The organism is Tsuneonella sp. HG222 (assembly GCF_053819185.1).
On sequence record NZ_JBSOQZ010000001.1, the window covers coordinates 1,871,472 to 1,926,413 of the forward strand.

58 protein-coding genes (1 of these 58 cut by a window edge) are annotated in these 54,942 nt (G+C 65.6%); 15 read left to right on the forward strand and 43 right to left on the reverse strand.

All coding sequences use genetic code 11. From position 1 onward, the window contains the following. Positions 1-228: 228 nt before the first annotated feature. The 9 genes from mdh (at position 229) to ACWPMZ_RS09545 (ending at position 10,291) form a co-directional block, all read left to right on the forward strand. On the forward strand, positions 229-1,191 hold the full coding sequence (gene mdh, locus ACWPMZ_RS09505; protein WP_455703767.1) for a malate dehydrogenase: 963 nt from the start codon (positions 229-231) through the stop codon (positions 1,189-1,191). Then, a complete protein-coding gene (gene sucD, locus ACWPMZ_RS09510) occupies positions 1,188-2,078 on the forward strand; it encodes a succinate--CoA ligase subunit alpha (protein ID WP_455703768.1) in 891 nt (296 codons plus the stop codon). Before mdh ends, sucD begins: the two co-directional genes overlap by 4 nt. 29 nt (positions 2,079-2,107) lie before the next feature. Further along, positions 2,108-4,981, forward strand: a complete 2,874-nt coding sequence (locus ACWPMZ_RS09515; RefSeq protein ID WP_455703769.1) for a 2-oxoglutarate dehydrogenase E1 component — start codon at positions 2,108-2,110, stop codon at positions 4,979-4,981. 3 nt (positions 4,982-4,984) lie between these two features. Next, positions 4,985-6,259, forward strand: a complete 1,275-nt coding sequence (odhB, locus tag ACWPMZ_RS09520; protein ID WP_455703770.1) for a 2-oxoglutarate dehydrogenase complex dihydrolipoyllysine-residue succinyltransferase — start codon at positions 4,985-4,987, stop codon at positions 6,257-6,259. Between the two features lie 10 nt (positions 6,260-6,269). Next, positions 6,270-7,667 carry a dihydrolipoyl dehydrogenase gene (gene lpdA, locus ACWPMZ_RS09525; protein WP_455703771.1) on the forward strand — a complete coding sequence of 466 codons (1,398 nt, stop codon included), beginning with the start codon at positions 6,270-6,272 and terminating at the stop codon, positions 7,665-7,667. A 16-nt stretch (positions 7,668-7,683) separates the two neighbouring features. Further along, the gene (locus ACWPMZ_RS09530) at positions 7,684-8,499 is read left to right on the forward strand and encodes a hypothetical protein (RefSeq protein WP_455703772.1); all 816 of its coding nucleotides are present in this window, start codon (positions 7,684-7,686) and stop codon (positions 8,497-8,499) included. After that, positions 8,496-8,915, forward strand: a complete 420-nt coding sequence (locus ACWPMZ_RS09535; protein ID WP_455703773.1) for a VOC family protein — start codon at positions 8,496-8,498, stop codon at positions 8,913-8,915. The genes ACWPMZ_RS09530 and ACWPMZ_RS09535 overlap by 4 nt, the downstream gene beginning before the upstream one ends. Before the next feature lie 75 nt (positions 8,916-8,990). Then, positions 8,991-9,671, forward strand: a complete 681-nt coding sequence (locus ACWPMZ_RS09540) for a PepSY domain-containing protein (RefSeq protein ID WP_455703774.1) — start codon at positions 8,991-8,993, stop codon at positions 9,669-9,671. After that, entirely contained in the window at positions 9,668-10,291 is a 624-nt protein-coding gene (locus tag ACWPMZ_RS09545; protein WP_455703775.1) for a trimeric intracellular cation channel family protein, read from the forward strand. Before ACWPMZ_RS09540 ends, ACWPMZ_RS09545 begins: the two co-directional genes overlap by 4 nt. Here ACWPMZ_RS09545 and ACWPMZ_RS09550 read toward each other — a convergent pair. From ACWPMZ_RS09550 to rplO, 10 genes are all read right to left on the reverse strand, one after another. Beyond that, a complete protein-coding gene (locus tag ACWPMZ_RS09550) occupies positions 10,288-11,043 on the reverse strand; it encodes a hypothetical protein (RefSeq protein WP_455703776.1) in 756 nt (251 codons plus the stop codon). The two genes, ACWPMZ_RS09545 and ACWPMZ_RS09550, sit on opposite strands and share 4 nt — an antisense overlap. Before the next feature lie 145 nt (positions 11,044-11,188). Beyond that, the gene (locus ACWPMZ_RS09555; protein WP_455703777.1) at positions 11,189-11,767 is read right to left on the reverse strand and encodes a hypothetical protein; all 579 of its coding nucleotides are present in this window, start codon (positions 11,765-11,767) and stop codon (positions 11,189-11,191) included. A 206-nt stretch (positions 11,768-11,973) separates the two neighbouring features. Continuing rightward, the gene (rplQ, locus tag ACWPMZ_RS09560; RefSeq protein ID WP_455703778.1) at positions 11,974-12,396 is read right to left on the reverse strand and encodes a 50S ribosomal protein L17; all 423 of its coding nucleotides are present in this window, start codon (positions 12,394-12,396) and stop codon (positions 11,974-11,976) included. 87 nt (positions 12,397-12,483) lie between these two features. Then, entirely contained in the window at positions 12,484-13,539 is a 1,056-nt protein-coding gene (locus tag ACWPMZ_RS09565; protein WP_455703779.1) for a DNA-directed RNA polymerase subunit alpha, read from the reverse strand. A gap of 103 nt (positions 13,540-13,642) precedes the next feature. Next, a complete protein-coding gene (rpsK, locus tag ACWPMZ_RS09570) occupies positions 13,643-14,032 on the reverse strand; it encodes a 30S ribosomal protein S11 (protein WP_160745882.1) in 390 nt (129 codons plus the stop codon). A gap of 81 nt (positions 14,033-14,113) precedes the next feature. After that, a complete protein-coding gene (gene rpsM / locus ACWPMZ_RS09575; RefSeq protein WP_455703780.1) occupies positions 14,114-14,482 on the reverse strand; it encodes a 30S ribosomal protein S13 in 369 nt (122 codons plus the stop codon). 292 nt (positions 14,483-14,774) lie between these two features. Beyond that, complete coding sequence (locus ACWPMZ_RS09580; protein WP_455703781.1) at positions 14,775-15,296, reverse strand: SRPBCC family protein; 522 nt, start codon at positions 15,294-15,296, stop codon at positions 14,775-14,777. Then, positions 15,293-15,940, reverse strand: coding sequence for an adenylate kinase (locus ACWPMZ_RS09585; protein WP_455703782.1), 648 nt, complete (start codon positions 15,938-15,940; stop codon positions 15,293-15,295). Before ACWPMZ_RS09585 ends, ACWPMZ_RS09580 begins: the two co-directional genes overlap by 4 nt. A 28-nt stretch (positions 15,941-15,968) precedes the next feature. After that, positions 15,969-17,333: a preprotein translocase subunit SecY gene (gene secY, locus ACWPMZ_RS09590; protein ID WP_455703783.1), complete on the reverse strand. Its 1,365-nt coding sequence runs from the start codon at positions 17,331-17,333 to the stop codon at positions 15,969-15,971. Between the two features lie 114 nt (positions 17,334-17,447). Next, entirely contained in the window at positions 17,448-17,966 is a 519-nt protein-coding gene (gene rplO, locus ACWPMZ_RS09595) for a 50S ribosomal protein L15 (RefSeq protein WP_455703784.1), read from the reverse strand. Between the two features lie 170 nt (positions 17,967-18,136). Between rplO and ACWPMZ_RS09600 the strand changes: the two genes are divergently transcribed. Continuing rightward, complete coding sequence (locus tag ACWPMZ_RS09600; RefSeq protein WP_455703785.1) at positions 18,137-19,846, forward strand: DUF885 domain-containing protein; 1,710 nt, start codon at positions 18,137-18,139, stop codon at positions 19,844-19,846. 60 nt (positions 19,847-19,906) lie between these two features. Here the strand turns inward: ACWPMZ_RS09600 and rpmD are convergent, their stop codons facing one another. From rpmD to rpsL, 24 genes are all read right to left on the reverse strand, one after another. Next, complete coding sequence (gene rpmD / locus ACWPMZ_RS09605; protein WP_455703786.1) at positions 19,907-20,083, reverse strand: 50S ribosomal protein L30; 177 nt, start codon at positions 20,081-20,083, stop codon at positions 19,907-19,909. Positions 20,084-20,088: 5 nt separating this feature from the next. Then, on the reverse strand, positions 20,089-20,889 hold the full coding sequence (gene rpsE, locus ACWPMZ_RS09610; RefSeq protein ID WP_455704186.1) for a 30S ribosomal protein S5: 801 nt from the start codon (positions 20,887-20,889) through the stop codon (positions 20,089-20,091). Positions 20,890-20,891: 2 nt separating this feature from the next. Then, positions 20,892-21,236 carry a 50S ribosomal protein L18 gene (gene rplR, locus ACWPMZ_RS09615; protein WP_455703787.1) on the reverse strand — a complete coding sequence of 115 codons (345 nt, stop codon included), beginning with the start codon at positions 21,234-21,236 and terminating at the stop codon, positions 20,892-20,894. Position 21,237: 1 nt separating this feature from the next. After that, positions 21,238-21,771, reverse strand: a complete 534-nt coding sequence (gene rplF / locus ACWPMZ_RS09620; protein ID WP_455703788.1) for a 50S ribosomal protein L6 — start codon at positions 21,769-21,771, stop codon at positions 21,238-21,240. Beyond that, on the reverse strand, positions 21,771-22,166 hold the full coding sequence (rpsH, locus tag ACWPMZ_RS09625; RefSeq protein ID WP_455703789.1) for a 30S ribosomal protein S8: 396 nt from the start codon (positions 22,164-22,166) through the stop codon (positions 21,771-21,773). The genes rplF and rpsH overlap by 1 nt, the downstream gene beginning before the upstream one ends. Positions 22,167-22,177: 11 nt before the next feature. Next, the gene (gene rpsN, locus ACWPMZ_RS09630; protein WP_455703790.1) at positions 22,178-22,483 is read right to left on the reverse strand and encodes a 30S ribosomal protein S14; all 306 of its coding nucleotides are present in this window, start codon (positions 22,481-22,483) and stop codon (positions 22,178-22,180) included. 25 nt (positions 22,484-22,508) lie between these two features. Then, entirely contained in the window at positions 22,509-23,090 is a 582-nt protein-coding gene (gene rplE / locus ACWPMZ_RS09635) for a 50S ribosomal protein L5 (RefSeq protein ID WP_455703791.1), read from the reverse strand. After that, complete coding sequence (gene rplX / locus ACWPMZ_RS09640) at positions 23,083-23,403, reverse strand: 50S ribosomal protein L24 (protein ID WP_455703792.1); 321 nt, start codon at positions 23,401-23,403, stop codon at positions 23,083-23,085. The genes rplE and rplX overlap by 8 nt, the downstream gene beginning before the upstream one ends. Then, positions 23,403-23,771, reverse strand: a complete 369-nt coding sequence (gene rplN, locus ACWPMZ_RS09645; protein ID WP_455703793.1) for a 50S ribosomal protein L14 — start codon at positions 23,769-23,771, stop codon at positions 23,403-23,405. The genes rplX and rplN overlap by 1 nt, the downstream gene beginning before the upstream one ends. An 82-nt stretch (positions 23,772-23,853) precedes the next feature. Next, positions 23,854-24,144: a 30S ribosomal protein S17 gene (rpsQ, locus tag ACWPMZ_RS09650; RefSeq protein ID WP_455703794.1), complete on the reverse strand. Its 291-nt coding sequence runs from the start codon at positions 24,142-24,144 to the stop codon at positions 23,854-23,856. Positions 24,145-24,155: 11 nt separating this feature from the next. Further along, positions 24,156-24,377 carry a 50S ribosomal protein L29 gene (rpmC, locus tag ACWPMZ_RS09655; protein WP_455703795.1) on the reverse strand — a complete coding sequence of 74 codons (222 nt, stop codon included), beginning with the start codon at positions 24,375-24,377 and terminating at the stop codon, positions 24,156-24,158. Next, on the reverse strand, positions 24,374-24,808 hold the full coding sequence (rplP, locus tag ACWPMZ_RS09660) for a 50S ribosomal protein L16 (protein ID WP_455703796.1): 435 nt from the start codon (positions 24,806-24,808) through the stop codon (positions 24,374-24,376). The genes rpmC and rplP overlap by 4 nt, the downstream gene beginning before the upstream one ends. A 15-nt stretch (positions 24,809-24,823) precedes the next feature. Next, the gene (gene rpsC / locus ACWPMZ_RS09665) at positions 24,824-25,528 is read right to left on the reverse strand and encodes a 30S ribosomal protein S3 (RefSeq protein WP_455703797.1); all 705 of its coding nucleotides are present in this window, start codon (positions 25,526-25,528) and stop codon (positions 24,824-24,826) included. A 2-nt stretch (positions 25,529-25,530) separates the two neighbouring features. After that, positions 25,531-25,908: a 50S ribosomal protein L22 gene (gene rplV / locus ACWPMZ_RS09670; RefSeq protein ID WP_455703798.1), complete on the reverse strand. Its 378-nt coding sequence runs from the start codon at positions 25,906-25,908 to the stop codon at positions 25,531-25,533. Continuing rightward, complete coding sequence (rpsS, locus tag ACWPMZ_RS09675) at positions 25,908-26,183, reverse strand: 30S ribosomal protein S19 (protein ID WP_455703799.1); 276 nt, start codon at positions 26,181-26,183, stop codon at positions 25,908-25,910. The genes rplV and rpsS overlap by 1 nt, the downstream gene beginning before the upstream one ends. Before the next feature lie 6 nt (positions 26,184-26,189). After that, positions 26,190-27,026 carry a 50S ribosomal protein L2 gene (gene rplB, locus ACWPMZ_RS09680; RefSeq protein WP_455703800.1) on the reverse strand — a complete coding sequence of 279 codons (837 nt, stop codon included), beginning with the start codon at positions 27,024-27,026 and terminating at the stop codon, positions 26,190-26,192. Positions 27,027-27,038: 12 nt separating this feature from the next. Next, the gene (locus ACWPMZ_RS09685) at positions 27,039-27,350 is read right to left on the reverse strand and encodes a 50S ribosomal protein L23 (protein ID WP_455703801.1); all 312 of its coding nucleotides are present in this window, start codon (positions 27,348-27,350) and stop codon (positions 27,039-27,041) included. After that, positions 27,343-27,978 (reverse strand): 50S ribosomal protein L4, encoded by a 636-nt coding sequence (gene rplD, locus ACWPMZ_RS09690; RefSeq protein ID WP_455703802.1) that lies wholly within the window; start codon positions 27,976-27,978, stop codon positions 27,343-27,345. Before rplD ends, ACWPMZ_RS09685 begins: the two co-directional genes overlap by 8 nt. Before the next feature lie 3 nt (positions 27,979-27,981). Continuing rightward, a complete protein-coding gene (rplC, locus tag ACWPMZ_RS09695; RefSeq protein ID WP_455703803.1) occupies positions 27,982-28,872 on the reverse strand; it encodes a 50S ribosomal protein L3 in 891 nt (296 codons plus the stop codon). Positions 28,873-29,088: 216 nt separating this feature from the next. Then, on the reverse strand, positions 29,089-29,400 hold the full coding sequence (gene rpsJ, locus ACWPMZ_RS09700) for a 30S ribosomal protein S10 (RefSeq protein ID WP_034905023.1): 312 nt from the start codon (positions 29,398-29,400) through the stop codon (positions 29,089-29,091). 304 nt (positions 29,401-29,704) lie between these two features. Then, positions 29,705-30,895, reverse strand: a complete 1,191-nt coding sequence (gene tuf / locus ACWPMZ_RS09705; RefSeq protein ID WP_455703804.1) for an elongation factor Tu — start codon at positions 30,893-30,895, stop codon at positions 29,705-29,707. A gap of 93 nt (positions 30,896-30,988) precedes the next feature. Further along, positions 30,989-33,082 (reverse strand): elongation factor G, encoded by a 2,094-nt coding sequence (gene fusA, locus ACWPMZ_RS09710; protein WP_455703805.1) that lies wholly within the window; start codon positions 33,080-33,082, stop codon positions 30,989-30,991. Positions 33,083-33,173: 91 nt separating this feature from the next. Further along, positions 33,174-33,644, reverse strand: a complete 471-nt coding sequence (gene rpsG / locus ACWPMZ_RS09715) for a 30S ribosomal protein S7 (protein ID WP_455703806.1) — start codon at positions 33,642-33,644, stop codon at positions 33,174-33,176. 66 nt (positions 33,645-33,710) lie between these two features. Next, a complete protein-coding gene (rpsL, locus tag ACWPMZ_RS09720; RefSeq protein WP_159793563.1) occupies positions 33,711-34,082 on the reverse strand; it encodes a 30S ribosomal protein S12 in 372 nt (123 codons plus the stop codon). A gap of 380 nt (positions 34,083-34,462) precedes the next feature. Between rpsL and ACWPMZ_RS09725 the strand changes: the two genes are divergently transcribed. Both ACWPMZ_RS09725 and ACWPMZ_RS09730 read left to right on the forward strand, forming a co-directional pair. After that, positions 34,463-36,229 carry a hypothetical protein gene (locus ACWPMZ_RS09725; RefSeq protein WP_455703807.1) on the forward strand — a complete coding sequence of 589 codons (1,767 nt, stop codon included), beginning with the start codon at positions 34,463-34,465 and terminating at the stop codon, positions 36,227-36,229. Between the two features lie 254 nt (positions 36,230-36,483). Then, entirely contained in the window at positions 36,484-37,347 is an 864-nt protein-coding gene (locus ACWPMZ_RS09730; RefSeq protein ID WP_455703808.1) for a hypothetical protein, read from the forward strand. Between the two features lie 55 nt (positions 37,348-37,402). On the opposite strand, the gene ACWPMZ_RS09735 is transcribed toward ACWPMZ_RS09730, so the two are convergent. After that, positions 37,403-39,628, reverse strand: coding sequence for a hypothetical protein (locus ACWPMZ_RS09735; RefSeq protein WP_455703809.1), 2,226 nt, complete (start codon positions 39,626-39,628; stop codon positions 37,403-37,405). A 188-nt stretch (positions 39,629-39,816) separates the two neighbouring features. Between ACWPMZ_RS09735 and ACWPMZ_RS09740 the strand changes: the two genes are divergently transcribed. Both ACWPMZ_RS09740 and ACWPMZ_RS09745 read left to right on the forward strand, forming a co-directional pair. After that, on the forward strand, positions 39,817-41,076 hold the full coding sequence (locus ACWPMZ_RS09740) for a hypothetical protein (protein ID WP_455703810.1): 1,260 nt from the start codon (positions 39,817-39,819) through the stop codon (positions 41,074-41,076). Between the two features lie 13 nt (positions 41,077-41,089). Beyond that, positions 41,090-43,030 (forward strand): alpha/beta hydrolase family protein, encoded by a 1,941-nt coding sequence (locus tag ACWPMZ_RS09745; protein WP_455703811.1) that lies wholly within the window; start codon positions 41,090-41,092, stop codon positions 43,028-43,030. 4 nt (positions 43,031-43,034) lie between these two features. Here ACWPMZ_RS09745 and ACWPMZ_RS09750 read toward each other — a convergent pair whose 3' ends face one another. The 6 genes from ACWPMZ_RS09750 to ACWPMZ_RS09775 form a co-directional block, all read right to left on the reverse strand. After that, positions 43,035-43,700 carry a murein L,D-transpeptidase catalytic domain family protein gene (locus tag ACWPMZ_RS09750; RefSeq protein ID WP_455703812.1) on the reverse strand — a complete coding sequence of 222 codons (666 nt, stop codon included), beginning with the start codon at positions 43,698-43,700 and terminating at the stop codon, positions 43,035-43,037. Positions 43,701-43,795: 95 nt separating this feature from the next. After that, on the reverse strand, positions 43,796-46,543 hold the full coding sequence (locus tag ACWPMZ_RS09755) for a hypothetical protein (RefSeq protein ID WP_455703813.1): 2,748 nt from the start codon (positions 46,541-46,543) through the stop codon (positions 43,796-43,798). 91 nt (positions 46,544-46,634) lie between these two features. Further along, on the reverse strand, positions 46,635-47,429 hold the full coding sequence (locus ACWPMZ_RS09760; protein ID WP_455703814.1) for a LysR family transcriptional regulator: 795 nt from the start codon (positions 47,427-47,429) through the stop codon (positions 46,635-46,637). A 47-nt stretch (positions 47,430-47,476) separates the two neighbouring features. Next, a complete protein-coding gene (gene apaG, locus ACWPMZ_RS09765) occupies positions 47,477-47,887 on the reverse strand; it encodes a Co2+/Mg2+ efflux protein ApaG (protein WP_455703815.1) in 411 nt (136 codons plus the stop codon). A 41-nt stretch (positions 47,888-47,928) separates the two neighbouring features. Continuing rightward, positions 47,929-49,281, reverse strand: coding sequence for a PAS domain S-box protein (locus tag ACWPMZ_RS09770; protein WP_455703816.1), 1,353 nt, complete (start codon positions 49,279-49,281; stop codon positions 47,929-47,931). A 118-nt stretch (positions 49,282-49,399) separates the two neighbouring features. Further along, positions 49,400-50,608, reverse strand: a complete 1,209-nt coding sequence (locus ACWPMZ_RS09775; RefSeq protein ID WP_455703817.1) for a trans-sulfuration enzyme family protein — start codon at positions 50,606-50,608, stop codon at positions 49,400-49,402. 83 nt (positions 50,609-50,691) lie between these two features. Here ACWPMZ_RS09775 and ACWPMZ_RS09780 point away from each other — a divergent pair, with 83 nt between their 5' ends. Next, positions 50,692-51,981, forward strand: coding sequence for a glycosyltransferase family 39 protein (locus ACWPMZ_RS09780; protein ID WP_455703818.1), 1,290 nt, complete (start codon positions 50,692-50,694; stop codon positions 51,979-51,981). 4 nt (positions 51,982-51,985) lie between these two features. Here ACWPMZ_RS09780 and ACWPMZ_RS09785 read toward each other — a convergent pair whose 3' ends face one another. Both ACWPMZ_RS09785 and ACWPMZ_RS09790 read right to left on the reverse strand, forming a co-directional pair. Next, the gene (locus tag ACWPMZ_RS09785; protein ID WP_455703819.1) at positions 51,986-54,094 is read right to left on the reverse strand and encodes a prolyl oligopeptidase family serine peptidase; all 2,109 of its coding nucleotides are present in this window, start codon (positions 54,092-54,094) and stop codon (positions 51,986-51,988) included. Positions 54,095-54,160: 66 nt separating this feature from the next. Beyond that, a protein-coding gene (locus ACWPMZ_RS09790) for a glycosyltransferase (protein WP_455703820.1) crosses the window boundary here: on the reverse strand, positions 54,161-54,942 show its 3' portion. It continues 361 nt past the right edge of the window; 782 of the gene's 1,143 nt are visible here — the last part of the coding sequence; its start codon lies off the right edge, out of view; its stop codon occupies positions 54,161-54,163.

Consider the following 54,942-nt stretch of genomic DNA (forward strand, 5'->3'; position numbering starts at 1 on the left):
TGGACGCGCGCTCCCGACAGCGCCGAGAAGCCTCTCTGCCCCATTAAATGCTATTGCGAACTGATTGCAAAGATAATTCAGACCGGCAGTCGTTTCGCGGTTGTATTGCCCCTTCCCCGGGCCTAGGGCGAGCGCCGAATCCGGGTGCGCGTCTCTTGCGGAGCGCGGGTGTGCATCCGAGCCAGTTCGTGCGAGCGCCCGCGCAAGCGTGAAGGAATGAAGCACCCCATGGCCCGCAAGAAGATCGCACTCGTCGGTTCCGGCATGATCGGCGGCACCCTCGCCCACCTGGCCGCGAAGAAGGAACTGGGCGACATCGTCTTGTTCGACATCGCCGAAGGCATTCCCCAGGGCAAGGCGCTCGACCTCAGCCAGTGCGGCCCGGTCGAAGGGTTCGACGCCCAGATCAGCGGCACCAACGACTATGCCGACATCGCCGGCGCCGACGTGGTGATCGTCACCGCCGGCGTACCGCGCAAGCCGGGCATGAGCCGCGACGATCTGCTCGGCATCAACCTCAGCGTGATGAAGGCCGTGGGCGAAGGCATCAAGGCCCACGCGCCCGACGCCTTCGTGATCTGCATCACCAACCCGCTCGACGCGATGGTCTGGGCGCTGCGCGAATTCTCCGGCCTGCCGCACGAGAAGGTCGTCGGCATGGCCGGCGTGCTCGATTCCGCGCGCTTCGCCACGTTCCTGGCCTGGGAGTTCGGCGTCTCGGTCAAGGACGTGAACGCCTTCGTCCTCGGCGGCCACGGCGACACGATGGTCCCGGTCACCAGCTACACCACGATCAGCGGCATCCCGGTCAACGATCTCGCCAAGATCATGGGCATCGCGCCCGAGAAGATCGACGAGATCGTCAAGCGCACCCGCGGCGGCGGCGGCGAGATCGTCGGCCTGCTCAAGACCGGCAGCGCCTATTACGCACCTGCTACCAGCGCCATCGCGATGGCCGAGGCCTATCTCGGCGACCAGAAGCGCATCCTGCCCGTAGCGGCCTGGGTCGACGGCAAGTACGGCCTCGACGGTCTGTACGTCGGCGTCCCGGCGGTGATCGGCGCGGGCGGCATCGAGGAGATCGTCGAGATCGCCCTGTCCGACGAGGAGAAGGCCAACCTCAAGGTTTCGACCGATGCGGTCGAGGAACTGCTGGTGGCGTGCAAGAACCTGGACGGGTCGCTGGCGTGAGCATTCTCGTCGACAGGACCACCAAGGTCATCACCCAGGGGATGACCGGTGAGACCGGCACCTTCCATACGCAGCAGGCGCTCGATTACGGCACACAGATGGTCGCCGGCGTCACCCCCGGCAAGGGCGGCCAGACGCACATCGGCCTGCCGGTCTACGATACCGTAGCCGAAGCCAAGGCCGCGACCGGGGCGACCGCCAGCGTGGTCTATGTCCCGCCGCCGTTCGCCGCGGACTCGATTCTCGAAGCGATCGATGCGGAGATCGAACTGATCGTCGCCATCACCGAAGGCGTTCCGGTGCTCGACATGGTGCGCGTCAAGCGCGCGCTGACCGGCAGCAAGTCGCGCCTGATCGGCCCGAACTGCCCCGGCGTGCTCACCCCCGGCGAATGCAAGATCGGCATCATGCCGGGCAAGATCTTCTCCAAAGGCTCGGTCGGCGTCGTTAGCCGTTCGGGCACCCTGACCTACGAGGCCGTCCATCAGACGACGGTGGCGGGCCTCGGCCAGACCACCGCGGTGGGCATTGGCGGCGATCCGGTCAACGGGACCAACTTCATCGACGTGCTCGAGCTGTTCCTCAAGGACGACGAGACCAAGTCGATCATCATGATCGGCGAGATCGGCGGCAGCGCCGAGGAAGAGGCAGCGCAGTTCCTCAAGGACGAGGCGAAGCGCGGGTGGTCCAAGCCGATGGTCGGCTTCATCGCCGGGCGCACCGCCCCTCCGGGTCGCCGGATGGGCCACGCGGGTGCCATCGTCAGCGGGGGCCAGGGCGGCGCCGACGACAAGATCGCCGCGATGGAAGAGGCCGGCATCCGGGTCAGCCCATCGCCCAGCGAACTCGGCACGACGATGAGCGCGCTGCTCAAGGAACTCGCATAGCCCTCCCCCATTACCCCCAGGACAATCCCATGGGCAACGAAGCGCAGAATTTCCTTCCCGAACTCGCCGGACAGGACGGGCCGCAGCCCGGCCCGAGCTGGGCCAACGCGCGCTGGCCGCTGGTCGAGGGCGCTGGCGACCTGACCGACGCGCTCGATCCGACGATGATGAAAGCCGTCGTCGCCGAAGCGGCCGCCAAGGAGGGCTTGGCGGTCGACGCCAGCGCCATCGAGCAGGCGGCAGGGGATTCGATCCGCGCCATGCTGCTGATCCGCAGCTATCGCGTGCGCGGGCATATGGCGGCCGAACTCGATCCGCTGCATCTTAGCGAACGAGAGCTACCCGACGATCTCAAGCTTGAATGGCACGGCTTCACCGGCCCCGCGCTGGACCGCGAGGTCTATGTCGGCGGCAACCTGGGGCTCGAGTGGGTCACGCCGCGGCGGCTGAAGGAAATCCTCCTCGCCAACTACTGCGGTCATGTCGGCATCGAGTACATGCATATCTCCGACGTCGAGGAACGGCGTTTCCTGCAGGACCGGATCGAGGGGCCGGACAAGGTCATTACCTTCACCCCAGAAGGCAAGAGGGCGATCCTCCAGGCGGTAATCCGGGGCGAGGAATACGAGAAGTTCCTCGGCAAGAAGTACGTCGGCACCAAGCGCTTCGGGCTCGATGGCGGCGAGGCGATGATCCCGGCGCTAGAGGCGGTGATCAAATACGGCGGCGCCTACGGTGTGCGCGAGATCGTCTACGGCATGGCGCACCGCGGTCGCCTCAACGTGCTCGCGAACGTGATGGCCAAGCCCTACAAGGTCATCTTCCACGAATTCTCCGGCGGCAGCGCCAACCCCGACGACGTGGGCGGATCGGGCGATGTGAAGTATCACCTCGGCACCAGCACGGACCGCGAGTTCGACGGCATCAAGGTGCACATGAGCCTGGTGTCCAATCCAAGCCATCTCGAGGCGGTCGACCCGGTGGTGCTGGGCAAGGTCCGCGCGCAGCAGGCGATTCGCGGCGACCTGAGCGGGCACGCCGAAGTCCTGCCGGTGCTGATCCACGGCGATGCGGCATTCGCCGGCCAGGGCATCGTGTGGGAATGCCTCGGCTTTTCGGGCGTGCGCGGCTACAACATCGGCGGCTGCATCCACTTCGTCATCAACAACCAGATCGGCTTCACCACCAGCCCGCAGTTCGCCCGGTCGAGCCCTTATCCCTCGGATGTCGCCAAGGGTGTCCAGGCGCCGATCCTGCACGTCAACGGCGACGATCCGGAAGCGGTCACCTTCGCCTGCAAGCTGGCCATCGAGTATCGCCAGCGCTTCAAGCGCGACATCGTGATCGACATGTGGTGCTATCGCCGCTTCGGCCACAACGAAGGCGACGAGCCGATGTTTACCCAGCCGCTGATGTATGCGGCGATCAAGCAGCATCCGCGGGTGTCGGACATCTATTCCGAACGCCTGAAGAACGAAGGCGTGATCGACCCGGGCACCGGGCCGGCCTTGCGCGAGGAATTCAATGCCCTGCTGGAGGAGGAATTCTCCGCCGGGCAGAACTACCTGCCCAACGAAGCCGACTGGTTTGCCGGGCGATGGAGCGGGCTGCACAAGCCGGCCGATCCCGAAACCGCCCGGCGCAACGTTCACACCGCCATCGAGAAGAAGCTGCTCGACAGCCTGGGCCGCACGCTGACCACGGTCCCCGAGGACACCACGATCCACCGCACGCTTGAGCGGGTGATCGAAGCCAAGCGCACGATGTTCGAAAGCGGCGAAGGCTTCGACTGGGCGACGGCCGAGGCGCTCGCCTTCGGCAGCCTGGTGACAGAAGGGTTCGGGGTGCGCCTGTCGGGCCAGGATTCAGGCCGCGGCACGTTCAGCCAGCGCCATGCCATCTGGGTCGATCAGAACGACGAGCACAAGTACATTCCGCTGACCACGCTGCCGCACGGTAAGTTCGAGGTCTACGACAGCCCGCTGTCGGAATACGGCGTTCTCGGCTTCGAATACGGCTTTGCCGGAGCCGATCCTAAGACGCTGGTACTGTGGGAAGCCCAGTTCGGCGATTTTGCCAACGGGGCGCAAATCATCATCGACCAGTTCATCGCCGCGGGCGAGGTCAAGTGGTTGCGCGCCAACGGCCTCGTGCTGCTGCTGCCGCACGGCTACGAGGGCCAGGGGCCCGAGCACTCGAGCGCCCGCCTCGAACGGTTCCTGCAACTGTGCGCCGACGACAACATCCAGGTGTGCAACATCACCAGCCCGGCGAACTACTTCCACGTGCTGCGCCGGCAGATGCTGCGGCCGTTCCGCAAACCGCTGATCATCATGACGCCCAAGAGCCTGCTGCGCCACCCGATGGCGAAGAGCACGGCGGCGGAGTTCACGCAGGAAAGCCACTTCAAGCGCATCCTGTCCGACCGCATGGATATCGCCGACGACCAGGTCCGCCGCCTGGTCCTGTGTTCGGGCAAGGTTGCCTACGACCTGATGGAAAAGCGCGAGGCCGAGGGGATCGAAGGCGTTTCGATCGTGCGCCTTGAGCAGATCTATCCCTTCCCCGGCGAACCGCTGGCGGCCCGCCTGAAGCGAATGACGAACCTCGAATCGGTCGTCTGGTGCCAGGAAGAGCCGAGGAACAACGGCGCCTGGTTCTTCGTTGACAGCCAGATCGAACAGGCACTGACAGCCGCTGGCCATGCCGGCATGCGGCCGAGCTATGCCGGACGGGAGCCGGGGGCTAGCCCGGCGACCGGTTTCGCCAAGCGCCACCAGATGCAGCAGGAGGCACTGGTCAGCATCGCGCTCGGCATGGCCGACGGCGGCGAGATGCAACGCAAGCTGCAGAACGGTCCCCCGCCGGGACAGACCATGCCTGGCAAGGCCAAGGGAAAGTAGATCATGGCAACCGAAGTCAAAGTGCCCACACTGGGTGAATCGGTCACCGAAGGCACGATCGCCGAATGGCTCAAGCAGCCGGGCGACGCGGTCGCGGTCGACGAACCGATCGTGAGCCTGGAGACCGACAAGGTCGCCATCGAGGTGCCCAGCCCGGTGGCAGGCACGATGGGCGAACAGAAGGCCGCGGTCGGCGATACCGTGCAGGTCGGCGCGCTGCTCGCGCTGATCGAGGACGGGGTGGCCGCCGGCGAGTCGACGTCCGTCGAGCCGCGCGAGGAACCCGCTCCCCCGGCCGAGGAACCGCCGCAGGCAGCGGCGATCGACAGCGAGATCGCCGAGCTGCCCAAGGGCAACGAGCCCGAGGATCACGCGGTCTCCCTGTCGCCCGCGGTGCGCCGCGCGGTGATCGAGGCGGGCGTCGATCCGACGCAGATCAAGGGCAGCGGCAAGGACGGCCGGCTGACCCGCGAAGATGTGCTCGCTGCAGCGCAGGCCAAGAAGGCGGCGCCCGCGCCGACCGCCAGCGCGCCGGCTCCTTCGCCCGCCCCTGCCGCCGCTCCCAAAGTGGCCGGCGAACGGCGCGAGGAACGGGTCAAGATGACCCGCATGCGCCAAACCATCGCCCGGCGCCTCAAGAGCGCGCAGGAAAACGCGGCGCTGCTGACCACGTTCAACGATGTCGACATGACCGCCGTGATCGAGGCGCGCGAGGCTTACAAGGACGTGTTCGCCAAGAAGCACGGCATCAAGCTTGGCTTCATGAGCTTCTTCGCCAAGGCGAGCTGCCTGGCGCTGAAGGACGTCCCCTCGGTCAACGCCTACATCGAAGGCGACGAGATCGTGTACCACGATTACGTCGACATCTCGGTCGCGGTCAGCGCGCCCAACGGGCTGGTCGTGCCGGTGGTACGCGGCGCCGATTCGATGAGCTTTGCCGAGATCGAGCAGGCGATCGCCAACTATGGACAGAAGGCCAAGGACGGCACCCTGACCATGGAGGACATGACCGGCGGCACCTTCACCATCTCCAACGGCGGGGTCTTCGGCAGCCTGATGAGCACGCCGATCATCAACCCGCCGCAGAGCGCCGTACTCGGCCTGCACCGGATCGAGGACCGCCCGGTCGCGCGCAACGGCGAGGTCGTCATCCGCCCGATGATGTACATTGCGCTCAGCTACGACCACCGCATCATCGACGGCCGCGAGGCGGTCACCGCGCTCAAGATCATCAAGGAGGCGATCGAGGATCCCATGCGCATCCTGATCGACCTTTGAGGAACGACGAATGGCTGACTACGACTACGACGTCCTCGTCATCGGCTCCGGCCCCGGCGGCTATGTCGCCGCGATCCGTGCCGCGCAGCTTGGGCTGAGGACCGCCTGCGCGGAAAGCCGCGAGACCCTGGGCGGCACCTGCCTCAACGTCGGCTGCATCCCGTCGAAGGCGATGCTCCACGCCAGCGAATATTTCGACGCGGCGAAGAACGGCGCGATGGCGGAACTGGGCATCGAAGTGACGCCCAAGCTCAACCTCGGGCAGATGCACAAGCAGCGGCTCGACGCGGTCGGCGGGCTGACCAAGGGCATCGAGTTCCTGTTCAAGAAGAACAAGGTCGACTGGAAGAAGGGCCATGCCACCTTCCAGAATGCGCACACCGTCAAGGTCGGCGAAGAAACCGTCACCGCCAAGAACGTGATCATCGCCACCGGTTCCTCGGTCACGCCGCTTCCCGGGGTCGAGATCGACAACGACAAGCAGATCGTGGTCGACAGCACCGGCGGGCTCGAACTGCGCACCGTGCCCGGCAAGATGGTCGTCATCGGCGGCGGGGTGATCGGGCTGGAACTCGGTTCGGTGTGGCGCCGCCTTGGGGCGGAGGTCATCGTCGTTGAGTATCTCGACCAGTTGCTCCCCGGGATGGACATGGACATCCGCAAGGAAGCGGCCAAGATCTTCAAGAAGCAGGGCATGACCCTGATGCTGGGCACCAAGGTGACCGGCTGCACCGTCGACGGCGGCAAGGCCACGCTGACGATCGAGCCCGCCGCGGGCGGCGAGGCGCAGACGCTGGAAGCCGACTGCGTGCTGGTCTCCATCGGGCGCCGACCCAACACCGACGGGCTGGGGCTGGAAGCGATCGGGCTGGAGCTCAACAAGCGCGGCCAGATCGAGACCGACCACGAGTTTCGCACCAAGGTCGACGGCGTCTGGGCCATCGGCGACGTCATCCCCGGCCCGATGCTGGCGCACAAGGCGGAGGACGAAGGCATCGCCTGCGCCGAGAACATCGCCGGGCAGACGGGCATCGTGAACCACGCGGTCATCCCCGGCGTCGTCTACACCTGGCCCGAGATCGCCGGTGTCGGCCTGACGGAGGACGAGGCGAAGGAGAAGGGCGAGATCAAGGTCGGAAAATTCCCGATGCTCGCCAATAGCCGCGCCAAGACCAATCACGAGCCGGACGGTTTCGTAAAGATCGTGGCCGATGCCGCGACCGACAGGGTGCTCGGCGTCTGGGCGATCGCCTCGGTCGCCGGGACGATGATCGCGGAAGCCGCGCTGGCGATGGAATTCGGCGCGACGAGCGAAGACATCGCCTACACCTGCCACGCTCACCCGACGCATTCCGAAGCGATCAAGGAAGCGGCGATGGCGGTGACAGGCAAGCCGATCCATATCTGACACCATGCCGGCTGCGGTGCCCCGGGCCGCCCTGAGGGATCGCCTGCCCGGAGCCGCCGCGCTGGCCATTCCGGTGCTCGCAGGCATTGCCTGGATGGCGGCGTACGGCGCGCCCTACGCGTTCCTGCTCGTCAATGCCGGCAGCCTTGCGCTGGGCCTGCTCCTCGCGCTGTTCGGGCGGGCGCCGCAAGCTGCCCTCCCGCGCCGGATCGCTTGCGGCGTCCTGCTCGCCCTGTTGTTCCTGCCGCTCGCCACGGGGCCGGAGCTCAACGGCATCACCCGCTGGCTCTCGCTCGGGCCGATAGCGCTGCACGCGGGCATGCTTGCGTTTCCCGCGCTCGCCGTGCTGGCCGCGCGCGATCCTGCCTATGCTCCGCCGATCCTGCTGGCCGCGCTCTTCGCGGCGCTGCTCCAGCCCGATGCTGCGACCGGCTTTGCGGCGACCTTCGCCGCCGTCGGGCTGCACCATGTCGGCAAGGACTGGAAGGTCGCGACCGTGGCCATCGTCGGCTTCGTTTCGGCAATCTTCATGGCGTTGCGCGGCGAGCTGCCGGCCCAGCGCTTCGTCGAAGGCGTGTTGAGCAGCGCGATGACGGCCAATCCGCTGGTTGCCCTGGCCCTCGCCCTGGCGCTCGGCGCCGGCTACCTGCTGATTGTCCATGCCGCCCCGCTCGCCCGCGCCGAGCGATTCGCGCTGGCCGGCTCGTTTTTCGGCTTCGTCATCATCGCCATGATGAACCACTATCCCTACCCGCTGATCGGCTATGGCGCGGCGCCGATCGTCGGCTATGGCCTGGCACTCGGCCTCGTCAGGAGCAAAGCCGCCGCATGAGCCTGCGCCCGTTCCATCTCGCCTTTCCGGTCCACGACCTGGCCGCGGCCCGCGCCTTCTGGGGCGGCACGATCGGCTGTCCGGAGGGGCGCTCGTCGGACGAATGGATCGACTTCGACTTCTACGGACACCAGATCGTCGCCCATCTCGCCGAGACCGCCGGCGCTTCGACCTCCAACCCGGTCGACGGTCACGACGTGCCGGTGCCGCATTTCGGCATCGTGCTGACCTTGGGGGACTGGCAGGCCCTCGCCGACCGTCTGACCGCAGCGGGCACCGAATTCGTCATCGCACCCCACGTCCGGTTCCGCGGGCAGCCGGGCGAACAGGCGACAATGTTCTTCCGCGACCCGAGCGGCAACGCCATCGAAATGAAGGCCTTCGTCGATCTGGGCCAGCTGTTCGCGACCGACTGAGGCGAGGCGCACGGCGCAAATGGTGGCATCCCGCCGGCAGGTTCGCACCGGGCGGAAAATGGACTAGCGAGAGACATGGCCCGCCAACGCACGATGCTCAAGTTCGCCCGCTGGCACATCTGGCTCGGATGGCTGGTCGGCTTCCCGATCCTGATGTGGACCGTGACGGGGCTGGTGATGATCGTCCGCCCGCTCGCCGAGGTGCGCGGCGACGATGTGCGGGCGGAGCACGCGGCAATTCCCGGCGAACAGGTTGTCCTGCCCAAGCTCGAGGGACCGGTGCACAGTGTGACGCTGGAAAGCTTCCCCGATGGGCCCGGCTGGATCGTCGTCGGCGCCGACGGCAGCCGGCTGCGCTACGCGGCCCGTGACGGCAGCTTCTACAATCCGGTCGACGAGGACAGCGTCCGCGCCATCGCGCAGGCCGCCTATGCCGGCACGGCGCGGATCGAGGCAATGACCTACTTCCCGGCGGATTCCCCTCCCATCGACCTGCGCCAGAAGGTCCATGCCTGGCAGGCCCGCTTCACCGACGGGACCAACATCTACATCGCCAGCCAGACCGGCGAGGTGTTGGCCGTGCGCACGCGGTGGTGGCGGATCTACGACCTGATGTGGGGCCTGCACATCATGGACCTGGAAACGCGCGAGGATCCGCACCATCCGATCATCATCGTTTTTGCGGTGCTCTCCACGCTGGGGGCGCTGCTCGGCTGCATCCTGATGTTCCGCCGCCGCAAGGCGCGCCCGGCGTGAACCCGCAAGTCATCCCGCCGCTGTTCGAACTGCTGGGGACCGCGGTATTCGCGCTGACCGGTGCGCTGATGGCCGCTCGGCTGCGGCAGACCTTCGTGACGATGAGCTTCTTTGCCCTGCTGACCGGGGTCGGCGGCGGTACGGTGCGCGACCTGCTGATCGGCGTGCCGGCGTTCTGGCTGCATGACCCGTGGGTTGCGCCGGTGATCCTGGGGACCGCGCTGCTCGCATGGTTCACTCCGCGCCGATGGTGGGAGGGCCACCTGCTCGAATGGGCCGACGCCGCCGGCCTCGCAGCTTTCTCGGTGATGGGCACGGCCAAGGCTCTGGCCTTCGGCGTGGCGCCGCTGCCGGCCGCGATCCTGGGAATCGTGACCGGATGCATGGGCGGCATCTTCCGCGATGTGATCGCCGGTGAACCTTCGATCCTGATGCGGCCTGAACTCTATGTCACCGCCGCCGCGCTTTCGGCCAGCATGTGCGCCGGCGGCACGTGGCTCGGCCTGCCGCAGGGGCTGGTCTGGGCGATCTCCGCACTCGCCGGCTTTGCCCTGCGCGGCGCGGCGCTCGCCTGGCGGATCGAGCTGCCGGCCTATTCGCGCGAAGCCGAGCGGCCCTAGCCGGCCTGATCGAAATCGGGCGTGGCCGACACGCCGTAGCGCCCGTCGTCGCCGCCGGCAGGGGCCTGTGCACGTTCGTCGCCGGTCCAGACGGGGCGGTCGTCGACCTCGCCCGCAGGAGGCGCACCCGGGACGGAGCTACGTGCCCGGGCGTAGACGTCGGCATCGTATTGCCGATCGTCCACCGGGGCAGCGTCGGCCCGGCCGCCGTCGGCATCGATGTCGCTGATCCGCCCGTCGTTGCCGATGCGGCAGGAGAACGGCGCGCCGCCTTCCAGCCGGCCGCGCACGTCCCAGCCTTCGCCGGTGCGGTTGGCGCCTTCGACGGTGTCGACCCGGCCACGCCCGCGCTCTACCTCTTCGACGCACATGTCCACCGCGCGGTCGAGCCCGCTGGAGTTGTCGTCCCACGCACGCGAATCGTACCGCTGGCGATCCTGCGGATAAGGCGCACGGCCGTCAGGATAACGGCCGTCGGGATAGCGGTATTCGCGCTCGCTGTTCTTCTTGGCGGCGCTTGCCACGGCGGCGATCGTTCCCAGGATCAGCACGCCCGCCAGCACGTCGCCCGCATCCACGCGGTTGCGGCGATAGCGGTAGGGGTTCCAGCCATGACCCTGAGCCCTGTCGGTCTCGTAAACCGCCGCTGGCGCGGCACTGGCGGGAAGATCGACGGCAAGCGCCGAGGTGGCGGACATGGAAAAAGCCGCGGCGAGCGCACTCGCGGCGGCAATACGGCGGGAAACGGCCATGGGCGGCGTCCTGATAAACTAGGTGCTGCCAGGATGGCGCACCCCTCCGGGTACGACGATTATGCCGCGCTGGCTTGCGAAATGCTGAACCGGGCCCCCGCCATCGCGAGGGCCCGGCCCGGTTGTCAGCGGTGCTCGAAGGGGATCAGAGCCCGCGGATGCCGCTATAGTCGAGATCAACGACCCGGCCGTATTCGACCCAGCACTTGAACTTGCCGGCGTCGTAGCCGCTGTAGCGATCGTTGTAGCCGCGATAATCGTTGCCCCAGCCACGGCGCCAGTCGTTGTTGCGGGTGTTGACGGCTATGCGCCCTTCCACCCGGTAGCCGTTGCTCTTGCGATCGATCTTGCGGATATCGGTCACCTTCGCGCCGCCGCCGTAACTGTAGCGGCTGGCATTGCGCTCCGCGGTGCGGACGCACTGCTCGACGGCCTGGCGGGGGTCGCCGTAACGATTGTATCCGTTATAGCCGCCGTTGTAGCCATCGTAGCCGTAGCCGCGGGTCCGGCCATCGCGATAGTCGTAGCCGCGGTTGTTGCCGATGGAACCGGCCACCGCGGCAATGCCGCCGATGATCAGGGCGCCGGCGATCACGTCGCCTGCGTCGATGCCGCCATCGTTACGATCGCGGGCGAAGGCGGGAGAGGCCGACGTCACCGCCATCGCGCCAGCCGCGAAGGTTGCAATCGTGCCCTTGGCCAGTGCTTTGGAGAGAGTCTTCATTGTCGTCACCTTTCGAACCCGGAGCTGGGAATGCTCCTTCATGACACTGGTTCTATCCGAGTCGCGCTGTGGCGACGCTGAACCTTGTCGTTAGGTGACGTTCAGGAAAAGGCCGCCGATCCTGAATATCCTCAAGTCGGCTTGAGAAACTAAGACGGCCGCGAACCCAGGGGTCCGCGGCCGTCGTTTGGAACATTGCCGAGCTATCAGGCTTCGGCGAAATCCATTTCCTCGTTCATCACCGGGCCGCTGTCCTGGCCCTTGGCGGTCTCGTCGCGGTCGACCAGCTCGATCACCGCGATCGGGGCCGCATCGCTGGCGCGGATGCCGGCCTTGATGACGCGGGTGTAGCCACCCTCACGCCCGGCGTAACGCTCGGCCAGGACGTCGAACAACTTCTTTTCCTGCGCTTCGTCCATGATGCGGGCGTGCGCCAGGCGGCGGTTCGACAGGCCGCCACGCTTGGCCAGCGTGATCAGCTTCTCGACATAGGGACGCAGTTCCTTCGCCTTGGGCGTGGTGGTGAGGATCTGCTCGTGCTTGATCAGGGCGGCGGCCATGTTGCGCAGCAGGGCGGCGCGGTGGCCGGACTTGCGCTGCAGCTTGCGGCCGGAAATGCCGTGTTTCATTGCGATTACTCCGTTCGTAGGGGGCCCGTATCAGGTAGCCCGATGCAGGCCGGAAAACGGGGTCCGGCCCATGCCCCTGGAAGCCAGTTAGCCGAGCAGTTCCTGCTCGAGCTTCTTGGCCATTTCCTCGATATTCTCGGGCGGCCATCCGGGGATGTCCATGCCGAGACGAAGACCCATGCTGGACAGGACTTCCTTGATCTCGTTGAGCGACTTGCGGCCGAAGTTCGGCGTGCGCAGCATCTCGGCCTCGGTCTTCTGAACCAGGTCGCCGATGTAGATGATGTTGTCGTTCTTGAGGCAGTTGGCCGAACGGACCGACAGCTCCAGCTCGTCGACCTTCTTGAGAAGGTAGCGGTTGAGCTGGTTGGCGTCGCTCTCTTCGGGCTTGGCAGCCATGCCAATCATCGGGCTCGAAGGCAGCGGAATGCCGTCCTCGAAGTGGACGAACAGCGACAGCTGGTCCTGCAGGATGCGCGCGGCATAGGCCACCGCGTCTTCCGGCGTTACGGTGCCGTCGGTCTCGACCGTCAGGCTCAGCTTGTCGTAGTCGAGCTCCTGCCCGACGCGGGCATTCTCGACCTTGTAGCTGACCTGGCGAATCGGCGAATAGAGCGAGTCGACCGGGATCAGGCCGATCGGCGCGTCGACCGGGCGGTTCGACACGGCCGGGACGTAGCCCTTACCGGTGTCGGCGGTCAGCTCCATGTTGAGCGTCGCGCCCTCGTCGAGATGGCAGATCACGAGGTCCTTGTTGAGCACCTCGATGTCGCCGGTCACGGCGATGTCGCCAGCCTTGACCTCGGCCGGGCCGGTGGCGGAAAGCTGCAGCCGCTTGGGGCCTTCGCCTTCCATGCGCAGCGCGATCTGCTTCACGTTCAGGACGATGTCGGTGACATCCTCGCGCACGCCGGCGAGCGACGAGAATTCGTGCAGCACGTTCTCGATCTTGATCGAGGTGATCGCCGCGCCCTGGAGCGACGAAAGCAGCACGCGGCGCAGAGCGTTGCCGAGCGTGAGGCCGTAGCCGCGCTCGAGCGGCTCGGCGACGAAGGTCGCCTTGCGCTTCTTGTCCCCGCCGTCCTTGACGTCGAGGCTGTTGGGCTTCTTGAGTTCCTGCCAGTTCTTCATGTTGACGGACATGGACTTCCCCTAAGGTGTATCTTCAATGGCAACGACCGCGGTGCGCTGGTGCGCCGCGGCCGATGCGAAATAACTGCGGCCCGAAAGCCGCCGCAGGTTCGGATCAGACGCGACGGCGCTTCGACGGTCTCACGCCGTTGTGCGGGATCGGGGTCACGTCACGGATCGAGGTGATCGTGAAACCGACGGCCTGGAGGGCGCGCAGTGCGCTCTCACGGCCCGAACCCGGTCCCTTGATCTCGATTTCGAGGGTGCGGACGCCGTGTTCGGCGGCCTTCTTGCCGGCATCGTCCGCGGCCACCTGAGCGGCATACGGGGTCGACTTGCGGCTGCCCTTGAAGCCCATCATGCCCGCGCTGGACCAGCTGATCGCATTGCCCTGCGCATCGGTGATGGTGATCATGGTGTTGTTGAAGCTGGCGTTCACGTGCGCGACGCCGCTGGAAATGTTCTTGCGTTCACGGCGCCGGATGCGCTGGGGTTCGCGTGCCATTGGCTGGGTATCCTAACCTCGAGACATGGACCGGATGTTACACGGTCCAAGGGAGAAAAAAATGCGCCGAAGCCCGGGGGCCTACTTCTTCTTGCCGGCGATCGGCTTGGCCTTGCCCTTGCGGGTGCGGGCGTTCGTGTGCGTGCGCTGGCCGCGGACCGGAAGGCCCTTGCGGTGGCGCAGCCCGCGATAGCACGCGAGGTCCATGAGCCGCTTGATGTTCATCGCGGTGTCGCGACGAAGGTCGCCTTCCACGGTGTGATCGGCGTCGATCGTTTCACGGATCTGCAGCACTTCGGCGTCGGACAGGTCCTGCACGCGGCGGCTTTGATCGATGCCGAGCTTGTCGGCGATCTTCTTGGCCGTGGTGGGGCCGATTCCGTGAATGTAGGTCAGCGCAACGATCACGCGCTTGTTGGTGGGGATGTTCACCCCGGCAATACGAGCCACTTACTTCTCCATGCTCCACAGGGACTTGCTGCCAGGCAGCGCCCTATCTCATCGCGTTTCATCCGAGATGACGGACTGCCGGACGGCAAAAGGCCCGGTCGGCGCGCACAAGGCTGTCGCCTGCCGGACTCGTCCCGATGTCTCGAATGTGGGGCGCTTAGGAGGATTCGCAACCCCCGTCAACACCCCAGGCGGGCGCAAAGCAAAATGCCTCGCCCCAGCGACGGCCGCGCCCCGCGCAGCCGGTGATATCCCGTATATAGCGGCATAATCGGGCGCGGTCAAAACCCCGTCAGCCCGGCCCCGCGGCAAGGCGGGCGAACTGTTGGCCGACCACGCCCTCGACCACCGGGGCAAGCGTGGCCAGCGGCACATCCGACACGCCGCTGACCTTGTAGGACCACACGATCCTGGTGCCCGTGCCCTGCGGGTTCAGTTCAACCGACAGGACCCCCGTCAGGCTTTCGGCCTGCAACGGCCCCAGCGTGCCGACCATCCGCAACAGGCGCCCGGGCGCGGCATGGATCACCCGCATATGCTCCACCGACCCGCCGCCGGGGAGGGTTTCGCAAAAGCACGCGCCCGCCTTTGCCTCGAGTAAGAGATTGGCCGCCTCGCCCGACCAGGTGTGCTCGGCGCTCCACCATTGCGCCGGTCTTACCAGGCGGGCCCACACCTCGGCCGGGGGATCTTGCGCGGTGACTGTGCGGCCGACCGCGAACCCGCCGTCAGTGATTCGCAGGACCTCCGCCCGGGCCGGGGATGCGGCTGAAATCAGCGCGGCCGCCAGTGCGACGCCGCGCAGTGCCGTCACCGGCCGAGAGCCGCTTCGACGGCGGCGGTCACGGTCCGGATATCGGCCATGCCGTCCACCCGGCTGACGATCCCGCGCGCGTCGTAGATCGGCAGGATCGGCGCGGTCTTCGCGCGGTATTCCGTCATGCGGGTGCGCACCGTTTCTTCGTTGTCGTCGGGACGGCGCTTGAACTCGGTCCCGCCGCACCTGTCGCACACGTTCGCAACGGCGGGCTGCTTGTAGATGTCGTGGTAGCCTTCGCCGCAGGTGGCGCAGGTGAAGCGACCGGTGATGCGTTCGACCAGCGCGTCTTCGTTCACCTCGAGCTCGATCACGTGGTCGAGCGTGCGGCCATGCTGGGCCAGGATGGCATCTAGCATCTCGGCCTGGATCGCGGTGCGCGGATAGCCGTCGAAGATCGCCCCGACATCGGGACCCATGGCGGTCAGTTCGGCGTCGATCAGCTTGCTGACGATTTCGTCGGACACCAGCTCGCCGCGTTCCATCACGGCCTTGGCCTCGATGCCGACGGGGGTCTGCGCCTTGACCGCGGCACGCAGCATGTCGCCGGTGGACAGCTGGCGCATGCCGTGGTGCTCGACCAGGCGCGCGGCCTGGGTGCCCTTGCCCGCGCCGGGCGGCCCGAGGAGAATGATGTTCATCGCACCCTGCCCCCGCTTGCCGCTGCGCCTAGCGCAGGCGTCCTTTCAGCTTCGCCTTCTTGATCAGGTCGCCGTACTGGTGAGCCAGCAGGTGCGACTGGATCTGCGTGATCGTGTCGACGGTGACGTTGACCACGATGAGCAGGCTGGTGCCGCCCAGGAACAGCTGGATGCCCGTCTGGGCGATCATGTATTCCGGCAGCACGCAGACCAGCGTCAGGTAGAGCGCGCCGATCACGGTGATGCGGTCGAGCACGTAGTCGAGATACTTCTCGGTGTTCTTGCCCGGCCGGATGCCTGGGATGAAGCCGCCGTTCTTCTTCAGGTTCTCCGCCGTCTCTTCCGGATTGAACACGACCGAGGTGTAGAAGAAGCAAAAGAAGATGATGCCCGCGGCATAGAGCAGCAGGTACAGCGGCTGGCCGTGGGCCAGATACTGGTTGAGCGTCTGGATCACGCCGTAGAACGTGCTGTCGGTGTTCATCGAATTGCCGGCGAACTGCGTGATCGTCAGCGGCAGCAGCAGCAGCGAGCTGGCGAAGATCGGCGGAATGACGCCCGCGGTGTTGAGCTTGAGCGGCAGGTGGCTGCGATCGGCCTGCATCATGCCGCGCGCGCTGGCCCGCTTGGGATACTGGATCAGCAGGCGCCGTTGCGCACGCTCCATGAAACAGATGAACAGCACCAGGCCGACCAGCATGACGACCAGCGACACGATCACGAACGCGCTGATCGAGCCGGTGCGGCCGCCTTCGAACAGGTTGGCGATGAACGTGGGGAACTGGGCAACGATGCCCGCCATGATGATCAGCGACACGCCGTTGCCGATGCCGCGGCTGGTGATCTGCTCGCCCAGCCACAGCAGGAACATGGTCCCGCCAATCAGGTTGATGACCGCCGTCACCTTGAACAGGTAGCCGGGGTTGATGACCGCCTGCAGCCCGCTCTGCGCGCCGTAGGCCTCGAGCCCGGAGGCGAGGAACCAGCCCTGCACGGCGCACAGCAGCACGGTACCGTAGCGGGTGTACTGGTTGAGCTTCTTGCGACCGGCCTCGCCTTCCTTCTTCAGCGCCATCAGCGAAGGATGGAGCGCGGCCGCAAGCTGCACCACGATCGACGCGGTGATGTAGGGCATGACGCCCAGCGCGATGAGGCTCATGCGCTCCAGCGAGCCGCCGGAGAACGTGTTGAACAGGTCGAGAATGCCGCCGCGAGTCTGCTGGTAAAGCGTTTCCAGGATCAGCGGGTTGACGCCCGGCAGGGGCACGAAGCTCAGGAAACGGAACACGATCAGCGCGCCGATCGTGAACAGGATGCGCTGCTTGAGCTCGGTCGCCTTGCCGAACCCGGAAAGACTGAGGTTGCTGGCGATGTTGTCGGCGCGTGATGCCATTGTCTTGCAAATGCCCTGAACTAGGCGCCGGACCCTCCCCGGCGAGGCCATGAATGTCGGCCCATATAGGATGCGGGCAGGGTCATGTAACCCCGCCCGCCCCTCTTGTCCCGATTACTTGGCAGCCTTGTTGGCCGCGGCACGTTCGGCCTTCTTCTCGGACTCGGGCCTGGCGGGCGCAATGACCTCGACCTTGCCGCCGGCCTTCTCGACCGCTTCGATCGCGCCCTTGCTGGCGCCGGCGACCTTGAAGCTGACCTTGCTGGTGAGCTCACCCTTGGCGAGCAGGCGCACGCCGTGCTTGCCGCCACGCGCGAGACCGGCGGCCTGCAGCGCTTCGTGGTCGAGCACACCCTTGATGTCGAGCTTGCCGGCATCGATGAACTTCTGGATCATGCCCAGGTTCACCTCGGCGTGATCCTTGCCGAACTTGTTGTTGAAGCCGCGCTTGGGCAGACGCATGTGAAGCGGCATCTGGCCGCCTTCGAAGCCCTTGATGGCCACGCCCGAACGGCTCTTCTGGCCCTTCTGGCCACGGCCGCTGGTCTTGCCCTTGCCCGAGCCGATGCCACGGCCGACGCGCATGCGCCGATGACGGGCGCCTTCATTGTCACGGATGTCGTTGAGTTTCATGGGAGCACTCGCTTTCGCTTTGAGTCGCGCTGATGTTTGGCCAATTGTCCGGCCGACGAAAGGCGGGCCCTTAGCGGCCATCGCCGGCCATGGCAACCCGCCAGCGCGCCTTTGCCTTGCCCTGGGTGACAGGCTAGGCCGGGTCTTTCCCCTGTCCGAGCGAGTATGTCATGCGCCTTCTGTTCACCGCCAGCCTGCTGGCCTTCGCCCTGCCGGCTTGCGCAACCCTGCCCCCTGCGACCGAGACCCAGCCTTCCACGGTGACGGGCTGGGCGGCGCAGCGCGAGGCTTTCATCGAGGGCTATTTTCGCCATTTCCCCGAATTCGCGGTCTATCAGGGGCGGCACGAGTTCGACGGCAGGCTGCCGGACATCACCCCTGCCGGACTGGCCGCGAAGGAAGCATTCCTGCGCGAGTCGATGGCGGCGGCGCAGGCGCTCTCTGGCCTGTCCCCGGCCGAGGGGATCGAACGCGACCATCTGGTCCTGCTGGCGAGCGACGAGCTGTTCAAGCTCAACGAAGAGCGGCGCCCGTACCGCAACCCGGCCTACTACACCGACCTGATCAGCCCGGCGGTCTACATGACCCGCGACTACGCGCCCGCCCCGCAGCGGCTCGACGCGCTGATCGCCCATGTCCGAGCGCTGCCGGCGTTTGCCAAGCAGATCGAAGCCAACCTGCAGCTTCCCCTGCCCGAGACTTTCGTCCGTCTGGCCGCCTCGGGATACGGCGGCATGGCCGATTACCTGACCGGCGACACCCGCGTGGCCTTCAAGGGCGTCGGCACTGCCGATCAACAGCGCCAGCTCGTCGAGGCGACCGACGCGGCCGCGATTGCGCTGAAGGCGCTGGCTGACCGGATAACGCAGGCGGGCTCCACCCCGGATGGCTATGCCATGGGAGCGGAGAACTTCGCCCGGATGAACGCAGTGGGCGAAGGCGTCGATGTCTCCCTCGCCGAACTCGAGCGGATCGGCCGGGCGGATCTCGCGCGCAACCAGGCGGCCCTGCGCGAAGCCTGCGGCCGGTTTGCGCCCGGTGCGTCGATCGGCGACTGCATGGCCAGGATGGAGGCGAACAAGTCCGCCGGCGGCCCGGTGGCCGGGGCGCGCAGGCAGCTGCCCGGCCTGCGCGAATTCCTTGTCGCCAAGGACCTGGTCACCATTCCCGGCACCGAGGAAGCCCTGGTCGAGGAATCGCCGCCCTATCGGCGCAACAACTCGGCCTATATCTCGATCCCCGGACCCTACGAGACCGGCCTGCCGGCGACCTATTATATCAGCCCGCCCGACCCTTCATGGGATGCCGCGACCCAGGCCAACTTCGTGCCCGGCGAGTACGAGCTGATGTTCACCTCGGTCCACGAGGTCTGGCCGGGTCACTTCCTGCAGTTCCTGCACTCCAACCGCTCGCAGCAGATCTTCCCGCGCGTGTTCGTGACCTATGGCCTCGCCGAAGGCTGGGGACACTACACCGAGGAGATGATGTGGGATGCGGGCCTGGGCGACGGCAATCCCGAGGTTCACATCGGCCAGCTGGCCAAGGCCCTGCTGCGCAATTGCCGCTACCTCTCGGCCATCGGGCTGCACGCGCAGGGCTGGACGGTCGACCGCAGCCGCGACCTGTTCCGCGACGAATGCTATCAGGACGAAGGCACCGCCCGGCAGCAGGCGGCGCGCGGGACCTACGACCCGCGCTATCTCAACTACACGCTTGGCAAGCTGCAGATCATGCGCCTGCGCGACGACTGGACCGCGAACCGCGGCGGCCGCAAAGCCTGGAAGACGTTCCACGACACCTTCCTGTCGTATGGCGGGGCGCCCATCCCGCTCATCCGCCAGGCGATGATGGGCGAGGCCGAGCCCCAGGCCAGGTTCTGAAACGAAAAGGCCCCGGCATCGCTGCCGGGGCCCATCGTGTTGCGCAACGGGTGCGAAGGGTCAGGAGACCACTTCGACCATGTGCGGCAGCTTGGCGATCGCGCCGCGAACCTCGGGGGTGTCCTCGAGTTCGACGACGCGGTGCATCTTTCCGAGGCCCAGGCCGACCAGAATCTTCTTCTGGCTTTCCGGGCGACGGATCGGGCTACCGATCTGCTTGAGCTTGATCTTGGCCATGTCGCTTACTCCGCAATCGCGGCGGCTTCGGCTTCCGCCTCGACCGCACTCGCGCCGCCACGACCAAGCAGGTCGGCGACCTTCTTGCCGCGACGCTGAGCGACCGACTTCGGCGAAGTCTGCTCGGTCAGCGCGGCGAAGGTGGCGCGGATCATGTTGTAGGGGTTGGACGTGCCGATCGACTTGGTCACCACGTCGTGGACGCCAAGGCTCTCGAACACGGCGCGCATCGGGCCGCCGGCGATGATGCCGGTACCCGCGGGCGCGGTACGCACGTTCACGCGGCCGGCGCCGAAACGGCCCTTGCCGTCATGGTGAAGCGTGCGGCCTTCTTTGAGCGGAACGCGGACCATCTTCTTCTTGGCCGCCGCCGTCGCCTTGTTGATGGCTTCGGGCACTTCGCGGGCCTTGCCGTGGCCGAAGCCGACGCGGCCCTTGCCGTCACCCACCACGACGAGCGCGGCGAAACCGAAGCGCTTGCCGCCCTTCACCGTCTTGGAGACGCGGTTGATGTGGACGAGCTTCTCGATCAGCTCCTCGCCGCCATCGTCGTCACCGCCACGACCACGACGGTCGTCGCGACCACCACGACCACCACGGCCGCCACGGTCGTTGCCGCCGCGGCCGCCACGGCCACCGCGATCGCCACCACCGCCGCCGCGATCGCCACGGCCACGCGGCTGCGTCGTTTCGCCGGATTCGGCCGACTGCGTCTCGGAAGCCTCGGTCGGCGCCATCGACGGGGTCGGAGTCGAACCCGCGTTGTCGACCACCGGGGTCTCTTCGTTCTTGGTTTCGTCAGCCATCATCAGAACTCCAGCCCACCTTCGCGGGCGGCATCGGCCAGCGCCTTGACGCGGCCATGGTACAGGTAGCCGCCGCGATCGAACACGACGGTGGTGACGCCGGCCTTCTTGGCCGCCGCTGCGATATCCTTGCCCACCTGGCTGGCAGCGTCGACATTGGCGCCCGAGGCCTTGCCGCCCAGCGTGCTGGCGGCGGCAACCGTGCGGCCGTCCTTGTCGTCGATGATCTGCGCGTAGATGTGCTGGCCGGTGCGGTGCACCGACAGACGCGGCTTGCCGCCTGCGCGGCTCTTGAGCGCGGTCCGCACGCGGCGGCGACGGCGTTCGAAAAGAGAAAGCTTGGCCATCTTACTTCTTCTTCCCTTCCTTGCGGAAGATGTACTCGCCGCGATAGGCGATGCCCTTGCCCTTGTAGGGCTCCGGCTTGCGCCAACGGCGTACCTCGGCGGCGAACTGGCCGACCTTCTGCTTGTCGATGCCCGACACCTCGACCGTGGTCTGGTCGGGAGTCTTCACCTCCAGGCCTTCCGGCACGTCGAGATCGACGTCGTGGCTGTAGCCAAGCTGCAGCTTCAGCTTCTTGCCCTGCGACGAAGCGCGGTAGCCGACGCCCTTGATGTCGAGGATCTTGGTGAAGCCGTCGGTGACGCCCTGCACCAGATTCGACACCATCGTGCGCTGCATGCCCCAGTGATTGCGCGCGGCGCGCGAATCATTGGCCGGCTTGATCGTGATCGTGCCGTCTTCGACCTTGTAGTTGATCAGGTCGCTCAGACCCATCGTCAGGGTGCCCTTGGGGCCCTTGACCGACAGGGTGTCGCCTTCGATCTGCGCGGTGACGCCGCCTGGGATCGCCACCGGCACCTTACCGATGCGGCTCATCAGAATACCTCCGCCAGCACTTCGCCGCCGACGTTCTGCGAGCGGGCCTCGTTATCCGAGAGCACGCCGCGGGGCGTCGAGACGATGGTGATGCCAAGGCCGTTGCGCACGATCGGCAGTTCCTTCGAACCCGAATAGACGCGGCGGCCAGGCTTGGAGACGCGGGCGACGTGCTTGATCGCAGGCTCGCCCTCGAAATACTTCAGTTCGATCCGCAGTTGCGGGTGCTTGCCCGAAGCGTCGTCGCTGTAGCCACGGATGTAGCCTTCGCGCTGAAGCACTTCGAGGACGTTTGCACGCAGCTTGGAAGCGGGCGAAAGGACGGAATCCTTCTTCGCCTGCTGGCCGTTGCGGATGCGGGTGAGCATATCACCCAGGGGATCGGTCATAGCCATCTTCTAAACCCTCACCAGCTCGACTTGGTCAGGCCGGGGATCATCCCCTTGTTGCCCAAGTTGCGCAGCTCAATGCGGTTCAGGCCGAACTTGCGGTAGACACCGCGCGGACGACCAGTGGTGGAGCAGCGGTTGCGGACCCGGGTCGGGTTCGCATTGCGCGGCAGTTCAGCCATCTTGAGACGCGCCATGAGACGCTCGGTCTCGTCGAGCGACTCGTCGTCCGCGATAGCCTTCAGCTTCGCAAACTTGGCTGCGTACTTCTTGACGAGCTTCTTGCGCCGCTCGTTCTTGTTGATCGAACTCAGTTTCGCCATGGACTTAAGCTCTCCTGGGGGCCGCTTATGCGGCCTCCTTCTCTTCGGCCACTTCTTCGGCCGGGAACGGGAATCCGAAAAGGCGCAGCAGCTCGCGGGCCTCTTCGTCGGTTTTCGCGGTGGTGGTGACGATGATGTCCATCCCACGCACCTTGTCGATCTTGTCGTAGCTGATCTCGGGGAACACGATCTGTTCCTTGAGACCCATCGCGTAGTTGCCACGACCGTCGAACGAACGCGGGTTGAGCCCACGGAAGTCGCGGATGCGGGGCATGGCGATGGTCACGAGGCGGTCGAGGAATTCGTACATGCGTTCGCGGCGCAGGTTCACCTTGCAGCCGATCGGCATGCCGTCACGCAGCTTGAACTGCGCGATCGACTTCTTCGCCTTGGTGATCACGGGCTTCTGGCCGGCGATCAGTTCCATTTCCTCGGCAGCGGTCTGGACCTTCTTCTTGTCCTGGCTCGCTTCGCCCACGCCCATGTTGAGCGTGATCTTCTCGAGCTTGGGGACCTGAAGACGGTTGGTGTAGCCGAACTTCTCGGTCATCGCCTTGACGATCTCGTCGTCGTAGCGCTGCTTCATGCGGGGCGTGTAATCAGCCATCGATAGTCTCCCCGGACTTCACGGCAACGCGCACCTTCTTGCCGTCCTTCTCTTCGAACCGGACGCGGGTGGGCTTGCCGTCCTTGGGATCGGCAACGGCGACCTTGCTGATCGCCATCGGGGCGGGCGCACGGTCGATGCCGCCCTGCGGATTGGTCTGCGTCGGCTTGCGGTGGCGCGCGGCGACGTTGATCCCGTCGACCACGACCTTGCCTTCCTTCGGCATCACCTTGGTGACGGTGCCGGTGCGGCCCTTGTCCTTGCCGGACAGGACCACGACGCTGTCACCCTTCTTGATCTTGGCGGCACCCATCACAGCACCTCCGGAGCAAGCGAGATGATCTTCATGAAGCCCTTGCCGCGCAGTTCGCGCACGACGGGGCCGAAGATACGGGTGCCGATCGGCTCCTCGTTCTTGTTCACGAGGACCGCGGCATTGCTGTCGAAGCGGATAACGCTCCCGTCGGGACGACGGACGTCCTTCCTGGTGCGCACGATAACCGCGCGGTGAACGTCGCCCTTCTTCACGCGGGCACGCGGCTGCGCCTCCTTGATGGAGACGACAATGACGTCACCGACGCTCGCGGTCCGACGCTTCGAGCCACCCAGCACCTTGATGCACTGGACGCGCTTCGCGCCGCTGTTGTCCGCGACGTCGAGATTGGACTGCATCTGGATCATAGATCCGGTTCCTTCTCACTGGCTTGCCGGTACGGGTCCGGCAGTTCCTTTACGTCTGTCCCCGCCTGGGCGGAGACCAATCTCAATTGCCGGCTTCGGCCACGTCGAGGTCGGCTTCGACCGCCTGGACGCCGCCTGCGACCACCCGGTCCTTCACGGCCCAGGTTTTGGTCTTCGAAATCGGCCGCGTCTCTTCGATGCGGACGATATCGCCGGGCTTGTACTCGTTCGCCTCGTCGTGGGCGTGGTACTTCTTCGAGCGGCGGATGATCTTCCCGTAGAGCGGGTGCTTCACCTTGCGCTCGACAAGCACCGTCACGGTCTTGTCGGTCTTGTCGGAAACGACGGTCCCGATGAGGATACGCTTGGGCATCGTCTGGTTCCTTACTTCGCTTCGGCGCTGCGGGTGCGTTGGCCCTGCAGCGTCTTGATGCGCGCGATCTCGCGGCGGACTTCCTTGATCCGCGCGGGACGCTCGAGCTGGTTGGTCGCAGCCTGGAAGCGCAGGTTGAACTGCTCGCGCTTCAGCTCGGTGAGCTGGGTGTCGAGCTGATCGTCGCTCTTGGTGCGCAGATCATCGGCAGTAGACTTGGTCTGGGCCATCATTCGCCTCCCAGGTGCGAGGTGTCACCCAGGCGGGCGATAACCTTGGTCTTGATCGGCAGCTTCATGGCCGCACGCTCGAACGCCTCGGCGGCCAGCGGACCGGACACGCCGTCGAGCTCGAACAGGATGCGGCCCGGCTTTACCCGCGCGGCCCAGTATTCGATGGCGCCCTTGCCCTTGCCCTGACGGACTTCGGCGGGCTTCTTCGACACCGGCACGTCCGGGAAGACGCGGATCCAAAGGCGACCCTGGCGCTTGATGTGGCGCGTGATCGCACGGCGCGCGGCTTCGATCTGGCGGGCGGTGATGCGCTCCGGTTCCAGGGCCTTGAGGCCGTAGGAGCCGAAGTTCAGCGCCGTGCCGCCCTTCGCGAGACCGCTGATCCGGCCCTTGAAGGCCTTGCGGAACTTGGTTTTCTTCGGTTGCAGCATTGCTCTTGCTCTATCCTAGCGACGGTCGCCGGCCGGGCGGACGCCGGAGGTCTGAGCCTCCATCATCAACCGGTCCTGCGCCATCGGATCGTGGCCGAGAATCTCGCCCTTGAAGACCCAGACCTTGATGCCGATCACGCCATAGGCGGTCAGCGCCTCGGCCTCGGCATAGTCGACGTTCGCACGCAGCGTGTGCAGCGGAACGCGGCCTTCGCGGTACTGCTCGACGCGGGCGATTTCCGCGCCGCCGAGACGGCCGCCGCACATGATCTTGATGCCTTCGGCACCAAGGCGCATGGCCGACTGCATCGCGCGCTTCATCGCACGGCGGAACGCCACGCGGCGGACAAGCTGGTCGGCGATGCCCTGGGCGACGAGCTTGGCGTCGATTTCCGGCTTGCGGATTTCGACGATGTTCAGCTTCACCTCGCTGTCGGTGATCGTCGCCAGCTTGGAGCGCAGCTTCTCGATGTCCGCGCCCTTCTTGCCGATGATGACACCGGGACGGGCAGCGTAGATCGAGATGCGGCACAGCTTGGCCGGACGCTCGATGACCACCTTCGAGATCGCCGCCTGCGGCAGGGTCTCGACGATGTACTTGCGCAGCTCGATGTCTTCCTTGAGCAGCTGCGCATAGCCACGCCCTTCGGCGTACCAGCGGCTGTCCCAAGTGCGGTTGATCTGCAGGCGCAGGCCGATGGGATTCGACTTATGACCCATGATCAGGCCTCCTCGACTTCGCGGACGACGATGCGCAGGCGGCTGAACGGCTTGAGGATCCGAGTGGACTTGCCACGGCCGCGCGTCGCGAAACGCTTCATGGTGACCGACTTGCCGACCGAGGCTTCCGCCACGACGAGCGCATCGACATCCAGATTGTGGTTGTTCTCCGCATTGGCGATCGCCGAAGCGAGCACCTTGCGCGCATCACGGGCCATCGCCCGCTTGCTGAACGACAGGATGTTCATCGCTTCCTCGGCCTTCTTGCCGCGGATCAGTGCCGCCACGAGGTTCAGCTTCTGGGCCGAACCACGGATCGTGGTGCCGACCGAGAGCGCCTCGTTGTCGCCGACGCGGCGCGGGGCTTTCTGCTTGCTCATCAGCGCTTACCCTTCTTGTCGGCAGCGTGACCCGGGAAGTTGCGCGTGGGCGCGAACTCGCCGAGCTTGTGGCCGACCATCTCTTCGTTGACCGAGACGGGAATGAACTTCTGACCGTTGTAGACGCTGAACGTCAGGCCGACGAAATCCGGCAGGATCGTCGACCGGCGCGACCAGGTCTTGATCGGCGCACGGCCGCCAGCTTCCTGAGCGGTCTGCGCCTTCTTCAGCAGGTGCAGGTCGACAAACGGACCTTTCCAGACGGAACGAGCCATGGCGGATTACCTCTTCTTCTTCGCGTGGCGCGAACGGATGATCATCTTGTCCGTCTGCTTGTTATGGCGAGTGCGGGCACCCTTGGTCGGCTTGCCCCACGGGGTGACCGGGTGACGGCCGCCCGAGGTACGGCCTTCGCCGCCGCCGTGCGGGTGATCGACCGGGTTCTTCGCGACGCCGCGGGTCAGCGGACGCTTGCCCATCCAGCGCTTGCGGCCGGCCTTGCCCAGGTTCTGGTTCTGGTTGTCGGGGTTCGACACCGCACCAACCGTACCCATGCAGTCCGAGCGGATGTAGCGCTGTTCGCCGCTGTTGAGGCGGACGATCACGAGGCCACGGTCACGACCGACGAGCTGGACGTAAGTCCCGGCCGAACGGGCGATCTGGCCGCCCTTGCCCGGCTTCATCTCGATGTTGTGGCAGATCGTGCCGACCGGCATCTGGCCGAGAAGCATGGCGTTGCCGGGCTTCACGTCGGTCTTCTCTCCGGCGATGATCTTGTCGCCCACCGCGACGCGCTGCGGCGCCAGGATGTAGGCGAGTTCGCCGTCGGTGTACTTGACCAGCGCGATGAAGGCGGTGCGGTTGGGATCGTACTCGATCCGCTCCACGGTGCCCTCGACGTCCCACTTGCGACGCTTGAAGTCGACGTAGCGGTACTTCTGCTTGTGACCGCCCGCGATGCCGCGGCTGGTCACATGGCCCTTGTTGTTACGGCCGCCGGTCTTGCGCTTGCCCTCCGTCAGCGACTTGACCGGCTTGCCCTTGTACAGGCCGGACTTGTCGACAAGGATGAGGCCGCGCCGTGCGGGGCTCGTCGGTTTGTAGTTCTTGAGTGCCATCTTGTTCTAGCCTCAGATACCGCTGGTGATGTCGATCGAGTCCTGGCCGGCAGCCAGCGTCACGATCGCCTTCTTGGTGTCGGTGCGCTTGTAGGGCTTGCCCTTCCAGCGCTTGGTCTTGCCCTTCACCACGATGGTGTTCACCGAAGCGACCTTGCGATCGTAGATGGCCTCGACGGCCTCCTTGATCTGCGGCTTGGTCGCGTCGCCGGACACCTTGAACACAACCGCGTTGTGCTCCGAAGCCATGGTCGACTTCTCGGTGATGTGCGGGGCGACGATCACGTCGTAGTGACGCGCGTCGATTTCCTGCTTCTTAGCCATTGAAGCGCGCCTCCAGCTTCTCGACAGCCGCCTTGGTGAGGACCAGCGTGTCGTGGTTGAGGATGTCGTAGACGTTGGCGCCCATCGCCGGCATCACGTTGATACCGCGAATGTTACCCGCCGCCCGCGCGAAACCGGTCTCGACCGCGTCGCCGTCGATCACCAGGACCTTGCCGCCCCAGCCGTTCTTCTCGAACTGGCCGACGAGCGCCTTGGTCTTGGCGTCCTTCAGCTCAAGGCTGTCGACGATCACCAGGCCCTTGCCATCGGCGGAACGCGCCTTGCTGGACAGCGCCATCTTCAGGCCGAGAGCGCGGATCTTCTTGTTCAGCGAGATGTCGAAATCCCGCTTGCGTGCGCCGTGGGCCTTGCCGCCGCCGATGAAGATCGGGGCTGCACGATCGCCGTGACGAGCCGTGCCGCCGCCCTTCTGGCGACCCCACTTCTTGCCCGTGCGGGCAACGTCGCTGCGCTCGCGGGTCGGACGTGCGGTCGCACGCCGGTTCCACAGCTGCCAGGTGACGACGCGGTGCAGGATGTCCTGGCGCGGCTCGACACCGAAAACGGCATCGTTGAGCTCGAGGTCGCCGGCTGCCTTGCCGTCTAGATTCTGGACCTTCACCTTCACGGATCAGCCCTCCTTGTTCTCGTCCGAGGACGCGGAGCCCTCGGCGGTAGTGTTCTCTTCGCCCACGGCCGGGGTGACATCGTCACCCGCGCCGGCCTGCTGCTCTTGGAGCAGTTCGGCCTGGTGCGCCGCATCGACCTGCTCGTGCACTTCGTGCTCGGCAGCCTGCTCGACCATGCCGGCAGGTGCCTCGTCATGCTCGGGAGCGGTCGACTTCTTCTCGAGGATCGCACCCGGGAACGGGGCGCCCTCGGGGATCGGCAGCTTCACCGCGTCGCGGACGAGCAGCCATGAATTCTTCGAACCCGGGACGGAACCCTTGACGAAGAGCAGGCCACGGACCGCATCGGTGCGCACGATCTCCAGGTTCTGCTGGGTGCGCTGCTTGTCGCCCATGTGGCCGGCCATCTTCTTGTTCTTGAAGACCTTGCCCGGATCCTGGCGCTGACCGGTCGAACCGAGCGAACGGTGGCTGACGGAGACGCCGTGCGTCGCGCGCAGACCGCCGAAGCCCCAACGCTTCATGCCGCCCTGGAAGCCCTTGCCCTGGGTGTGGCCGGTCACGTCGACCATCTGGCCGGCGACGAAGTGCTCGGCGCTGATGGTCGAACCGACCGGCAGCAGCCCGTCCTCGTCCGCCAGGCGGAACTCGGCGACCTTCATCTTCAGCGGAACTTCGGCCTTGGCGAAGTGCTCGCGCTGCGGCTTGTTGACGTTCTTCTGCTTGGCCACGCCCGAACCGACCTGAACCGCGACGTATCCGTCACGGTCGGCGGTGCGGTGCGAAACGACCTGGCAATCTTCAAGCGCCAGGACGGTGACGGGCACATGGCGGCCGTCTTCCTGGAACAGGCGGGTCATCCCGACTTTTTTCGCGATCACGCCAGTGCGCATGATCCAATCTCCTTACAGAGGCCTTCCGGGACCATCCCGGGAGGCTTGTCAGCCCGATTGTCATGCGTCGCCCCGTCCGGGCTGAAACTGCCCCCTTCCTGCGAAGGGAGCGAGACGGGGGACGCTGCCCGGCCGAAAGACCGGAGGTATCCCTTGTCCCGACCGGCGAGCTTTCGCTGCCGGTCCGGACCCCCGCTTGCGCGGGGGCTTGCCGGCTTACGCCAGCTTGATTTCGACGTTCACGCCGGCGGCCAGGTCGAGCTTCATCAGCGCATCCACGGTCTGGGCGTTGGGCTGCACGATGTCGAGCAGCCGCTTGTACGTGCGCACCTCGAACTGCTCGCGCGACTTCTTGTCGATGTGCGGGCCGCGGTTCACGGTGAACTTCTCGATACGCGTCGGCAGAGGAATGGGACCCCGGATCAGCGCGCCCGTGCGACGGGCGGTATCGGCGATCTCGCCAGTGGCCTGGTCGAGTACGCGATGGTCAAACGCCTTGAGGCGAATGCGGATATTCTGGGCTTCCATGTCCTACTACCGATGCGAAAGAGCCACGGAGCTTGCGCTCCACAAAAAGAAAAGGCCCGACCCGCTAGACCCGGTTTCCCGGAACGGGCGACCTTCCCCGAATTCGTTGCGACGAGAGACGAATCTCTGTCTGTGGGCGGGCCTATACGGATACAGCCGATTCCTTGCAACCCCCGAAATGGGACAATCTGCAAGGCCGGGCTCCAGGCACGGCGAACGGTTTACCCACTCCGTCCGCTGGGAAGGAAAAGGCCCGGCCCCACGCTGGGGGCCGGGCCCTGTCCACAGGCAATCGCCGGGGCGATTACTTGGTGATGTTGGCCACCACGCCCGAGCCGACGGTACGGCCGCCTTCGCGGATCGCGAAGCGCAGGCCTTCGTCCATCGCAATCGGGGCAATGAGCTTGACCGAGATCGTGACGTTGTCGCCCGGCATGACCATCTCGACACCCTCGGGGAGGATGACTTCGCCGGTCACGTCGGTGGTGCGGAAGTAGAACTGCGGGCGGTAGTTGGCGAAGAACGGCGTGTGACGGCCACCTTCGTCCTTCGACAGCACGTAGACCTCGGCCGAGAACTCGGTGTGCGGGCTGACCGAACCGGGCTTGCAGAGGACCTGGCCACGCTCCACCGCTTCGCGAGCGACGCCGCGGATCAGGGCACCGATGTTATCGCCGGCTTCACCGCGATCGAGCAGCTTGCGGAACATCTCGACACCGGTAACGGTGGTCTTCTGAGTGTCCTTGATGCCCACGATCTCGACTTCGTCACCAACGTTGACGATGCCAGTCTCGACACGGCCGGTCACGACGGTGCCGCGACCCGAGATCGAGAACACGTCCTCGATCGGCATCAGGAACGGCTTGTCGACCGGACGGTCGGGCTGCGGGATGTGGTCGTCGACGGCCTTCATCAGGGCAACGATCGATTCCTTGCCGATGTTGTCGTCACGGCCTTCCAGAGCGGCCAGGGCCGAACCCTTGACGATCGGAATGTTGTCGCCGTCGAAGTCGTACGAGCTGAGCAGCTCGCGAACTTCCAGCTCGACCAGCTCGAGGATTTCCTCGTCGTCGACCTGATCGACCTTGTTCATGTACACGACCAGGGCCGGCACGCCGACCTGACGGGCGAGCAGGATGTGCTCGCGGGTCTGGGGCATCGGGCCGTCGGCGGCGTTCACGACCAGGATCGCGCCGTCCATCTGGGCGGCACCGGTGATCATGTTCTTCACGTAGTCGGCGTGACCCGGGCAGTCGACGTGCGCATAGTGGCGCGCGTCGGACTCGTACTCGACGTGAGCGGTCGAGATGGTGATGCCGCGGGCGCGCTCTTCCGGCGCCTTGTCGATGTTCGCGAAATCAACCGCGGCGCCGCCATGCATTTCGGCCATCACCTTCGTGATCGCGGCGGTCAGCGTGGTCTTGCCGTGGTCGACGTGACCGATGGTGCCGATGTTGCAGTGCGGCTTGTTCCGCTGGAATTTTTCCTTGGCCATTTTCTCTAACCTCTAGTGTCTGGATTCGATTTCTGCGGGAAAGGGAGGCGGCACCCGCTGAATCAGGCGCCGCCCCTAGACGTTGGACCTGCCTTAAGCAAGCTTCTCCTTGACCTCGGCCGCGACGTTCGCCGGGACCTCGTCGTAGTGATTGAACTGCATCGTGTACTGCGCGCGGCCCTGGGTGAACGAGCGCAATTCGTTGACGTAGCCGAACATGTTCGCGAGCGGCACGAAGGCTTCGACGACCTGGGCGTTGCCCCGGCTGTCGGTGCCCTGGATCTGGCCACGGCGGGAGTTCAGGTCGCCGATCACGTCGCCCATGAAGTCTTCCGGGGTCACGACCTCGACCTTCATGATCGGCTCGAGCAGCTTGATGCCCGACTTCTGGGCAGCTTCGCGCATCGCACCGCGGCCGGCGATTTCGAACGCCAGCGCGCTCGAGTCGACGTCGTGGTACTTGCCGTCGAGCAGCTCGATGTCGAAGTCGATGATCGGGAAGCCGATCAGCGATCCGGTCTCGGCCGTCTCGCGCATGCCCTTCTCGACCGACGGGATGTATTCGCGCGGAATGTTGCCGCCCTTGATCGAGTCGATGAAGTTGATGCCCTGGCCGCGTTCACCCGGGGTGAGCTTGACCTTGACCTCGCCGAACTGACCCGAACCACCCGACTGTTTCTTGTGGGTGTAGACGAGCTCGACCGGCTTCGCGAGCGATTCACGGTAGGCCACCTGCGGCGCACCGACGTTGGCTTCGACCTTGAACTCGCGCTTCATGCGATCGACCAGGATGTCGAGGTGAAGCTCGCCCATGCCCTTGATGATCGTCTGGCCCGATTCGTGATCGGTCGAGACGCGGAACGAGGGATCCTCGGCGGCCAGGCGGCTGAGCGCGATGCCCATCTTCTCCTGGTCGGCCTTGGTCTTGGGCTCCACCGACAGCTCGATGACGGGGTCCGGAAACTCCATGCGCTCGAGGATGATCGGCTTGAGCGGATCGCACAGCGTGTCGCCGGTCGTCGTGTCCTTCATGCCCGCCAGAGCGACGATGTCGCCGGCATAGGCTTCCTCGATGTCCTCGCGGTTGTTCGAGTGCATGAGGAGCATGCGGCCGACCTTCTCGCGCTTGTCCTTCACCGAGTTCAGGTAGGTGCCCTTGGACAGCTTGCCCGAATAGATGCGGGTGAAGGTGAGCGAGCCGACGAACGGATCGTTCATGATCTTGAACGCCAGCGCGGCGAACGGGGCATCGTCGCTCGAGGGGCGCTCGGCCTCCTCGTCGCTGTCGGGCAGCACGCCCTTGATGGCCGGCACGTCGAGCGGGCTGGGCATGTAGTCTACCACTGCGTCGAGTAGCGGCTGAACGCCCTTGTTCTTGAACGCCGAGCCGCAGGTGACCGGCACGAACTTGCGCTCGAGAGTGCCCTTGCGGATCAGCTTCTTAATCGTCGCCACGTCGGGCAGGTCGCCTTCGAGGTAGGCTTCCATCACGTCGTCGTCCTGTTCGACGACGAGCTCGATCATCCGCTCGCGGTATTCGGCCGCCTTGTCGGCGAGGTCGGCGGGGATGTCGGTGTACTCGAACTCGGCGCCCAGGCTCTCGTCCTTCCAGACGATGCCGCGGTTGTTGACGAGGTCGACCACGCCCTTGAGGTCGCTCTCCATGCCGATCGGCAGGTAGAGCACCAGCGGCACCGCGCCGAGACGGTCGATGATCGACTGGACGCAGTAGTAGAAGTCGGCGCCGGTGCGGTCGAGCTTATTGATAAAGCACATCCGGGGCACGCCGTACTTGTCGGCTTGGCGCCACACGGTCTCGGACTGGGGCTCCACGCCCGCGACGCCGTCGAACACCGCGACCGCGCCGTCGAGGACGCGCAGCGAGCGCTCCACTTCGATGGTGAAGTCGACGTGCCCGGGGGTGTCGATGATGTTGATCCGGTGCTTCTCACCCTTGCCGTCCTCGGCCGACCAGAAGGTCGTGGTCGCCGCGGAGGTGATGGTGATGCCGCGTTCCTGCTCCTGCTCCATCCAGTCCATGGTCGCGGCGCCGTCGTGGACTTCGCCGATCTTGTAGGACTTGCCGGTGTAGTAGAGGATGCGTTCGGTCGTGGTGGTCTTGCCGGCATCGATGTGCGCCATGATGCCGATATTGCGATAGCGCTCCAGCGGATATTCGCGGGCCATGTTGTGTTCCTCGGGTAGTCTGGGGGCGGCCGCGGCGAAGCGGCCCGCCCCCTATATGGGTATTACCAGCGGCTCTTGAAGAACACCGCCGTTACCAGCGGTAGTGCGAGAACGCGCGGTTGGCGTCGGCCATGCGGTGGGTGTCTTCCCGCTTCTTGACCGCGTTGCCGCGGTTGTTGGCCGCATCCATCAGCTCGCCCGAAAGGCGCGCCGCCATGGTCGTCTCGGCCCGGCCGCGCGCGGCGGTGATGAGCCAGCGGATGGCCAGCGCCTGGGCACGCTCGGGACGGACCTCGACGGGCACCTGGTAGGTCGCACCGCCGACGCGCCGCGAACGGACCTCGACCTGCGGCTTCACGTTGTTCAGCGCATCGTGGAACAGCGCGATCGGATCGGCCTTGGCACGGTTCTCGACCACTTCGAGCGCACCGTAGACGATGCCCTCGGCGACGGACTTCTTCCCGTCGAGCATCAGGTTGTTCATGAACTTCGACAGCACCTGATCACCGAACTTGGGATCGGGCAGGATTTCCCGCTTCTCGGGACGACGACGACGACTCATGTCGCAAATTCCTTCTACAAGGCCGCAGCGCCCTGCGCGCGGCCGGAAACCTCGAAAAGCGAGTGCTTACTTCGGGCGCTTGGCGCCGTACTTCGAGCGGCTCTGCCGGCGGTCCTTGACACCCTGGGTGTCGAGCACGCCGCGCAGCACGTGATAGCGCACGCCCGGAAGGTCGCGCACACGGCCGCCGCGGATCAGCACAACAGAGTGCTCTTGCAGGTTGTGGCCTTCGCCCGGGATGTAGCTGATGACTTCGCGCCCGTTAGTCAGGCGGACCTTGGCCACCTTGCGCAGCGCCGAGTTCGGCTTCTTCGGGGTCGTGGTGTAGACACGGGTGCAGACGCCGCGCTTCTGCGGGTTCTGCTCCATCGCAGGGACCTTGGACTTGGCCTTCTGCGGCTCGCGGCCCTTGCGGACCAGCTGGTTGATCGTCGGCATTAAAGACTTCTCTCTTCACCGTTGGGTGGTGTTACCAGGCGGATGGAGAGGAAAGGAACGCGCGGCACCCGGCCGGAAGGCCAAGGCGATGCTCGCGCGAGCCTGAAACGCTCCACCCGGCCACGAACGCCGGGTTACTTTGACGGCTGCCCCGAAGCGTCTCCGCTCCAATAGAAAAGAGCCTGTGGCATATCGCCAAAGGCCCCCGGGACATGACCGGCAATGTTCAGCTCTATCTGACCGAGGCGAGCACCATGGAAAACCTTGGGCTGCTTCGGATGTGCGGGCCGTTAGTTGGATTCGTGGACGGGGTCAAGGGATTGCTCTTGCACTGAGAACGTGTGCAAACACTAACTCTAGAACGATGGCTAGGAGGTAAAATGAGCTCGCACAATCTCAGCCAACTCAAGGAAGAGACGATTGCGGCCGTGGCAGGACTCTTCGTCGTGAATGGTGAGGCGATCAAGTCTTACGAAAAGGGCACCTACTTCACCCTTTTTGCCCTTGGGTCAAAACGAGTCCGAAGCATTTTAGGGGCCGAAAGAGAAGTTCTCATAATCGGCAACACATTCCACGATCAACAGCCTAGATCGATTCAATTTGCACACAAGCTGATCGAAGAGTCGGATGGCCGTCTAGAAAGGTCTATCTGCATTATCGTCCATCAGGACGCAAGAGGTAACAATAAACTTAAGAATTGGGGAAGAGAGCGCGGCCTAATCGTCATCCCAATTTATACTTCGTCCGGAATATTGCCTAGAGGACAAGAACTAGAACGCCAGCTTTCATATGAGTTTTTTACCCAAGACCCCTTTGACATTACCGGTCCCGTCGCAAATGACAGCCAGTTTTTTGGAAGACGGAATGAAGCTTTAGAAATAGAGCGAAAACAAAGTCAAGGTCATATACGAGCATGCTTTGGTATAAGGAAAATTGGTAAGACTTCAATTCTTCACCGGATTTTAGGGGAGATCAAGGAAAACTATGACTGCCCCACAATATTTGTGGATTGTCAACGTGATGATGTTTTCAACTTAAACGCTGCCGGGCTCATATGGTCAATTTCTCAGTCCTTGGAATCACTTAGAGCGACCGGCAAGCCATATATCGAAGTGGAAGCGGCTGAATATGACGGTGACCTGAGTGTGGCAGCCGCTGCCTTACAGCGCTCGTTCGTTTCTTTTGAAAAGCCAGTCATTCTCGCATTTGATGAAATTGACTATATCACGCCTGGAAACGCGGCATGCCCTCAATGGCGACATGGGTTCGTAGAATTCTGGAGGAATGTACGTGCTGCGTACCATGCTGCAGCGCGAGAAGATCGAATAGTTTCTCTCCTTGTGAGCGGAGTTTCGAGTAGGTGGTTCGCTGTCGAGTCCATCGATAATGTCGAAAATGCGGCGTTAGCGTTTGTTCCCGAAGAATATCTTAGCCCTCTCCCGAGGGGCGCGGCAGAAGCGATGATCAAAAATATCGGATCGATGGCGGGATTGAAATTTGATGAAGTCGCCCTGTCGACCATCTGTTCCTATTGTTCTGACATGCCTTTTTGGATTCGAAAAGCTTGTTCCTTCATTCACGCGAGAGTTGAGACCGCTGCAAGGCCTTTGCTACTTTCTAAAGAACAGGTCCTTCCCCTTCTCGAAGCCTATGTGAAAGATCAAGGCGGCCCCCTTGCTCTTGTGGCATTGCAGCATCTCTTTCGAGTTTACCCGGAATTACGCGAACCGGCCCAGTCTTTGTTAAATCCAGAACTACCGACATCCCCGCGAGCTGTCCGCATATTAGGACGGTATGGCATCACGTCGCCGGAGGGTAAAATTTCAGGCGTGATGATTGAGCAAGCACTCAAGCTTTTAGCCGAGGGTGATCTCTTCGGCCAACCGTTGTCCGAACTTTCTGAAGTTTCTCTAGATTTCGACACCCGAATGCCGATCAGCGAATGGGCTGAAGAGCTTGCAGGCATATCAATGCGGCGAAACCTACTTGAGAGATCTCTTCGGTCTTTTACCGTCAACTTTCTGCGAGCCGAGGCTCTCACCAAAAAAAGCACAGCGAAAGCGATGCTCCTATCGGCGTTAAATGAAACTCGACGAAGGGAACTGGATGCCTATAACGTGGAGGCTATCTCTTCTAGCTTAACTTGAAAAGAACTAGTAGCAATTATTGAAAGAAATTGGATCGTTTTCGAGCGGGTATTTGGGGATAAGACCCAATTTGCGTTACAGGCCGACATTATCAATGATCGTCCTGACGCGCATGCTAAGGAACTTGAGGGAGGCGATATCGCATTACACCGGCGGGCACTAAATTGGTTCGAACAAAGATTGGCCAGATTGTAGTTCTCGAGATCAGAAAACCTTTTCCTACCGCCCGCGAATCTGCAACCTGCCTTCGGGCCATGACCGACCAGCCCGAACCCGACTCCCTCACCCCCCTTCGACAAGCTCAAGATGAGCGAGGCCCGCGTCCCACCCGCGCCATCGCGCGGCAGGCGACCAGCCGCGTCGCGTTCGTCGCCGAGCCGCCGGACGAGGACGATCCGCTGCTCGCCTTCGCGCCGGCGCCGCACGTCGCTGCGCGGCGGAACCCGATCACCGCCGATCGGCAGCGGGCGTTCGTGGCGCATCTGGCGGCCACGGGCATCGTCGCCCAGGCGGCGCGGCATATCGGGGCTTCGCTGGAGGCGCTCTACCGGTTGCGGCGCAAGCCCGGAGCCGAGGCGTTCGCGGCGGCGTGGGATGCGGCGGCCGAGCGCGGGATCGACCTGATCGAGGACGGCGCGCTCGCCCGCGCGATCCACGGCGAGGTACGGCACGTGGTCTCGGGCGGCAAGGTCGTCGTGCTCGAGACGCGGCACAACGAGGCGCTGGTTCAGTTCTTCCTGCGCAACCGGCGGCGCTCGACATACGGCAAGGAGACGCTGATCGGCCCCGGCCACCCGGTCTATGCCCATATCGAGCAGGAGGTCGAGGCGCGGCTGGGCGCGGCTTACGAGGAGCGGCGCAAGTCGCTGGAGAAGGACTTCGCGAAGGCCGCGAAGGAGCTCGACGCCAGGCGCGATGCGTTATTCGACGAGGTCCATGAGCTGGAGACCGAGCTGGAAAGGGAACGCGCCGAGCTGGCCGACCTCGCCGAGGGGCGCCTGCCGCTGGAAGAAGGGGCCAGGGGCCACCTGTTCTTCCTGCTGGCGCAACTGAGCCTGGAGGACCTGCGCGACTGCGTGGACTGGCCGGCGGTGAAGAAGGCACGCAAGGCGGCCTGACGCGCCGGGGCGGATGGGGGGCGGTTCGGATTGGGGCCGGGGCGCCGGCGGTCCTCTACCAGCTCAGCGTATAAGTCCCCTGGGCGGGCACCACGAAGGTGCGCCCGGGACCGGGGCCGGCGGCGTCGTCATTCTTTGCCGGCGGAAGTTCGCCGCCAGCCGGCCCGCGCAGGACGAGCGTGCGCGGCACGTCGCCCGCCTTGGCCGCCAGGACAGAGACCCGCGCCTCCCCGCCCGCCGGCCCGTCGAGCGAGAAGCTCACCGCCGTCTCGTCGGTCCGGGTCAGCGAGCGGACGAAGTGGTCGGCGTGGAGCAGGAAGGGCACCCGGTCGATCCGGTGGAAGGCGCGGCTGGCGAAGACCATCGCCGCCCCCGCGCCGTAGATTTCCTGCCCGACCTGGCCCGCCGGCTGTCCATCGGGATAGAGGTCCTCCACCGGAAACGAGAGCGCGCGGTCGATGTGGCCGTTGCGGTTCTCCCCGGCCAGCGCTTCCTCGGGCAAGGCGTCGGGGTAGTAGTACCACGCCCGGTCGAGCGCGTAGCGGCAGTACTCGCTGACCAGCAGCCTGACCGAGCCGATCAGGTCCGGCCCGGCGAGATCGAGGTATTGTTCGAAGGCGGCGAAGCTGTCGAAGCATTCGTAGATCGCCATGTAGGGCGCATCCTGCAGGCAGGTCACGCCGAGGAAGTTGGTATAGTGCGCGGCAAGGCCGATGTCGCTCTTCCAGATCTGGCAATTGTGGAAGAAGCTGGCGAGGTAGACGTAGCTCTGCCCGAGGTAGTGCTTCTCGCCCGTGATGCGCCACAGCCGGATGCAGGCGACCGCGCCCCAGGCGGTGAGATTGGCCTGGTAGTTGAGGTCGAAGCGCATCCCCTCCGCCGCGTCGATCGCCGCGCGCGCCTCGTCCAGGAAACGCGCCTCGCCCGACAGCGCGAAGGCTTGCAGCATGACCCAGGCGTACATCCCGCCCACGTCGGTCTGACCCAGGTCGTCGGCGGCCACCGGCGTGATCACCTCGAAGGTGTCGATCTTGTACTGGATCGGCCAGCGGTATTCAAAGTGGCGGGCGGCCTCGATGCCGTAGTCGACGATGTCGAACAGCAGCGCCCTTGCCGCCTCGTCGCCGTCCCGCGCCAGCGAGGCGAGGTTCGCCATGGGGTGGTACATGTACCAGGAGTCCACTGCATCGGCGTCCTTCCCCTCGGACGCGCCGGCCAGGTAGCGCCTCAGCGCCTTCAGCTTGGGATCGTAGAAGCCGCGCAGGCCGTCGGCGATCCGGCGCTCGAGCGGATGGCGCCGGCCCTGCCACCGCCCCCACTGGTGGATCGCCGCCAGCAGCGAGAGCTGGACCATCGAATCCGGATGCTCGGCGGCGGTGTAGGGATGGAAGTACATGTGCCCGGCGTGGTTGCTGTGCGCCTTGGGACTGCGCGAGAGGTCCGCCAGCGTGCGCCGCGACCGTTCGATCCAGTCGCGATACGCGGCGGGCGGGCGCTCGATCCGGCGATAGACGGCGGCCATCATGTCCATGAACTGCCAGGCCGATCCGATCTCCTCGTCTTCCGGAAAACGGCGGATCAGCAGATGGGCCCGGCCCAGCACCGTCTCGCGGCCGGGCGGCAGGGCCTTATCGGTGTCACCTGGATCGGTCGGTGCGAGGTAGCCCACCTCGGGCCATTCCCCGCCCACGGCGTTTTCCGGCTTGGTGCCGGTCGCCGCGAAGTAGGCGTTGAGCGCGGTCAGGTCCTGCCAGTAAAGCACCTTGCCCATGTCGGGGGCGTCGAGCGAGAAATAGCAGAACCCGCTATTCAGCCGCCGCTGCCGGGCCTCGATCGCGCCTTTCGGCTGGTCGGCCGAGCCCGGCGGGCCGAACGCGACGAGATCGCGCGGCAGGAACGGCAGGTGCAGCGCGCGCGTGGGGGTGAACGCGACCTCGAGCGTGAAGTACGCCGCCTCCTCGGGGTCCGCCGCGATCACGATGCGATGGCGCCCCAGCTGGCTGGCGGCGGTAAATTCCAGCAGCGCGTCGCTGTGGACCCGGCTGATCTCGGCCTCCGGGCTGAACAGCGGCACGCGCCAGGCCAGCCCCCCGCCCCCCCCCTCGCCGCGGCGGATGCATACGAAAAGCTCGCCCCCAGCGAGGATTGCCTCGAAGGCGATCTCGCCGCTCCGCACCAGCGCCTTGCGCGTACCCGCGGCGATGGCGGCCAGCGTCTCGCGCAACGCGAGCGACGGAGAAATCTTGGCTGCCGACGCGCGGCTTGCGATCCTGTTCGACATCGTCTGCCCCTTTTGCAATCGCCATGGCCCAATGCGCGGGCTGTCCCGACGGTTTCCGAGGCCGTCGCGAAATTGCGATTGATTGTTGTTGCATGGGCCGATCGCGATCGGCCGCCGTCGACAGAAACCAATTGAGACAAAGTCAACTTGGCTCTACACGCGCAAGGGAAGTTCTTGGGAGAGTTCTCATGCGCCGTATCGCGCTTCTTTCGTCCGTTGCCCTCAGCCTCGCCGCGCTGGCGATGGCCCCCGCCCCCGCGCAGCAGCGCCCGGCGGATCTCGCCACCCTGCCGCCGGTCCCCACCGACTTCACCCCGGGCAAGACCGAGTGGGGCGATTGGGACTTCACCGGCATCTGGCCGATCGAGAACATCCCCGACACCCGCATCCTGTTCCAGCGCCCGAAGGAATACGGGATGAACTACTGGATCACCGACGAGCAGCACGCCAAGCGCGTCGCCAATGCGGAACGGTCCGACGGAAACTTCGCCGCCGCCAGCGAGCGCGGGATCGGCACTTCGGGCACCGAGGGCCTGGTCGAATGGACCAAGAACTCCAACATGAGCTGGCGCACGTCGATGCTGGTCTCGCCCGCCGACGGGCAGCTTCCACCGCTGACTCCCGAAGGCCAGCGGCTGTACGAGGCCGGCCGTTCGGGCTGGGTACCGGGGCAGGACTTCGACTGGGTGACCGATTTCGACAGCTGGGACCGCTGCGTGACCCGCGGCTTTCCGGCTAGCATGTACCCGTTCCGCTACAACAACGGGATCCGCGTGCACCAGGCGCCCGGCTATTTCGTGATCGAGCTGGAGATGATGGGCGTGCGCAAGGTGCCGATCTATCCCAGCAAGGCCGCCGCGCAGGCCGCGCAGTGGCCCAAGCCGGTCGAGGAATGGCTCGGCCAGAGCGTCGGCTGGTGGGAAGGCAAGACCTTCGTCATCCAGACGACCAACATCGTCTCGGGCGACAGCGCGACCCACGACGTCACCAAGCGCTCCAGCAGCCCGCTCAACATGGCCACGCAGCACGTGCCGCCTTTCAACACCATCCCCATGAGCGCGCAGGCCATGACGATGGAACGGCTGACGATGACCGACGCCAATACCATCGTCCACGAGCTGACCTATTCGGACCCGGTCTATTACACCGCGCCGTGGACCACGCGGCTCGAGTGGAGCCGCAATCCGGAGTACGAGTTCTTCGAATACGCCTGCCACGAAGGCAACCAGGCGATCCGCGGGTACATCCAATCGAGCCGCGCGCACCGCGCCGCGATCGCCGCGGGGACCGACGTTCCCGAAACCGCCGAACAGGATTCGCGCAGCCGCTTCGCCGAGCAGTTCGACTTCGACCCGGTCGTCACCCCGCCCCGCGCCCCGCCGGGCGCACCGCCCGCAGCAGCCCCCACCCCGGCCCCCTCACCGGCAGCGGCGCAACGCCGGGAGTAGGTCCGTTGCAGGGATGAGGCTGGTCGCAGTCTTCCGCGGTATCATGGCAGGGTTGGCGCTTTCACTGGCGCCCGCCCCGCTTGCCGCGCAGGAATCGCTTCCCGCCGAGATCGCCACAAGCGTCTTTGCCGGCCGCAGCCCCTTCGGCGAAAGCCCGCAACTGGCGCCGGACGGCAGGCGCATTGCCTATTCCTTCACAGTCGAAGGTCAGGACAGGGTCGGCGTCATCGACATCGACAACGGGGCTATCGAGGACCTGGTGCCGATCGCCGGCATGGACCTGCGGTGGGTCCGCTGGGCAGGGAACGACCGGCTGCTGATGTCGGTCATGGTGCCGGTCAAGACATCTTGGGCCGAGGGCCGGATCGTTCGCCTGCTGGTGCGCGACCTGGCCAAGAAGCAACTGTTCCTGGTCGGGCCCAAGGCGCAAGGCGTCGATGGCGACGACGTGATCCACGTCGATCCTGCCGGGCGCTTCATCCTGCTGTCCGTTTCGCCCGACCTGTACAGCGAGCCCGAGGTCTGGCGCATGTCGCTCGAGACCAGCGGCGACAAGGGCACGAAGATAGAATCCAAGCGCGGGATCTGGAGCTGGTTCGCCGACGATGCCGGCGTGGTGCGAATGGGGCTCGGCTACGAGAACCGAAATGTGAAGGTCTGGTACCGCAAGTCCGCGCAGGACAAACTGGAAGTCATCGCCCGCGTGGGTCGCGGAGACGAGGATACCCGCTGGGACCTTTCCCGCCTGATCGGGGAGACCGACGAAGGTTACGTCCTCAAGCCCGGCGACGATGGCAGGATCGCCCTGCGGCGGTTCAACTACGCCACGCGCGAGCCGGGCGAGGTCGTCTACGCCATGCCTGGCTGGGACATCCTCGACTTTCAGCTCGACGACTCCGGCAAGCCGCTCGCGGTCAGGTACGCCGACGATCGCGACCGCATCGTCTGGCTCGACCCTGAAATCGCCCGACTGCAGGCCGATCTGAGCAAGGCGCTCGGCGGCGAGCAGGCCCGCATCCTGCAGATGGCGCGCGACCGGTCGCGCATGCTGGTAGAGCATTCGAGCGCCAGCGATCCCGGCACCTGGTATGTCTACACTCCGGCGACGAAGCGCCTCGCTGAATTCTCGCGCATGCGCCCCGATCTGGACCCCAAGTTGCTCGGCCCGGCAAGGGCGGTCGATTACTCCGCGCGCGACGGCACCAAGATCCGCGCCTATCTAACCCTGCCTCCCGGGCGCCCGGCAAAGGGCCTGCCGTTGATCGTCATGCCGCATGGCGGCCCGTTCAACGTGCGTGACCAACTGTCCTATGTCGACGAAGTGCAACTTCTGGCCAACCGCGGTTACGCGGTGCTGCAGCCCAACTTCCGCGGGTCGGCGGGGTTCGGCGAGGAGTTCGAGCGGCTCGGCGACGGAGAGATCGGCCGCAAGATGCAGGACGACCTGGACGACGCGATGGACTGGGCCGTTGCCCAGGGCATCGCCGATCCGCAGCGCGCCTGCCTCGTCGGGGCGAGCTACGGGGGCTATGCCGCCGTCTGGGGCGCGCTGCGCAATCCGGAGCGCTGGCGCTGCGCGGCGAGCTTCGCCGGCGTAATGGACTGGGAAAAGCAGCTTTCCTACCAGGTCGACTTTCTGGACCGGGACTTCCGCTCCAAATGGAAAAGCCGCGTGCGCGGCGAAGACGCCAAGTTCGATCTCGCCGGGGTGTCACCGGCCCGCAACGCGCGCCGCCTCACCCGCCCCGTGCTGATCGTGCAGGGCCGCGAAGACCGGATCGTCCCCTTCGGTCAGTACCTCGTGTTTCGCGATGCGATGCAGGAGGCGGGCAATGCCAACGCGCAGTACCTGATCCTCGACAAGTCGGGCCACAATTTCGCGAGCCCGGAGGACGAGAAGGCATGGTACGACGCGCTGCTCAAGTTTCTCGCCCGGCACAACCCAGCCGGCTGATCGCTCAGGCCACCTGCCCGCAGTAGAGCAGCCGCCCCTCGCCCAGCTGGTCGAGCATCAGGTCGCGTACGTCTTGCGCCACGGCGAAGCAGCCCAGGCTGCGGCCCACGCGGTTCTGGTCGCGCGCCATGTCGTCGCTGACGTAGTCTGCTCCGTGGAGAACGATCGCCCGCTCGAGCGCGTTGGAGTTTTCCGGATCGAGCCCGAGCAGGCGGCGCGAGCGGCCGTGCTTGCCGACATAGGCGTTGGCGGTGAGATAGGCCCCGCGGCTGGAGGCGTTGGATTCGGGCACGTTGGAAAACGCCTGCACCATCCCGGTGTTCGCCGGATCGGACCCGCGCCCGTGCGAGACGAGCCATGCGTGCGTGATTTCGCCGGATTCGACGTCGACGATCTGGAAGCGCGGTTCGCCCGAAGGCCGGGTGAAGTCCACCACGCCGATCCGGTCTCGCAGGACCACCCGGCGATCGTGCCGGTCGAGCGCGGCCATTGCCTCGCGCAGCAGCGGCGGCATGTCGGCCTTGCGATAGGCGGCGGGCAGCAGGTTTTCGGGCGCACCCGCGGCAGTGGCGAGCGCGCGGCCGTCCGCCGGGCGCGACCAGAGCGGGGCGCTGGCCCCGGCGGTCAATGCGATTGCTCCCGCCAGCACGTGGCGGCGTTGGAAATCCATGTGCGATCCCTGTCGTGGCGCCGGAAACATCCCTTTTCCGGCGCGTCAGGGCTAGCCGCGCAAAGCTGAACCTCGCCTGAGACCGCCCCGGCGGCCTACACCACGATGAAATCGGCGCTGGTGAGCGCGGGCCGGTTGTCGAGCACCGCGAACAGCACGGCCGGATCAGTCCCGTTGCCGTCGTCGTCGAACCACAGCCGGCCGCTGGCCTGGTCGTAGACGATACGGTTCTGCCCGCCGGTCGCCTCGGTCCCGAAGACGAGGTTGTTGGCCTGCAGCGCGCCGTCCGACAGGGTGAAGAAGACCGCATTGTCCAGCACGATGCGGTCCTGGCCCGAGGTGAAGTCGGTGATGTGGTCGACGTTCATTTGCCCGTCGATCGGCGTGTCGAACACGAAATCGTCGTTGCCGCCGTTGCCGGTCAGCGTATCGGCGCCGCGCTTGCCGTTGAGCACGTTGCGCACGTCGTTGCCGATGAAGGTGTCGTAAAACACGCTGCCGACCAGCCCCTCGATGCTGTCGAACCCGTCGCCCTGCGCGGCGTTGCTGGCGCCCGCGCCGGTCAGCAGGTTGACGAACACCGCGCCCCAGTTGTCCTCGTAGCTGGCGGTGTCGAACCCGGCTCCGCCAGCGAGTGTATCCGCGCCCAGCCCGCCGATCAGGATGTCGTCGCCCGCGCCGCCCGTCAGCACGTTGGCCGCGGAATCGCCGATCAGATAGTCGTTGTAGATCGATCCGGCGACGTTCTCGATCCCTTGGTAGGTATCGCCCTGCGCGGCGTTGCCGAAGCCCTGCCCGCTGGCCAGGTTGACGAACACAGCGCCCTGGTTGTCCTCGTAGCTGGCGATGTCGCTGCCCGCGCCGCCGACCAGCACGTCGGCCCCGAGCGCGCCGATCAGCGTATCGTTGCCGCCCGCCCCGTCGATCCGATTGGCTCCGGCATCGCCGATCACGAAGTCGGCGAAGGCCGAACCGGTGACATTCTCGACGTCGACGTAGACGTCGCCTTCGGCCGAGTTGTTGTAGCCGCGGCCCAGTGTCAGGTTGACGAACACGGTGCCGATGGAATCGCTGTATTCCACGGTGTCCGCGTCACCCTGTCCGTCGAGCACATCGGCACCCAGGCCGCCGATCAGAGTGTCGTTGCCGAAGCTGCCGGTCAGCCGGTTGCTGCCTTCGTCGCCGATGAGGATGTCGGCGTAGGACGACCCGAAGACGTTCTCGATGCCGCTGTAGGTATCGCTGTCGGCGTAGTTGTTGTATCCCTTGCCGAGCGTCAGGTTGACTACCACCGTGCCGTTGGAATCGATGTAGCTGACGGTATCCGTACCGCTGCCGCCGATCACCGTATCGCCGCCCTTGCCGGTGATGAGGATGTCGTTGCCCGCCGCGCCGTCGAGCCGGTTGGCGTTGTCGTCGCCTTGCAGCGTGTCCTTTGCCGAACCGCCGGTCAGATTCTCGAACTCGAAGAACAGGATCTCCGGTCCGTAGCCATAAGCCGCGTTGGTCACCAGACTGGCCGAGGTCTCGATATCCAGCCCGGCGAAACTGAAGGTGTCGATCCCCGCACCGCCATAGGCCAGGCCACCGCCGAGACCGGGCAGGATCGTGTCGTTCCCCGCCAGACCGTAGAGGTAATCGTTGCCCGCGCTGCCGTTGAGTACGTTGTCGCGCGCATCGCCGGCAATCCAGTCGGTCCCCGAGGTTCCCGTCTGGTCCTGCGGTTTGGGACCGAGGAACAGCTCGGCGCGGTGAGTGATCGCAGCCGAGCCGGAAAATCCGCCGAGCGGAAATATCCCGGCCGACATCAGGCTTCCGTCGGCCAGTTGCACCGCCATCAGTTCGGTCAACGTACCGCCTTGCGGATTGACCACGTAAACGGGGTCGCTGACCGCGGTGCCGGACCGGTCGAAGACCTGTGCGTAGGAACCCCAGCTGACGATCGCGCCGCCGTCCTGATAAGGAGCGACATTGACCTCGCCTGCCGCGTTCACGCCGGGCAGAACGATGTCGGCCCCGGTCGGAACGCCCGCGGAGTCGAAATCCCGCTGATGGAACGTCCCGTCGGTTGCACGCCAATAGGCTGTGAAGCCGTTCGCGCGGGCGAAGATTTCGACCACCTCATTGCCGCCGCCGGCAATCCCGAACTCGGTCCCAACCCTGTTGCCAAGCGAGTCGACGATCTGACCTGAAAGGAAACCGCTCTCACTGAAAGTTACAACGACGTTGCCGTTTGTGAGCGCGGTTGCCTTCGGGGCGGTTTGAGATCCCGACGTATCCGCAGTCAGGATGGCTGTCGCGGTCAGTGGATTGCCCGCTGCGTCGAACACGCGGATCGCTATATTGGGATCGGTGGGGGTATTGGGGTCGACCTTCGTGAACACAGCGACGATGTGCTTATCGGCCGTAAACGCCAGGTCCACGTCGACCCGGTCGGGCTGGCCACCGCCCGTTCCTACAGGATTGGGATCGATCAACACGAGTGATGAGGGGAGCGAATTGCCGTTGTAATCGAACAGCTCGAACTGAACGCTTCCGTTCGCGTCCGAGCGGTTGCTGTCGGTCGAATAGCCGACGGCAAAGCCGGTGTCGGTCTCGATGATCTCGGGCGTCTGCAGGTTGGACGCGAAGACATAGCTACCCTGCAGGGTAAAGATCTTCAGGAGTTCGTTATCGGCGTTGTAGACCGTGCCGACGAAGTTCTGGACACCATACTGGTTGTTGCGGTTGATGATGACGAAATTGCCGTTCGACAGGGCGAAAATCGTCGGATCGTAGGATCGCACGTTGGGCGAACTGCCCACGACCTCTGTTTCTACGCCTTGGGAAATCTGCTGCGGCATGGTGCGACCCTCTCTCGTGCGAAGCTGAAGATTCGCAACGGCCGCAACGGTCTAGCGGTTCCCGGGTCTACGGCCCGGCCGCCCTCGCTGGTCAGCCGGCGGTGCTGAGAAACTCCACCAGCGCGCGGACTTTCTTCTGCCGCCATTGCGGGCGCGGGGCGACGAGCCAGTAGGAGCGGCGGCCGTCTTCCGGGCCTTCGAGAACTTCGAGCTGGCCGTGGCCGATCGCCTCGTCGCACAGCAGCAGGGGGAGCATCGACTTGCCCAGGCCCGCGATGGCGCTGGCGAGCGCCTGCCCGGCGTCGCCGGCCTGAATGTCGGGCTCCACCCCATCGGGCAGCGGCATGCCGGGCCAGACGATCCACTTGTCCGGTGCGCCCTTGGCAGCGACGATGACCCGCTGCGCGGGCGCGAGCTGGACGCCTTCGAGTTCGCCCGGCCCATCGACCAGCCGCACCGCGAGGTCGAGGTTGGCCTCGGTGAAGTCCACCGCCTCGCCGCCGACGATCTGCCAGCGCACGTCCGGGTTGGCGGCCTGGAAGCCGGCCAGCCGCGCGGCCAGCCATTGGGCGTAGAATTCGCGCGGGGCGGCGATGGTGTAGAAGCTGCTCGCCTGCCCGGCCTGCATGGCCTGGACCGATTCCTCGAACTTGAGGAAGCCTTCGCGCAAGCTCTCCAGCCCGGCCTCGGCCTCGTCGGTCAGCTCCAGCCCCTTGCTGGTGCGGCGGAACAGGACGACGCCGAGCACGTCTTCCAACGCGCGGATCTGCTGGCCCACGGCCGCGGGCGTCACGGCCAGCTCGTCAGCCGCACGGGTGAACGACAGGTGCCGCGCGGCGGCATCGAACACGCGCAGGGCGTTGAGCGGAAGGTGTGTGCGCTTCATCTTGCGCTGCATCTATTGCGACGGGGCGCATGCGGCAAGGCTGCGCGTCAGTTCGCCTCCGCCGGGGCGGCGAGCGGGAAGAACGGGATGCGCGCCTCGAACGTGTCGCCGTTGCCGTCGCGGAAGGTGTAGAACCCCTCCATCGAGCCGTGCGGCGTCGCCAGCGGGCAGCCCGAGACGTAGTCGTGCGTCTGGCCGGGGGCGAGCACCGGGGTTTCGCCGACCACGCCTTCCCCGTCCACCAGGCTGATCATCCCGCGCGCGTCGACGATGCGCCAGTGCCGGGTCAGCAGCTGGATCGTGTCGTCGCGATTGTTCTCCATGCGGATGTGGTAGACCCAGAACCACTTGCCCGCATCGACCCGCGACTGTTCCGGCATGAAGGTGACCGAGACGCGCACGGTGACGCCTTCGGTCATTGCCGCGTGCTGGAAAAAGCTACCAAGGACATCGCTCATAGCGGCAATCTAGCGCGTTCCGGGCAAGGAGCAACCGCCGGTCAGGCGGCAATCCGCACATGGTCGGCCAGCGCCTCCTGCCCCGCGCGCAATTCCCACCGCACTCCGCCCGGATCGTAGACGAGATCGACCTCCGCGCCCAGGTTGTGCCTGGGCACTTCGCTGATCAGTGTCGTCCCGAAGCCGAGATGGCGAGGCGCGACCACGGGCGGACCGCCGTGCTCGTTCCACCAGATGCGCAGACCCGTCCCGTCGTCGCGCGGGCTCCAGCCGATCTCCACCCGGCCGCCCCTGGCCGAGAGTGCGCCGTATTTGAGCGAATTGGTCGCCAGTTCGTGCAGCGCCATGCCGACGACCTCGGCGGTGCGCGGCGCAAGGTGCATTTCGGGACCCGCGTGGCTTATCTCGCCTGGCGCGTCGTCGATGAAGGCCAATTGGTGGCGGACCAGTTCCTCGACCGGCACTTCGCGCCACTGCCGGCGGACCAGGATGTCCTGGTTGACAGACAGGCTCATCACGCGGTTCTCGAACCGGGCGAGGAAGCCCTCCTCGTTCGGCGCGCTGCGGCGGGCGAGCGCCTGGATGGTCGAGAGCATGTTCTTCGACCGGTGATTGACCTCCATCAACAGCAGGCGGATCTGCTCGGCCTGCTCCCGCTGCCCGGTGATGTCGGTATTGGTGCCAAACCAGCAGACGATCGACCCGTCGGCGCCGCGGATCGGCATGGCGCGGCTCAGGAACCACCGCCACTCGCCGCTCTTGCTGCGGAGGGGAAACGTGTCTTCCCATTGCTCGCCCGCAGCCAGGGCGCGGCTCCAAACCTCGACCACCCGGTCGACGTGATCTTCGTGGTGGACGGCCTTCCATCCCCAGCCCTGCATGCTGTCGAAGGTGCTGCCGGTGTAATCGTACCAACGCTGATTATACCAGACAATCTGCCCGTCGGGCTGGGCGATCCAGGCGAACTGGCTGATGTTCTCCGCCAGCAGGCGGAACCGCTCCTCGCTCTCGCGCAGGCGGGCCTGGTCGCGCAGATAGGGACCGGCATCGCGCGCGATCTTGCTGGCGCCGACGATTTCGCCTGCGGCGTTGCGCACCGGCGAGATACTGACCGAGATGTCCAGCAGGACGCCGGTCTTGTGCAGCCGCTTGGTGAAGAACTGCCCGATCCGCTCGCCGGCGCGGATTTGCGAGAGAATGAGATCCTCCTCGTGCTCTTGCCCGGGTGGCAGGAGGCGGAGGATGGAATGGCCGACCATCTCGTCGGCGCGCCAGCCGAACAACCGCTCGGCCGCGGGATTCCACGCTATGACGATCCCGTTCGTGTCCTTGGCGACGATCGCATCGTCGGAAGAGGCGACGAGGGATTCATAAAAATCGCGTACTTCGAGCATGACACCCGTCCGACCAGTCCCGCAAGAAGTCACGGGCTCTCGCGCGCAGCCTTACAGCAAAATAAATGGGCAGGCCAAGTAGCGGAGAAAGCGCGGTTAATGCGCCTGTCGGAACAGGTCAGACCCCGGCGCGATCGAACGCCCGGGCGAGATCCTCGATCAGGTCCAGCGGATCCTCCAGCCCGATGTTGATCCGCAGCATGCCGTCCTCGATCCCCGCCTCGGCCCGCCCTTCCGGGCCCATGTTGTGATGCGTCGTGGTCGCCGGGTGGCAGATCAGGCTCTTCGAATCGCCGATGTTGTTGCTGATGTCGATCAGCTCGCAGGCGTTGCACACGGCCATCGCCTGCTCGCGCCCGCCCGGCACGAAGAAGCTGAAGATCGGCCCCGCCGCGTCCATCTGGCGCTGGGCTAGCGCGTGCTGCGGATGGCTGGGAAGCCACGGATGCAGGACACGCAGGCCGCGGCTCTCGACCATCCGGGCGACCTCGAGCGCGCTTTCGCTCTGGTGGTGGGCGCGCAGCGTCAGCGTCTCCAGCCCCTTGAGCACCACCCAGGCGTTGAACGGCGCGCAGATCGGCCCGGTGTTGCGCTGGAACGGGCTCAGCTTCTCCTCGATCCATTGCCGGGTGCCGCACACCGCGCCCGCCATGACCCGCCCCTGTCCGTCCATCAGCTTGGTGGCCGAATAAGCGACGACGTCGGCCCCGTGCTCCAGCGGGCGCGACAGGGCGGCCGTCGCGAAGGCGTTGTCGACCACCGTGACGATCCCCTTCGAACGCGCCAGCCCGCACACGAAGGTCAGGTCGACCAGGTCCATCGTGGGGTTTGCCGGCGTCTCGAAAAAGAACGCCCTGGTGTTGGACTGCACCGCCGCTTCCCAGGCCGCGTTATCGGTGCCGTCCACCACGGTGTGGGTGATGCCGAAGCGGTTGAGCACGTTGGACAGGATCCAGCGGCACGAACCGAACGCGGCGCGCCCAGCGACCACGTGGTCGCCCGCCGAGAGCATGCACAGCAGCGCGCTGGTCATCGCGGCCATTCCGCTTGCCTGGGCCAGGCACGCTTCGGCCCCCTCCATCGCCGCGATCCGGTCCTGCAGCATCTCCACCGTCGGGTTCTTGAAGCGCGAGTACTGCATGCCCGTCGCCTCGCCGGCGAAGCGCGCGGCAACCGTCTCGGCATCGTCGTAGGTATAGCCAGAGGTGAGGAACAGTGCCTCGCTCGTCTCGCCGTGTTCGGAGCGCCAGGTGCCGGCGCGCACCGCCCTGGTCGCGGGACGCCACTTGTCCACTGTTGAGCGATCGGTGCCGGTCGTTTTCTTCATAGCGGGCGCACGTCTAGGTCGCGCACGGGGCGCGGGCAAGCGCGCGCTTGAAGCATTTGCCCGGCCCCCGTAAGCCCGGGGCGATGAGCCAACCGCCCGAGCATCCGCGTGACCCGATCGCCTGGCACGGGGCACTCGCGGCAGCCTTCCTCCTGCTCTGCCTCGTCCGGCTGACGATCCCCTCGCAGCCGTTCTTCGACGAGGTCCATTATCTGCCCGCCGCGCGTGCCTGGCTCGACCTGACGATGCCGCCCAACGTCGAGCATCCGCCGCTGGGCAAGGAAATCCTCGCGCTGGGTATCCGGCTGTTCGGCGACGGACCACTCGGCTGGCGGCTGTTTTCCGCGCTGTTCGGCACGCTTGGCCTGTTCGCGGCCATGCGCGCGCTGTGGTTCGCCACGCTCAGCCGGTTCGGCTCGCTGGCCTTCGGCTTCCTGCTCGCGACGGGCTTCGCCTGGTTCGTGCAGAGCCGCATCGCCATGCTCGACGTGTTCATGGCCGCCTTCGTCATGCTCGCGCTCTGGTCGCTGGCCGGGGCCATGCGAGAGCCGGAGACTGCGCGGCGCAGGTTCGCCATCGCAGGCGTGTGTCTGGGCTTTGCCATGGCCTGCAAGTGGAACGCCGTGCCGCTCGCCATCCTCCCCGGCCTGGCCTTCGTCGCCGTCCGCGCACGCGAAGCCGGCTGGCGCTTCGTCACCGCGCATCGCGGCGCGCCGGTTGCCGGCATGACCACGTGGGAAGCCGCTGTCTGGCTCGGCCTCGTCCCGCTCGCCGCCTATGCCGCGGCCTATCTTCCGGGCGTGGCGTTCGCGCAGAATGCTTGGTCGGCCGACCCATTCGCCCCCAACGGGCTGATCGGCATCCACCGGGTGATGCTCGACCTGCAGCAGCAGACGCTGGCGCCGCACACCTACCAATCGACCTGGCCGCAGTGGATCCTCAACTGGCGGGCCATCTGGTATCTCTACGAAGTGACCGACGGCGCCCAGCGCGGCGTGCTCCTGATCGGCAATCCACTGACGATGCTGCTGGGGCTCGGAGCGCTCGGCTGGGCCGGCTGGATGGGCGCAATGCGCGGCCGCACCGATCTGCTGGCACTGGTGCTGCTCTACCTCGCGGCCCTGGGCCTGTGGATCGTCGCGGCCAAGCCGGTGCAGTTCTATTACCACTACCTGCTGCCGGGCACGTTCCTGCTCGCCATGCTGGCTATGGGTCTCGACGAGCTCTGGCGTAAAGGCCACCGCTGGGCGCCCCTTGCGGTGCTGGCGGGCTCTGCGGCCTTCTTCGCCTGGTTCTTCCCGATCCTCAGCGCCGCGCCCCTGGCCGACACGATGAGCTTCCTCGACTACGCCTGGCTCGAAAGCTGGCGCTGAGGCGCTAGTCGCGCAGCCCCAGCTTCTCAGCGAAGTAGGTGAACATCTGCGCGTACATCGTGGCGCTCTGCTTCACGTCCACGCCGGAGCCGTGGCCGCCCTCGGTGTTCTCGTAGAACAGGAACGGCAGCCCGTATTCCTCCATCCGCGCGGCAAACTTGCGGGCGTGCTGCGGGCCGGTGCGGTCGTCGCGCGTGGTGGTGAAGATCCACGGCTCGGGATACGTCGCGCCCTTCTTCAGCGCGTGATAGGGGGAGGTCTTCTCCCAGAACGAGCGCACCGCCGGATCGGCCTCGACGTCGCCGTATTCGCCCTGCCAGCTCGCCCCGCGGGCGATCTTGCTGATGCGGATCATGTCGAGCAACGGAACCTGGATGCCGATCGCGTTGTAGAGCTCGGGCGTCTGGACCATCGCCACGCCGGCCAGCAGCCCGCCGTTGGAGCCGCCAAACATGCCCAGATGCTGCGGCGAGGAGAGGCCGCGAGCGATGATGTCGCGCGCCACGGCGGCAAGATCGTCGTAGACGATCTGCCGTTTGGTCCCGAGGCCCGCCTGGTGCCAGGCCGGCCCGAACTCGCCGCCGCCGCGGATGTTGGCGATCACGAACGCCCCGCCCTTCTCGAGCCAGAGCTTGCCGACCGTGGCCGAGTAGGTCGGCGTCTCGCTCTGCGCGAAACCGCCATAGGCGCTGATGACAGTGGGCGTCGTGCCGTCGCGCGGCGCGTCCTTGGGCCGGACGATGAAATAGGGAATTTTCGTTCCGTCGCTCGAGGTCGCCCAGAGCTGCTCGACCACGTGGTTCGGCGCGTCGAACTGCGCCTTCAGCCGCTTGATCGCAACCGGCTCGGCCTGGTCGACCGCGTCGAGCAGGTAGAGCGTGCTGGGGGTCAGGAAGCCCCTGGCGGTGACCATCATGGCATTGCTGTCGTCGTCGGCCGCGCTGACCGACAGCGCCATGTTCTCCGGCAGGGGCAGCGCGCGCGCTTCCCAGCCACCGGCGGCGAGAGGGGCGAACGACCAGACCTTGCCCGCGACGTTGTCCAGCGTGCTGACGATCAGCCGGTCCTTCGTGGTCCCCACCCCTTCGAGCGCCTCGCTCGGGCCGGGCTTCCAGACGAGCGTGGGCACGAGGTTCGCCGGATCGGCGAGTACCGCCGCGCGGTCGAGCGAGACCAGCGATCCGGCCGGATAAGTCGCACCGGCGACGGTCCAGTCCTCGTCCAGCGAGACGACCAGCCGCCCGGCGACGAGTGCCTGGATGTCGGCCTTTTCCGGCAAGGCAAGGCGGCGGACATGCTCGCCGTCGAGCACGTGATGCGCCCGGCGGAAGAAATCGGTGGCTTCCACCAATACCGTCAGGGTGTTGCCCTCGCCGTCGCGCATGACGGAGGGGAAGGTCCCGACTTCGGTCTGCTTGCCGCGATAGAGTTCGACCGCCGCCTCTAGCGGTTGCCCGCGCGCCACGCGCTTGACGATGTAGGGATAGCCCGACGTCGTCAGCCCTTCGCCGCCCCAGTCGGTCGCGACGAGCAGGTGGTCGGCATCCTCCCACGAGATCGCCTGGGTGCTCATCGGGATGACGAAGCCGCCCTCGACGAAGCGCCTGGTCGCCAGGTCGAATTCGCGCACCTCGGTCGCATCGGCGCCGCCGTCGGACAGCGAGACGAGGCAGCGGTTCTCTTCCGGACGCAGGCAGTTAGCGCCCTTGTAGACCCAGCTGCGGCCCTCGGCTGCGCCGAGCGCGTCGATGTCGAGCACGGTTTCCCATTCGGGGCTGTCGGTGCGATAGCTGCCGAGCGTGGTGCGCCGCCACAGGCCGCGCAGGTGGTCGGCATCCTGCCAGAAATTGTACAGCTTGCCGTGGCGGAAGCTGACCGCGGGAATCCGCTCCTGCGAGGACAGAATCGCCAATGCCTGGTCATAGTTCGCGCGGTAGCGGGGATCGGCCTCTAGCCGCGCGGTCGTGACCGCGTTGTGCTGCTCGACCCAGGTCATCGCCTCGGGCGAGGAGAACTCCTCGAGCCAGATGTAGGGATCGTCTGCGTTGCTCTGGGCCATCACGGGCGCTGCCATTGCAGCCACGAGCGGCAGAGCCAACCGGAAAAAGCGCATCGGGGAAAGACCTTGGAAAGTGCGACCGTTGGGCCGCCTTCTAACGATCCTGTTTCCCAGTGCAATTCAGCGGAAGCGGCCCCAGACGAACTTGCTCGACAGCGCGTAATTCCACACCGAGGCGATCACCACGCCGATCAGCGCCGCGGCGTACCAGTGGAACCGCATCGCCTCGAGCACGGACGACACACCCACGTTCGCCAGCGCGCCAACCGAACAGGCGGCGCAGAACTTGATCCAGCCGTAGAACATGCGCTCCGCCCCGGCGAGCTTCTGGTCGCGGTAGGTCAGCAGGTTGTTGAGCCAGAAGTTGAACGTCATCGCCACGATCGTCGCCACCGCGACGGCCCAGGTGAACTTCACGTCGAACCCGCGATAGAGCACGCCGACCACCGCCATGTGCACCAGCACGCCCAGCCCGCCGACCGTGCCAAACAGGGCAAAGCGCGTGGGGATGAAGCGGCCAAACCAGCGATCGTAGAGGCCGGCGATGAAATCGAGCACGACCCCGTGATCGAGCTTGCTTTCCCCGGCGAGGCGTTGGGCGAACTTCAACGGGAATTCCTTCACTCTGAGGCGCGGCTCGGCCGTTGCCAGGATGTCGAGCATGATCTTGAAGCCGATGCCGGACAGGCGGTTGGCCTGCTTGCGCAACTGGTCGGCGCGCAGCAGGAAGAAGCCGCTCATCGCATCGCTGAGTTCGGTGCCGGTCAGCTTGCGGGCGAGCGCGTTGGCGAAGCGGCTGCCGGTCTCGCGGCCCTTGCTGGAAAGCCCTTCGGCGCTCGCGCCCTCGGCAAAGCGGCTGGCATAGGCGAGGTCGTATTCGCCCGATTTCACCGCCGCGAGCA

What these genes read in the sequence shown, in the direction of transcription:
- mdh (WP_455703767.1), top strand. Translation starts at nt 229, where the DNA reads ATGGCCCGCAAGAAGATCGCACTCGTCGGTTCCGGCATGATCGGCGGC.
- ACWPMZ_RS09515 (WP_455703769.1), top strand. Translation starts at nt 2,108, where the DNA reads ATGGGCAACGAAGCGCAGAATTTCCTTCCCGAACTCGCCGGACAGGAC.
- odhB (WP_455703770.1), top strand. Translation starts at nt 4,985, where the DNA reads ATGGCAACCGAAGTCAAAGTGCCCACACTGGGTGAATCGGTCACCGAA.
- lpdA (WP_455703771.1), top strand. Translation starts at nt 6,270, where the DNA reads ATGGCTGACTACGACTACGACGTCCTCGTCATCGGCTCCGGCCCCGGC.
- ACWPMZ_RS09535 (WP_455703773.1), top strand. Translation starts at nt 8,496, where the DNA reads ATGAGCCTGCGCCCGTTCCATCTCGCCTTTCCGGTCCACGACCTGGCC.
- ACWPMZ_RS09540 (WP_455703774.1), top strand. Translation starts at nt 8,991, where the DNA reads ATGGCCCGCCAACGCACGATGCTCAAGTTCGCCCGCTGGCACATCTGG.
- ACWPMZ_RS09550 (WP_455703776.1), bottom strand. Translation starts at nt 11,043, where the DNA reads ATGGCCGTTTCCCGCCGTATTGCCGCCGCGAGTGCGCTCGCCGCGGCT.
- ACWPMZ_RS09555 (WP_455703777.1), bottom strand. Translation starts at nt 11,767, where the DNA reads ATGAAGACTCTCTCCAAAGCACTGGCCAAGGGCACGATTGCAACCTTC.
- rplQ (WP_455703778.1), bottom strand. Translation starts at nt 12,396, where the DNA reads ATGAAACACGGCATTTCCGGCCGCAAGCTGCAGCGCAAGTCCGGCCAC.
- ACWPMZ_RS09565 (WP_455703779.1), bottom strand. Translation starts at nt 13,539, where the DNA reads ATGTCCGTCAACATGAAGAACTGGCAGGAACTCAAGAAGCCCAACAGC.
- rpsK (WP_160745882.1), bottom strand. Translation starts at nt 14,032, where the DNA reads ATGGCACGCGAACCCCAGCGCATCCGGCGCCGTGAACGCAAGAACATT.
- ACWPMZ_RS09585 (WP_455703782.1), bottom strand. Translation starts at nt 15,940, where the DNA reads ATGAACATCATTCTCCTCGGGCCGCCCGGCGCGGGCAAGGGCACCCAG.
- secY (WP_455703783.1), bottom strand. Translation starts at nt 17,333, where the DNA reads ATGGCATCACGCGCCGACAACATCGCCAGCAACCTCAGTCTTTCCGGG.
- rplO (WP_455703784.1), bottom strand. Translation starts at nt 17,966, where the DNA reads ATGAAACTCAACGACATCCGTGACAATGAAGGCGCCCGTCATCGGCGC.
- ACWPMZ_RS09600 (WP_455703785.1), top strand. Translation starts at nt 18,137, where the DNA reads ATGCGCCTTCTGTTCACCGCCAGCCTGCTGGCCTTCGCCCTGCCGGCT.
- rpmD (WP_455703786.1), bottom strand. Translation starts at nt 20,083, where the DNA reads ATGGCCAAGATCAAGCTCAAGCAGATCGGTAGCCCGATCCGTCGCCCG.
- rpsE (WP_455704186.1), bottom strand. Translation starts at nt 20,889, where the DNA reads ATGGCTGACGAAACCAAGAACGAAGAGACCCCGGTGGTCGACAACGCG.
- rplR (WP_455703787.1), bottom strand. Translation starts at nt 21,236, where the DNA reads ATGGCCAAGCTTTCTCTTTTCGAACGCCGTCGCCGCCGCGTGCGGACC.
- rplF (WP_455703788.1), bottom strand. Translation starts at nt 21,771, where the DNA reads ATGAGCCGCATCGGTAAGGTGCCGGTGGCGATCCCAGGCGGCGTCACC.
- rpsH (WP_455703789.1), bottom strand. Translation starts at nt 22,166, where the DNA reads ATGGCTATGACCGATCCCCTGGGTGATATGCTCACCCGCATCCGCAAC.
- rpsN (WP_455703790.1), bottom strand. Translation starts at nt 22,483, where the DNA reads ATGGCGAAACTGAGTTCGATCAACAAGAACGAGCGGCGCAAGAAGCTC.
- rplE (WP_455703791.1), bottom strand. Translation starts at nt 23,090, where the DNA reads ATGGCTGATTACACGCCCCGCATGAAGCAGCGCTACGACGACGAGATC.
- rplX (WP_455703792.1), bottom strand. Translation starts at nt 23,403, where the DNA reads ATGGGTGCCGCCAAGATCAAGAAGGGTGACAGCGTCGTGGTCCTGTCC.
- rplN (WP_455703793.1), bottom strand. Translation starts at nt 23,771, where the DNA reads ATGATCCAGATGCAGTCCAATCTCGACGTCGCGGACAACAGCGGCGCG.
- rpsQ (WP_455703794.1), bottom strand. Translation starts at nt 24,144, where the DNA reads ATGCCCAAGCGTATCCTCATCGGGACCGTCGTTTCCGACAAGACCGAC.
- rpmC (WP_455703795.1), bottom strand. Translation starts at nt 24,377, where the DNA reads ATGATGGCCCAGACCAAGTCTACTGCCGATGATCTGCGCACCAAGAGC.
- rplP (WP_455703796.1), bottom strand. Translation starts at nt 24,808, where the DNA reads ATGCTGCAACCGAAGAAAACCAAGTTCCGCAAGGCCTTCAAGGGCCGG.
- rpsC (WP_455703797.1), bottom strand. Translation starts at nt 25,528, where the DNA reads ATGGGTCATAAGTCGAATCCCATCGGCCTGCGCCTGCAGATCAACCGC.
- rplV (WP_455703798.1), bottom strand. Translation starts at nt 25,908, where the DNA reads ATGAGCAAGCAGAAAGCCCCGCGCCGCGTCGGCGACAACGAGGCGCTC.
- rpsS (WP_455703799.1), bottom strand. Translation starts at nt 26,183, where the DNA reads ATGGCTCGTTCCGTCTGGAAAGGTCCGTTTGTCGACCTGCACCTGCTG.
- rplB (WP_455703800.1), bottom strand. Translation starts at nt 27,026, where the DNA reads ATGGCACTCAAGAACTACAAACCGACGAGCCCCGCACGGCGCGGCCTC.
- ACWPMZ_RS09685 (WP_455703801.1), bottom strand. Translation starts at nt 27,350, where the DNA reads ATGGCTAAGAAGCAGGAAATCGACGCGCGTCACTACGACGTGATCGTC.
- rplC (WP_455703803.1), bottom strand. Translation starts at nt 28,872, where the DNA reads ATGCGCACTGGCGTGATCGCGAAAAAAGTCGGGATGACCCGCCTGTTC.
- rpsJ (WP_034905023.1), bottom strand. Translation starts at nt 29,400, where the DNA reads ATGGAAGCCCAGAATATCCGCATTCGCCTCAAGGCGTTTGACCATCGC.
- tuf (WP_455703804.1), bottom strand. Translation starts at nt 30,895, where the DNA reads ATGGCCAAGGAAAAATTCCAGCGGAACAAGCCGCACTGCAACATCGGC.
- fusA (WP_455703805.1), bottom strand. Translation starts at nt 33,082, where the DNA reads ATGGCCCGCGAATATCCGCTGGAGCGCTATCGCAATATCGGCATCATG.
- rpsG (WP_455703806.1), bottom strand. Translation starts at nt 33,644, where the DNA reads ATGAGTCGTCGTCGTCGTCCCGAGAAGCGGGAAATCCTGCCCGATCCC.
- rpsL (WP_159793563.1), bottom strand. Translation starts at nt 34,082, where the DNA reads ATGCCGACGATCAACCAGCTGGTCCGCAAGGGCCGCGAGCCGCAGAAG.
- ACWPMZ_RS09725 (WP_455703807.1), top strand. Translation starts at nt 34,463, where the DNA reads ATGAGCTCGCACAATCTCAGCCAACTCAAGGAAGAGACGATTGCGGCC.
- ACWPMZ_RS09730 (WP_455703808.1), top strand. Translation starts at nt 36,484, where the DNA reads ATGACCGACCAGCCCGAACCCGACTCCCTCACCCCCCTTCGACAAGCT.
- ACWPMZ_RS09735 (WP_455703809.1), bottom strand. Translation starts at nt 39,628, where the DNA reads ATGTCGAACAGGATCGCAAGCCGCGCGTCGGCAGCCAAGATTTCTCCG.
- ACWPMZ_RS09740 (WP_455703810.1), top strand. Translation starts at nt 39,817, where the DNA reads ATGCGCCGTATCGCGCTTCTTTCGTCCGTTGCCCTCAGCCTCGCCGCG.
- ACWPMZ_RS09745 (WP_455703811.1), top strand. Translation starts at nt 41,090, where the DNA reads ATGAGGCTGGTCGCAGTCTTCCGCGGTATCATGGCAGGGTTGGCGCTT.
- ACWPMZ_RS09750 (WP_455703812.1), bottom strand. Translation starts at nt 43,700, where the DNA reads ATGGATTTCCAACGCCGCCACGTGCTGGCGGGAGCAATCGCATTGACC.
- ACWPMZ_RS09755 (WP_455703813.1), bottom strand. Translation starts at nt 46,543, where the DNA reads ATGCCGCAGCAGATTTCCCAAGGCGTAGAAACAGAGGTCGTGGGCAGT.
- ACWPMZ_RS09760 (WP_455703814.1), bottom strand. Translation starts at nt 47,429, where the DNA reads ATGAAGCGCACACACCTTCCGCTCAACGCCCTGCGCGTGTTCGATGCC.
- apaG (WP_455703815.1), bottom strand. Translation starts at nt 47,887, where the DNA reads ATGAGCGATGTCCTTGGTAGCTTTTTCCAGCACGCGGCAATGACCGAA.
- ACWPMZ_RS09770 (WP_455703816.1), bottom strand. Translation starts at nt 49,281, where the DNA reads ATGCTCGAAGTACGCGATTTTTATGAATCCCTCGTCGCCTCTTCCGAC.
- ACWPMZ_RS09775 (WP_455703817.1), bottom strand. Translation starts at nt 50,608, where the DNA reads ATGAAGAAAACGACCGGCACCGATCGCTCAACAGTGGACAAGTGGCGT.
- ACWPMZ_RS09780 (WP_455703818.1), top strand. Translation starts at nt 50,692, where the DNA reads ATGAGCCAACCGCCCGAGCATCCGCGTGACCCGATCGCCTGGCACGGG.
- ACWPMZ_RS09785 (WP_455703819.1), bottom strand. Translation starts at nt 54,094, where the DNA reads ATGCGCTTTTTCCGGTTGGCTCTGCCGCTCGTGGCTGCAATGGCAGCG.